This is a genomic window from Streptomyces sp. SCL15-4 (genome assembly GCF_033366695.1).
Taxonomy (GTDB): domain Bacteria; phylum Actinomycetota; class Actinomycetes; order Streptomycetales; family Streptomycetaceae; genus Streptomyces.
On record NZ_JAOBTQ010000001.1, the window covers coordinates 4,500,916 to 4,556,527 of the forward strand.

Annotated in this window: 59 protein-coding genes, 1 tRNA gene and 1 riboswitch (2 of these 61 running past the window's edge); of the genes, 10 read left to right on the forward strand and 50 right to left on the reverse strand. The window is 72.3% G+C overall.

Annotated elements, in window-relative coordinates; all coding sequences use genetic code 11:
• The 38 genes from SCK26_RS19755 to SCK26_RS19940 form a co-directional block, all read right to left on the reverse strand.
• Positions 1-633 carry the 5' portion of a hypothetical protein gene (locus SCK26_RS19755; RefSeq protein ID WP_318202621.1) on the reverse strand. 105 nt of this gene lie to the left of the window's left edge, so only the first 633 of its 738 coding nucleotides appear in the window; it begins with the start codon at positions 631-633; its stop codon lies off the left edge, out of view.
• Positions 633-854, reverse strand: coding sequence for a hypothetical protein (locus tag SCK26_RS19760; protein WP_318202622.1), 222 nt, complete (start codon positions 852-854; stop codon positions 633-635). The genes SCK26_RS19755 and SCK26_RS19760 overlap by 1 nt, the downstream gene beginning before the upstream one ends.
• Entirely contained in the window at positions 854-1,303 is a 450-nt protein-coding gene (locus SCK26_RS19765) for a hypothetical protein (protein ID WP_318202623.1), read from the reverse strand. The genes SCK26_RS19760 and SCK26_RS19765 overlap by 1 nt, the downstream gene beginning before the upstream one ends.
• Before the next feature lie 8 nt (positions 1,304-1,311).
• Complete coding sequence (locus SCK26_RS19770; protein ID WP_318202624.1) at positions 1,312-1,908, reverse strand: phage gp6-like head-tail connector protein; 597 nt, start codon at positions 1,906-1,908, stop codon at positions 1,312-1,314.
• Entirely contained in the window at positions 1,898-2,167 is a 270-nt protein-coding gene (locus SCK26_RS19775; RefSeq protein ID WP_318202625.1) for a hypothetical protein, read from the reverse strand. Before SCK26_RS19775 ends, SCK26_RS19770 begins: the two co-directional genes overlap by 11 nt.
• A 66-nt stretch (positions 2,168-2,233) precedes the next feature.
• The gene (locus SCK26_RS19780) at positions 2,234-3,700 is read right to left on the reverse strand and encodes a phage major capsid protein (protein ID WP_318202626.1); all 1,467 of its coding nucleotides are present in this window, start codon (positions 3,698-3,700) and stop codon (positions 2,234-2,236) included.
• Positions 3,701-3,707: 7 nt separating this feature from the next.
• A complete protein-coding gene (locus SCK26_RS19785) occupies positions 3,708-4,553 on the reverse strand; it encodes an HK97 family phage prohead protease (RefSeq protein WP_318202627.1) in 846 nt (281 codons plus the stop codon).
• A 2-nt stretch (positions 4,554-4,555) separates the two neighbouring features.
• Positions 4,556-5,683: a phage portal protein gene (locus tag SCK26_RS19790; protein ID WP_318202628.1), complete on the reverse strand. Its 1,128-nt coding sequence runs from the start codon at positions 5,681-5,683 to the stop codon at positions 4,556-4,558.
• Positions 5,684-5,960: 277 nt separating this feature from the next.
• Positions 5,961-7,379, reverse strand: a complete 1,419-nt coding sequence (locus SCK26_RS19795; protein WP_318202629.1) for a terminase large subunit domain-containing protein — start codon at positions 7,377-7,379, stop codon at positions 5,961-5,963.
• Between the two features lie 106 nt (positions 7,380-7,485).
• A complete protein-coding gene (locus SCK26_RS19800; RefSeq protein ID WP_318202630.1) occupies positions 7,486-7,761 on the reverse strand; it encodes a hypothetical protein in 276 nt (91 codons plus the stop codon).
• A gap of 254 nt (positions 7,762-8,015) precedes the next feature.
• Entirely contained in the window at positions 8,016-8,309 is a 294-nt protein-coding gene (locus SCK26_RS19805; protein ID WP_318202631.1) for an HNH endonuclease, read from the reverse strand.
• 64 nt (positions 8,310-8,373) lie between these two features.
• Positions 8,374-8,763 carry a hypothetical protein gene (locus SCK26_RS19810; RefSeq protein ID WP_318202632.1) on the reverse strand — a complete coding sequence of 130 codons (390 nt, stop codon included), beginning with the start codon at positions 8,761-8,763 and terminating at the stop codon, positions 8,374-8,376.
• Positions 8,764-8,851: 88 nt separating this feature from the next.
• Complete coding sequence (locus tag SCK26_RS19815; RefSeq protein WP_318202633.1) at positions 8,852-8,995, reverse strand: hypothetical protein; 144 nt, start codon at positions 8,993-8,995, stop codon at positions 8,852-8,854.
• 112 nt (positions 8,996-9,107) lie between these two features.
• Positions 9,108-9,308 carry a hypothetical protein gene (locus tag SCK26_RS19820; protein ID WP_318202634.1) on the reverse strand — a complete coding sequence of 67 codons (201 nt, stop codon included), beginning with the start codon at positions 9,306-9,308 and terminating at the stop codon, positions 9,108-9,110.
• 71 nt (positions 9,309-9,379) lie between these two features.
• On the reverse strand, positions 9,380-9,646 hold the full coding sequence (locus SCK26_RS19825) for a hypothetical protein (RefSeq protein WP_318202635.1): 267 nt from the start codon (positions 9,644-9,646) through the stop codon (positions 9,380-9,382).
• A gap of 8 nt (positions 9,647-9,654) precedes the next feature.
• Positions 9,655-9,792, reverse strand: a complete 138-nt coding sequence (locus tag SCK26_RS19830; protein WP_318202636.1) for a hypothetical protein — start codon at positions 9,790-9,792, stop codon at positions 9,655-9,657.
• 82 nt (positions 9,793-9,874) lie between these two features.
• On the reverse strand, positions 9,875-10,084 hold the full coding sequence (locus SCK26_RS19835; RefSeq protein ID WP_318202637.1) for a hypothetical protein: 210 nt from the start codon (positions 10,082-10,084) through the stop codon (positions 9,875-9,877).
• Entirely contained in the window at positions 10,081-10,905 is an 825-nt protein-coding gene (locus tag SCK26_RS19840) for a hypothetical protein (RefSeq protein ID WP_318202638.1), read from the reverse strand. The genes SCK26_RS19835 and SCK26_RS19840 overlap by 4 nt, the downstream gene beginning before the upstream one ends.
• Positions 10,902-11,483, reverse strand: coding sequence for a hypothetical protein (locus tag SCK26_RS19845; protein WP_318202639.1), 582 nt, complete (start codon positions 11,481-11,483; stop codon positions 10,902-10,904). The genes SCK26_RS19840 and SCK26_RS19845 overlap by 4 nt, the downstream gene beginning before the upstream one ends.
• On the reverse strand, positions 11,480-11,848 hold the full coding sequence (locus SCK26_RS19850; RefSeq protein ID WP_318202640.1) for a hypothetical protein: 369 nt from the start codon (positions 11,846-11,848) through the stop codon (positions 11,480-11,482). The genes SCK26_RS19845 and SCK26_RS19850 overlap by 4 nt, the downstream gene beginning before the upstream one ends.
• Positions 11,849-12,051: 203 nt before the next feature.
• Complete coding sequence (locus SCK26_RS19855; protein ID WP_318202641.1) at positions 12,052-12,345, reverse strand: hypothetical protein; 294 nt, start codon at positions 12,343-12,345, stop codon at positions 12,052-12,054.
• Between the two features lie 10 nt (positions 12,346-12,355).
• Complete coding sequence (locus tag SCK26_RS19860; protein ID WP_318202642.1) at positions 12,356-12,502, reverse strand: hypothetical protein; 147 nt, start codon at positions 12,500-12,502, stop codon at positions 12,356-12,358.
• Positions 12,502-13,005 carry a hypothetical protein gene (locus SCK26_RS19865; RefSeq protein ID WP_318202643.1) on the reverse strand — a complete coding sequence of 168 codons (504 nt, stop codon included), beginning with the start codon at positions 13,003-13,005 and terminating at the stop codon, positions 12,502-12,504. Before SCK26_RS19865 ends, SCK26_RS19860 begins: the two co-directional genes overlap by 1 nt.
• A 126-nt stretch (positions 13,006-13,131) precedes the next feature.
• Complete coding sequence (locus SCK26_RS19870; protein WP_318202644.1) at positions 13,132-14,322, reverse strand: hypothetical protein; 1,191 nt, start codon at positions 14,320-14,322, stop codon at positions 13,132-13,134.
• Complete coding sequence (locus tag SCK26_RS19875) at positions 14,319-14,636, reverse strand: hypothetical protein (protein ID WP_318202645.1); 318 nt, start codon at positions 14,634-14,636, stop codon at positions 14,319-14,321. The genes SCK26_RS19870 and SCK26_RS19875 overlap by 4 nt, the downstream gene beginning before the upstream one ends.
• A gap of 11 nt (positions 14,637-14,647) precedes the next feature.
• On the reverse strand, positions 14,648-14,833 hold the full coding sequence (locus tag SCK26_RS19880) for a hypothetical protein (RefSeq protein WP_318202646.1): 186 nt from the start codon (positions 14,831-14,833) through the stop codon (positions 14,648-14,650).
• Between the two features lie 125 nt (positions 14,834-14,958).
• Positions 14,959-15,168, reverse strand: coding sequence for a hypothetical protein (locus tag SCK26_RS19885; protein ID WP_318202647.1), 210 nt, complete (start codon positions 15,166-15,168; stop codon positions 14,959-14,961).
• Positions 15,169-15,218: 50 nt separating this feature from the next.
• Positions 15,219-15,875, reverse strand: a complete 657-nt coding sequence (locus tag SCK26_RS19890) for a hypothetical protein (RefSeq protein ID WP_318202648.1) — start codon at positions 15,873-15,875, stop codon at positions 15,219-15,221.
• Positions 15,872-16,150, reverse strand: a complete 279-nt coding sequence (locus SCK26_RS19895) for a hypothetical protein (RefSeq protein WP_318202649.1) — start codon at positions 16,148-16,150, stop codon at positions 15,872-15,874. Before SCK26_RS19895 ends, SCK26_RS19890 begins: the two co-directional genes overlap by 4 nt.
• Positions 16,147-16,317, reverse strand: coding sequence for a hypothetical protein (locus SCK26_RS19900; protein ID WP_318202650.1), 171 nt, complete (start codon positions 16,315-16,317; stop codon positions 16,147-16,149). The genes SCK26_RS19895 and SCK26_RS19900 overlap by 4 nt, the downstream gene beginning before the upstream one ends.
• Complete coding sequence (locus SCK26_RS19905; RefSeq protein ID WP_318202651.1) at positions 16,314-16,862, reverse strand: hypothetical protein; 549 nt, start codon at positions 16,860-16,862, stop codon at positions 16,314-16,316. Before SCK26_RS19905 ends, SCK26_RS19900 begins: the two co-directional genes overlap by 4 nt.
• A 61-nt stretch (positions 16,863-16,923) precedes the next feature.
• Positions 16,924-18,426 carry a DNA cytosine methyltransferase gene (locus SCK26_RS19910; RefSeq protein WP_318202652.1) on the reverse strand — a complete coding sequence of 501 codons (1,503 nt, stop codon included), beginning with the start codon at positions 18,424-18,426 and terminating at the stop codon, positions 16,924-16,926.
• A gap of 59 nt (positions 18,427-18,485) precedes the next feature.
• A complete protein-coding gene (locus tag SCK26_RS19915) occupies positions 18,486-20,093 on the reverse strand; it encodes a DEAD/DEAH box helicase (RefSeq protein WP_318202653.1) in 1,608 nt (535 codons plus the stop codon).
• Positions 20,094-20,416: 323 nt separating this feature from the next.
• A complete protein-coding gene (locus SCK26_RS19920; protein ID WP_318202654.1) occupies positions 20,417-23,272 on the reverse strand; it encodes a DUF927 domain-containing protein in 2,856 nt (951 codons plus the stop codon).
• Positions 23,269-23,517, reverse strand: a complete 249-nt coding sequence (locus SCK26_RS19925) for a hypothetical protein (RefSeq protein WP_318202655.1) — start codon at positions 23,515-23,517, stop codon at positions 23,269-23,271. Before SCK26_RS19925 ends, SCK26_RS19920 begins: the two co-directional genes overlap by 4 nt.
• A complete protein-coding gene (locus tag SCK26_RS19930; protein WP_318202656.1) occupies positions 23,514-23,987 on the reverse strand; it encodes a hypothetical protein in 474 nt (157 codons plus the stop codon). The genes SCK26_RS19925 and SCK26_RS19930 overlap by 4 nt, the downstream gene beginning before the upstream one ends.
• An 11-nt stretch (positions 23,988-23,998) precedes the next feature.
• Positions 23,999-24,313, reverse strand: a complete 315-nt coding sequence (locus SCK26_RS19935) for a hypothetical protein (protein WP_318202657.1) — start codon at positions 24,311-24,313, stop codon at positions 23,999-24,001.
• On the reverse strand, positions 24,310-24,597 hold the full coding sequence (locus tag SCK26_RS19940; RefSeq protein ID WP_318202658.1) for a helix-turn-helix domain-containing protein: 288 nt from the start codon (positions 24,595-24,597) through the stop codon (positions 24,310-24,312). The genes SCK26_RS19935 and SCK26_RS19940 overlap by 4 nt, the downstream gene beginning before the upstream one ends.
• Before the next feature lie 289 nt (positions 24,598-24,886).
• On the opposite strand from SCK26_RS19940, the gene SCK26_RS19945 reads away from it, so the two are divergent.
• The 3 genes from SCK26_RS19945 (at position 24,887) to xerC (ending at position 27,367) form a co-directional block, all read left to right on the forward strand.
• Positions 24,887-25,318, forward strand: coding sequence for a helix-turn-helix transcriptional regulator (locus SCK26_RS19945; protein WP_318206051.1), 432 nt, complete (start codon positions 24,887-24,889; stop codon positions 25,316-25,318).
• 169 nt (positions 25,319-25,487) lie between these two features.
• The gene (locus SCK26_RS19950; protein WP_318202659.1) at positions 25,488-25,718 is read left to right on the forward strand and encodes a hypothetical protein; all 231 of its coding nucleotides are present in this window, start codon (positions 25,488-25,490) and stop codon (positions 25,716-25,718) included.
• Positions 25,719-25,723: 5 nt separating this feature from the next.
• The gene (gene xerC, locus SCK26_RS19955) at positions 25,724-27,367 is read left to right on the forward strand and encodes a site-specific integrase (RefSeq protein WP_318202660.1); all 1,644 of its coding nucleotides are present in this window, start codon (positions 25,724-25,726) and stop codon (positions 27,365-27,367) included.
• Positions 27,368-27,725: 358 nt separating this feature from the next.
• Here the strand turns inward: xerC and SCK26_RS19960 are convergent, their stop codons facing one another.
• The 5 genes from SCK26_RS19960 to SCK26_RS19980 form a co-directional block, all read right to left on the reverse strand.
• Positions 27,726-28,973 carry a restriction endonuclease subunit S gene (locus SCK26_RS19960; protein ID WP_318202661.1) on the reverse strand — a complete coding sequence of 416 codons (1,248 nt, stop codon included), beginning with the start codon at positions 28,971-28,973 and terminating at the stop codon, positions 27,726-27,728.
• Entirely contained in the window at positions 28,970-30,394 is a 1,425-nt protein-coding gene (locus SCK26_RS19965; protein ID WP_318202662.1) for a class I SAM-dependent DNA methyltransferase, read from the reverse strand. The genes SCK26_RS19960 and SCK26_RS19965 overlap by 4 nt, the downstream gene beginning before the upstream one ends.
• Positions 30,391-33,066: a DEAD/DEAH box helicase family protein gene (locus SCK26_RS19970; RefSeq protein ID WP_318202663.1), complete on the reverse strand. Its 2,676-nt coding sequence runs from the start codon at positions 33,064-33,066 to the stop codon at positions 30,391-30,393. The genes SCK26_RS19965 and SCK26_RS19970 overlap by 4 nt, the downstream gene beginning before the upstream one ends.
• Before the next feature lie 497 nt (positions 33,067-33,563).
• The gene (locus SCK26_RS19975; RefSeq protein ID WP_318202664.1) at positions 33,564-34,199 is read right to left on the reverse strand and encodes a GTP cyclohydrolase II; all 636 of its coding nucleotides are present in this window, start codon (positions 34,197-34,199) and stop codon (positions 33,564-33,566) included.
• Positions 34,200-34,305: 106 nt separating this feature from the next.
• On the reverse strand, positions 34,306-34,815 hold the full coding sequence (locus SCK26_RS19980; protein ID WP_318202665.1) for a MarR family transcriptional regulator: 510 nt from the start codon (positions 34,813-34,815) through the stop codon (positions 34,306-34,308).
• Between the two features lie 83 nt (positions 34,816-34,898).
• On the opposite strand from SCK26_RS19980, the gene SCK26_RS19985 reads away from it, so the two are divergent.
• Complete coding sequence (locus SCK26_RS19985) at positions 34,899-36,029, forward strand: dihydrofolate reductase family protein (protein WP_318202666.1); 1,131 nt, start codon at positions 34,899-34,901, stop codon at positions 36,027-36,029.
• A gap of 77 nt (positions 36,030-36,106) precedes the next feature.
• Here SCK26_RS19985 and SCK26_RS19990 read toward each other — a convergent pair.
• Positions 36,107-36,180, reverse strand: a tRNA-Met gene (locus tag SCK26_RS19990).
• 320 nt (positions 36,181-36,500) lie between these two features.
• Positions 36,501-36,671: riboswitch (cyclic di-AMP (ydaO/yuaA leader) on the forward strand.
• A 7-nt stretch (positions 36,672-36,678) separates the two neighbouring features.
• Between SCK26_RS19990 and SCK26_RS19995 the strand changes: the two genes are divergently transcribed.
• Together SCK26_RS19995 and SCK26_RS20000 are read left to right on the forward strand one after the other, a co-directional pair.
• Complete coding sequence (locus SCK26_RS19995; RefSeq protein WP_318202667.1) at positions 36,679-37,740, forward strand: M23 family metallopeptidase; 1,062 nt, start codon at positions 36,679-36,681, stop codon at positions 37,738-37,740.
• A 75-nt stretch (positions 37,741-37,815) separates the two neighbouring features.
• A complete protein-coding gene (locus tag SCK26_RS20000) occupies positions 37,816-38,760 on the forward strand; it encodes an aldo/keto reductase (protein ID WP_318202668.1) in 945 nt (314 codons plus the stop codon).
• 43 nt (positions 38,761-38,803) lie between these two features.
• On the opposite strand, the gene SCK26_RS20005 is transcribed toward SCK26_RS20000, so the two are convergent.
• From SCK26_RS20005 to SCK26_RS20020, 4 genes are all read right to left on the reverse strand, one after another.
• Positions 38,804-40,099, reverse strand: a complete 1,296-nt coding sequence (locus SCK26_RS20005; RefSeq protein ID WP_412080761.1) for a PrsW family intramembrane metalloprotease — start codon at positions 40,097-40,099, stop codon at positions 38,804-38,806.
• 174 nt (positions 40,100-40,273) lie between these two features.
• The gene (gene trmB, locus SCK26_RS20010; RefSeq protein ID WP_412080762.1) at positions 40,274-41,089 is read right to left on the reverse strand and encodes a tRNA (guanosine(46)-N7)-methyltransferase TrmB; all 816 of its coding nucleotides are present in this window, start codon (positions 41,087-41,089) and stop codon (positions 40,274-40,276) included.
• Positions 41,090-41,119: 30 nt separating this feature from the next.
• Entirely contained in the window at positions 41,120-42,331 is a 1,212-nt protein-coding gene (gene lhgO, locus SCK26_RS20015; RefSeq protein ID WP_318202669.1) for an L-2-hydroxyglutarate oxidase, read from the reverse strand.
• 112 nt (positions 42,332-42,443) lie between these two features.
• A complete protein-coding gene (locus tag SCK26_RS20020) occupies positions 42,444-43,868 on the reverse strand; it encodes an MFS transporter (protein ID WP_318202670.1) in 1,425 nt (474 codons plus the stop codon).
• Between the two features lie 710 nt (positions 43,869-44,578).
• Between SCK26_RS20020 and SCK26_RS20025 the strand changes: the two genes are divergently transcribed.
• Positions 44,579-46,654, forward strand: coding sequence for an asparagine synthase-related protein (locus tag SCK26_RS20025; protein WP_318202671.1), 2,076 nt, complete (start codon positions 44,579-44,581; stop codon positions 46,652-46,654).
• Between the two features lie 182 nt (positions 46,655-46,836).
• A complete protein-coding gene (locus SCK26_RS20030) occupies positions 46,837-50,124 on the forward strand; it encodes a BTAD domain-containing putative transcriptional regulator (protein WP_318202672.1) in 3,288 nt (1,095 codons plus the stop codon).
• Positions 50,125-50,130: 6 nt separating this feature from the next.
• Here SCK26_RS20030 and SCK26_RS20035 read toward each other — a convergent pair whose 3' ends face one another.
• Both SCK26_RS20035 and SCK26_RS20040 read right to left on the reverse strand, forming a co-directional pair.
• Positions 50,131-51,999, reverse strand: a complete 1,869-nt coding sequence (locus SCK26_RS20035) for a sigma-70 family RNA polymerase sigma factor (RefSeq protein WP_318202673.1) — start codon at positions 51,997-51,999, stop codon at positions 50,131-50,133.
• A 262-nt stretch (positions 52,000-52,261) separates the two neighbouring features.
• Positions 52,262-53,029: a TetR/AcrR family transcriptional regulator gene (locus SCK26_RS20040; protein WP_318202674.1), complete on the reverse strand. Its 768-nt coding sequence runs from the start codon at positions 53,027-53,029 to the stop codon at positions 52,262-52,264.
• 377 nt (positions 53,030-53,406) lie between these two features.
• Between SCK26_RS20040 and SCK26_RS20045 the strand changes: the two genes are divergently transcribed.
• Both SCK26_RS20045 and SCK26_RS20050 read left to right on the forward strand, forming a co-directional pair.
• Positions 53,407-54,780 carry an NAD(P)/FAD-dependent oxidoreductase gene (locus SCK26_RS20045; RefSeq protein WP_318202675.1) on the forward strand — a complete coding sequence of 458 codons (1,374 nt, stop codon included), beginning with the start codon at positions 53,407-53,409 and terminating at the stop codon, positions 54,778-54,780.
• Between the two features lie 138 nt (positions 54,781-54,918).
• Positions 54,919-55,612, forward strand: partial view of a SpoIIE family protein phosphatase gene (locus SCK26_RS20050; RefSeq protein ID WP_318202676.1) — the beginning only. It continues 950 nt past the right edge of the window; only the first 694 of its 1,644 coding nucleotides appear in the window; the start codon lies at positions 54,919-54,921; its stop codon lies off the right edge, out of view.

Below are 55,612 nucleotides of genomic sequence, written 5' to 3' on the forward strand. Positions count from 1 at the left end.
CAGGATCTGCCCGCCGACGGCCGTGGCCGCGCCGAACGTCAGCCGGGTGACCGGTGCCGCGAAGGTGTTGTCCGCGGACGACTCGACCCGGGCGGTCAGGCTCGGCGTGGTGCCGGCCACGGACAGCACGTGCAGCGCGGCGTACAGCCGCCGCCCCGCGGGCACCGCGCCGATGTTCACGCCGGCGCCGGTACCGGTGGCGGTACGGGCTGTGCCGGGCGGGTGCGCGAACTGGCCGCGGACCAGCGGCCAGCTGCTCTTCGCGGACGTGGCCCAGGGAGCGATCTCGCCCACGGACTCGCCGAGCGTGTAGCTGGCCTGCATGGCGGAGGTGAAGTAGGCCAGGTCCCCGACGTTCGCGGAGTTGTTGGCGCTGATGGACCAGGGGCCGACACCACCGAGGTTGGCCCACGACGCGTCATCGACCTTGGACGGGTCGCCTGCCTCCCACTGTCCCTCACCGGAGATCTCCGCCGAGGCCAGCCCGCCCATCACCTCCTTCCAGCCGCCCGAGCCGAAGTTGGTGGAGTCCTTGTCCTCGACCTCGGCGGACAGCTCGATCTTGTTCGAGACGCTGGTCAGGTCGAGGCCCACGGTGAACGCGCGGACGTTGACCAGGACGGTCTTGGACATCACCCCTCCTCTTCCGCTGGCGCCCGGCGTCGCCCGCGTCGCTGCTCGGCCGGCGCCTGCTCGCCGCCTCCGGCATCCTCGGCGGCTTCCTCCGCGATGCCGGAGGCGATCAGGTGCGCGGCCTCGGCCGTCGGCAGGTCGGCGACCGCCCCCTTGGCGGGCCAGGGCTCGCCGTTGCGGGCGGCGCCGTCGGGCATCTCGACCAGCATGCGGATCAGCATCAGGTGCTCCCTTCTCCGATGACCTTGACGGCCAGCTCGGCGCCGACGTAGGTGGAGCCGGCGTGCTCGTACCAGCGGTAGCCCTGGACCCGCATGACGTGCAGGTCATGGGCCAGGCCGCCCAGTGCGTACTCGCCGGGCGCCCCGCGGGCTGTCTCGATCGCCTGCTTGAGCGAGGCGGGGCCGGAGCCGGACAGCATGCCGTCGAGGACGCGCTGGGCCGAGCGGTCGTCAGCACGGGAGACGAGCACACGGCAGGTGAACGTCAGCTCGTCCAGGCCGCGCGCCATGGCCCGGTCGAAGTCCTGCTCGTACTCGGCGACGAAGAAGTGCGGTGCGACCACGGCGTCCGGGACGTAGCCGGTGCACGTCAACGCCTTGATGCCTTCGGGCAGGACGACCGCCCGGGCCGCCTCGGCGATCGCCTCGCGAATGGCGGAGATCTGCATGCCGCCTCCTATCCGAAGCCCGGCAGGATGAACGGCTCGATCAGCGCCCACACATCCGGGTCACGGCGCGAGAGGTTGCGCACGCCCCACTCGGCCGAGCCGATGATGCCCTCCGGGCTGTCCTTACGCTTGTACAGCCGGGAGGCCTGGATCAGGGCCGCCTCGGTGATGTCGTCCGGCACGGCCGGCCACCCGAACCGGGCGGTGACCCGCAGCCGCCCCGTGGCCGATCCCCAGCTGCCGCTCGCCCGGAGCAGGCCGGTGATGGGCCGGCCGTCGAGGAGTGCGTTGTCGGGGCTGGTGTCGTAGCCGGTCGCCAGCGACCAGGACGTGCCCGAGCCCGTTTCGACGCTCAGGCCCTCGGCGCTGCCGATGTCATCGACCAGGAACAGGACGCCGTCGGGCTCGTAGACGATCCGGCCCCGCGGCCTGTAGATGCGCGCGACCGGCTCGGCGTCGAGCCAGAACCGGCGGCCGGTCGCCCGGTCGATACCGCGCGAGGCCGCAGCGAGGGCACTGGTCAGCAGCGTGTCCGCCGTGGTGTCGTCGGCCTGGATGCCGACCCGTTCCTTCAGTGCGGCGAGGGTGCCGTACTCATTGGCCATCGGCGTCCGGCTTCTTCGCGGCTCGCCTGCCAAGGGGGGCCTTGCGGACCTCGCCGGGCTCGCGGGTAGCGCGTTCGACCCGCGGGGCACCCAGGCGCCCCGCTGCGGGCATCTTGATGTCCGGGTCCGGTGCTGTATCGGTGAACAGGTCCGGACGTTCCGCCACCAGGGGGTGGTCGTCGGCGATGGACTGTCCCTCTCGCAGCGCGGCCGTGCCACCGGACCAGCGCACGGCCAGGGACTGCTTGACGTACTTCACCAGGTCTCCTCTCCTGCGGCCGGGGCTGCCGCCCGCATCAGCGAGCGGCAGCCGCACAGCAGACGGTCAGACGCCGTTGTTGTTGATGAGCAGGCGGAAGGCCTGGGGGTTGACCACGCCGGCACCGACCCGGGCCCACGCGAACCACCCGCGCTGACCGGTGGGCCGGTTGTTGGCAGTGTCGAACAGCTGCGGGATGAACTCCACCGTCATGCCCGCGCGCTGGGCCACCAAGTAGCCCTTGAAGTCGCCCACGACGAGCAGGGGTTCGCTGCCCGCGCCGGCGGGGAGATCCGCCATGAAGTCGTTCATGGGGTATTCCTTGCCGAACAGCCGGGGGATCGCCTCCTGGGTGATGTCCACGGTGAAGTTCGGGTCCGTGGTGCCCAGCTGCCGGATCGTGTTCTGCACGTCCGTCGAAGACAGCCACGCGGCGCTCGCGCGGCGCCGGTACTTCTGCGGAAGCGCGTTCCACAGGCCGTAGATGTCGGCTGCTGCGATGGCTCCCGAGGCGGCCGTCTCGATGGGAGCCGGCGTGCCGAGGGCTGCGAGCGAGGCGACCAGGCCGTCCGGCTCGTCGGTGGCCGAGCCGGTCGTGAGCTTCTCGGCCAGCAGTTCGTCGTAGCCCTCGGCGAGCAGCCCCGACATCTGCTCGGCGAAGCCGGGCCAGTCCATGCCGATCTCGATCGAGAACGGGATGAAGCCGTCCGCGCGGTGCGTCGGGACCTCGGGCTGGGCGATGGTCGGCGAGTTGTCGGCGGCCGGTGCCGCCTCCGCCTTGAACGACCACGAGACCCCGGCGGACGACAGGCCGCGCCAGGTGTCGTTCGTGATGGTCTCCACGCGGGCCAGGCGCAGGATGTCGTTCTCGCTGCCCTGCGAGGTCAGGATGATCGTCGGGTCGATCAGGACCGGCACGGCGAAGCCGCCCGAGGCGTCCACCCCGATGGACATGGCGCGCTTGATGAGCTGGACCTGCTCGATCGCCCGGGACTCTTCCGGCGTGAAGATAGGCGTCTGGCTGGCGGCAATCTTCTGGAACGCGCTGCGGTAGTGCGGATTCTCGGTGGCCAGCAGCAGCCGGCCGACCAGTTCGCCGTTGGTGTCGCCGGTCTGCGTCCGCAGTACCTTCTGCACCTGGGTCTTCTGGTCGTCGCGGAGGTGGCGGCCGCCGAGAGAGGAGTCGACCACGGCCATGGACCGGTCGTAGACCGCGCGGCCGGAGAGCGTCCGCGGGTCGTCCGCGAAGGGGTCGTTCTGCGGGGAGAACTGGGTAGAGGACCAGCGCTCACGGGACGCCCGCAGACGCTCGGACCGCTCGAACGCACGGACCTCGCCCTCGCGGAACCTCAGCTCCGCCTCCAGCTCGTCCCAGCTGCGCTGTCCGGTCTCGTCCAGGTCGTCGCCGCCCGCCTCGCGGTCGATGACCTCCATCTCTTCGTGGATCTGTCCGACACGCTCGGTCGCGGCCTTCAGATCCTTGGCCCGCTCGAACACCGGCTCGTCCCGGTCGCCGTCCTGCTTCTTCGTCATCGTGGGGTCACCTCTTCACGCCGAGTAGGGTCATGCGGCGGCGACGTGCCGCCGCGGAGAGCCCGTCGACGTGGCGGGCCGGCTCAGGGCCGGGTGCCGGGGTCAGCGGGGTGGGACGGTGCCGGGCAGCGGCCCCCTCCTGCGAGGGGGTGCTGAGTCCGTGCATCGCCCGGAAAGCTGCGAAGCTGCGCTGCAGTTCCTCGACCTGGTCCTGGTCGCGCTCGTGCAGCGACTCCATCAGCCAGTCCACACCCGAGCGCGTGGAGCGAAGCCCAGCGGTGGCGTCGGGGTTGGCCGGCCATGTGACAGGTCCGGCCTCGAACAAGCGGACCTCCTTGATGGTCCGCTCGGGCAGCCCGTCGGGGTTGTGATCACTTACGCCCGGATCGTGGTTCCAGTCCTCGCGCACGACCTCGAACATGAACGAGCTGCCGTAGGCGCCGGCGCGCAGCCCGGGGATCAGGTCCCGGTTGTAGGAGGTGTCCAGCAGCGGCACCTCCATGTACGGGGAGGACTCCCGCTCCTCCAGGACGGTGGCGACGCCGAGGCTCTTCTTGTCGATCTGCATGTCCCGGCCGTGGTTGAACAGCACCTTCACCCCCGCCGGCCCCAGCGCCTTGATCGTGCGCTTGAACGCGCCGCGGGCGGTCTTCTCCAGGAACCGTCCCTCCCACCAGGAGTCGATCTCGTACCAGGTATCGAACCGGGAGAACTCCACCGTCATCACGGTGCCGGTGTCGCCGGCCGTCTCGGTTCCGCTGGCGTCGACCGCGCCGACGTCGGCCCGGGCCTTGGTCAGGGTCGGCGCCATCGCGGCGCCACGGATCAGCTTGAGCCCGCGGATCGCGGCCATGGTCACTCCTCTGCCAGAGAGTCATCGGCGGTCGGCTCGTCGGCGGCCTGGGCCGCGGCCCCGGGAACGAACGGGGCATCGCCCCACGGCACAGGCGGACGCTCCTCAAGCCGCCGCACCTCGTTGATCGTTTCCCAGTTGCTCGACAGCGCGGACGCGTGCGCCTGGAAGCGCTGCAACGTGTTCGTCTCCAACAGCGCGTCGCGGTTGAGCTTCACGTACTGGGGCCTCGGCAGGAACTCGGACAACACCCGCTCCATGCGGCGGATCCACTTGCCCAGCGCGTACTTCAGCAGGGTCAGCTCGCGGTCCTGGATGTTCGCGTAGGTCATGCTGCCGCCGGTCTCGTAGCCGAGGATCTCGGCGATGCCGGGTCCGAAGATGCGGGCGCACTCCGCAGCCGAGTAGCCCTGTGTCTGCAGGAACTGCGACTCCTCCGGAGCCACCTGGATCGTCTCGTACTCCCAACCCTTACCGAAGACGACCGGCTCGCGGCTGCCCCGCAGGGCGGCAAGGAACCGGTCCTTCGCCGTGCGGACCTGCCCATCGTCCAGGGAGACTTCCGTGTTCTTCAGGATCGCCGACGGGTGCGCCCCGTCCTGGAACCACTGCAGCCCGAACCTGGCCCCGGTGAGCTGCAGCCCGATCGTTGTCGCGTGCAGCCGGACGGGCGACATGCCCAGCACAACACCCGGCAGCGGATTGACACGCCGGTGCAAGAACCTGCGGGAGTCAGTGACCTCCTGGCCGTTGACCGCCCACTTCACTTCGCCCTCGTCCATCCAGCCCGAGACCTCGTCGGGATGGAACAGGCGCACCTGCTGCAGGTAGCCGGCCGTCGCGCGCTGCAGCTCATCCCCGAACAGGTTGCCGCGCAGCAGCCACGACATCGTCGCCTGGTACCGCCAGTCCGCCAGACCGTGGCCGGACCCGTCTGGGTCCTCCAACCACCAGGGCAGCGACAACTTCCGTGCCTCGTCCCCTTCCCCGCGGAAGACACCGACAGGCAGCTCCGACACGATCGACGCGATGAGGTCGCAGGCGGACCACACCGCGACCGCCTGCAGCGAGGACTCCGCCCGGGACAGATCGACGTCCGCATACGACCGGGAGGTCTTGAGCAGCGACATGACCTGGTCCAGTGACATCTCTCCGGACCGTCGCAGACGTCCGTCTGCCGCACGGTCGCGGCTGCGCCACCACAGGCTCACGGCAGCCTCCGATCCGCCAGCAGCAGGAACACGCCCAGCACCACGAACCCCAGCGGAGCCCAGGCCAGCCACAACCCATACGCCACGAGAACAGCCCCGCACAGCCCGGGCCCCACGCGCAGGCAGACTCCCGCGATCTCTGCGGCACGGCCGGCCGCAGCCCGTCCCCGTCCGCGCTTCGCCATGCCCACGCTCCTTAGAAGATGTTCGCCATCGGGTCGTAGCCCTCTGCGACCTGCGGCCCCCTGATGAGCAGGGCCCAGCGGGCGAACGTGACCGCGCAGAGGGGCGAGATGTCCACGAGGCTGTTCGTCCTGTCCAGCGTCCAGGCGTCGCCGTTACGCCGGGTCCGGGCCCCGTTCACCGCGGCGGTCAACGGCACCTGATCGATGTGCTTGACGATGCCCTGGTTCATCGCGTCCGCCATCTGCCCACACGCCTCGGTGATATCCCCGGACCGCATCACCGCCAGGTCACCGCGCTGCGGCGCGTCCTTGTCCTTCGGCGACTCGATCCCGGCCGACACCAGGTCATCGATCAGCGATCCGGCCGGCGCCCCAGCGGAGGCGACGGCCACGGCCACCGGGCGCCACAGCTTGTGCAGCTTCACCACGGCGGGCACCACCCAGTCCGTGCCGGGACGGTGCGCAACGACCTCCAGGTGCACCGTGCCATCCGGCCGCAGGGAAGCGGCGGCGATCGCCGCCCGCTTCCGGTCCTGCGACACGTCCAGCGCCAGGGCGACCTTGCCCGGAACTGGCTTGCTCTTCGCATCGGTCAGGCCGGGCCAGGCAGCCTTGGGGACGTTCGGGTCAGACGGCGGGGTCGGCTTCCTGGTGCGGTTCAGATAGGCCCGGTCGAACTCCGCCGCGTCCAGCTTCTCCAACTCCGCAGCGATGACCTCCTCGGTCACCGTGTAGCCAAGCGCCGGCAGCGTCGCCCGCCACGTCGCCGGGTCCGCCCGGTCCATCTCCTCCGGGGCGTACCACTCGAAGTAAGCCGCGCGCGGCCGCGGCGCCTCCGGGTCCTCGGCGAGCGCGGCGAACAAGGCCTCGATCAGCTTCCGGCCCTTCTCCCGCTTCCTGTTCAGCCACACGCTCTTGGTCGTGCCGCCGGCGGATGCCCACCACAGCTGAGCCATTGCCCGGGTCAGCATGGCTGGGGAGAACGCCTGTTCGAGTCGATCATCTTCGTGACTGAATGCCTCGTCGATGAACCCCAAATCCAGCGGCGGCCCGTGCCCGGCTTTCTCGGTGTTCGCGGTGATACCCATGCGGCTGCGCGTCCGCGGCCAGAGGATCGCCTCGTTGCCGTTGCTCTTCCGGATCCGCGCGTACTTGGCCAGAGGCGAACCCGAGATCTTCTCCCAGAACTCGTCTTCCCACCGCTGCCGCGCCATGCCGCGGGTCTGGGCGGCGTAGACGACGTTCTGCCGCGGCCAGGCCATCGCCCGGTGGACCTGGGCGCCCAACGTCAGCTCGGTCTTGCCCTGCTGCCGGGACACGGAGAGGCCCACCTCGCGGTGCGCAAACAGGCCGGTGGCCGGGTCGATCTCCAGGGCGACGTCGGACACGTACTTCTGCCAGGGCATCGGCGGGGCGCCGAGCTTGGTCATGACCTTCCACAGCTTCGGTCCGAGTGACGGCCGGTCCGGATGCCGCGGCGTCCCCCAGCGCGGTGGGCAGGTCAGCCCGTACCGCTCGTACAGATCCTCGGCGAACTCAGTCGGGGGAGCCCAGGTCTCCGAGGTCGTCGTCATCGTCAGCGGCCCGCCCCTCCAGCAGCTGGGCGAGCGTCTGCCGTAGCTCGCGGGTCAACTGGGGCAGCAGCTTGTCGTCCTGGGCGATCGGCTCCCCGCACGTCTGGCACTCGGCGCTGGCAGCCGCGTCGATGCGGCCGGCCAGTGTGAACGCCAGCTCGGACAACGAGGGCTCCACGCCGACCAGGTCGCCGAGCTGCTCGACGTCGCTGCGCACGGCTTGCTCGACGGGGCCCATGACGCCCCCCTTCCATGATCATCCGACCGCGATCGGCCCGGGGGGAGAAAAATAAAAGCTGGGCGCGGGGTTGCGATATGTCCGATTTCTAAAAAATCTTGGGCGCTGCCCGAGCGTGCGATCGTGGTGTCATGACGCTGCTCTTGCTCAGGTCCGCCTCTGGTTCCGCACAGTCCTGGGCATCAGGGATGTCAGGACCGCACGGCTCCAGTCCGAGGTCAGCCAAGCGCGGGGGCGGGCCGCTGCCTGATCGCCTACGGCCCGGCGAACCAATCGACGCTGGTGTGCAGTTGCACCACCTCGGACAGCGGCCGGTCGCCCTTCTCGCTGTTGCACTTGCGGAGGCAGACGGGGCAGCCGGTGACGCCGTGGATGGGAGCAACGTTGGCGGGGTCGAGGCGGGCGCCGCCCTTGCTGACCGAGACCACGTGGTCGGCGGTGTCGCTGCCGCCGTGGCCGCAGACGACGCAGACGTCCGATGCGGCGAGGATCCGGGCGCGGAGCTGGCGCCACTGGTAGCTGGTGAGTTCGCTCCGGTCGGTGGCCATGCTCACCCCCCGGATACGGTTGGCGCCCATCCTCGCGGAGGGGCGCCGGCGGACTCTCACAGGGTCACGGGCAGGTGCGGCCCTTGACGGTCTCGAACTCCGTCTCGCCGTCCTTGAGGCCGGTGGCGGCCTCGCCCATGTCGCCGCGCGCGAGGCGCCCGTTGGCCAGGCGGTTGTCGCTGGTTCCGGTGCCGCCGGTCGAGCAGTTGATGTAGATGTGGTAGCCAGCGTCGTCGCTGAGGTTCTTGGTGACAGCGTCGAACACGGCCTTCAGATTCTTGCCGCTGCGGACGGTGACCTCGACTTCTCGGCTGTTCCCACTGTCGTCCTGCTTCGTGATCTCGTAGGCAGGCGTCGGGAGCTGGGAAACACTGCTGCTGTCGTCGCTGCTGCATGCGGTGAGGGCTGCGGCGAGGGTCGCGGTGATGGTGACGATGGTGATGCGGGCGCGCATGATCTCCCCAGGGCTGGCTGGCGCTGAGGAAGCATCATGCAGCGCGTCGTGACCAGACGCGCCCCATGTGGCCATGTTGTGACCGGGCTCAGTGCAGCACGGACAGCAGGTCGCACTCGCCCTTCAGGCAGACGCCCTGCCCGTCGCTGACGATGTGCACGTGGTGGCCCTGCTGGGTGAGTTGGTGGGCGGCCTCGGTGGCGCTCCGGGGCGCCTCGGTCGTGGCGGGCATGGCGCCTCCGGGTACGACGAAGGCCCCGCTGGGGGCGGGGCCTCGGGTGTCTGTGGTGCCGCGTGAGGGCACAGTTGTACACCGAGATCGTCACACAGGGCCTGACCTGCGGTCAAGCGGCCGCGCGCTCGCGGCGCTTGAGCGCGAGGGTGGTGACGTCGGTGACGGCGTAGTAGGGATACCTGGCGGTGCCGCCGGAGCGGGCGAGCTGGCCGCGATAGACCAGCTGGCGGAGGGCGCCGGCGCTGATGCCGCCGAGGACTTGGCGGGTCTGCTCGGCGGTGAGGTGACCAGGGCGGATGGGCTGCTCCATGGTCACCATGATGCGACAGGCCCCGCCATCGGTGGGTGCGATGGCGGGGCCTGTGATCAGCGGGCGCACGGTCAGGGGGTGAGGTCGCGAGGGACTCGGCCCGCGGCGTAGGCGGGCAGGTCCGGGCGCAGCTCGGTGAGCTGCTCGACGGTGTACTCCAGGCGCCTGGTCGAGATCGCGACGAAGCGGGCGCCACAGGGCCTGTCGCGCGGGTCGGGTGTGCCCCAGCCGGACATGAGGCGGGTGTGATGGGTGTCCTTGATGCGCGCTCCCTTCCCGCATCTGCCGCACTTGGTGGTGTACGAGTCGACTAGAAGCACGGCCGTCTGCTCAGGCATGACGCCCATCATCCCTTCTTCGGTGTGCCGGGGACGGGCCTTTCAGCACGCTTCACCCAGCCGCCGCGCGACGACTGGTAGGTGGTCTCGTGCCCCTTCAGCCGAGGGTCGGTGGGCTCCGGGTTTTTCTTCCAGCCGAGTGCCATGATGGCGGTCTCCTGTCTCGTGATCGGGATGGGACCCGGGGCGGCCGGCTAGCTGCCAGGCGGACGGCCGCCCCGGGGTGAGCTACAGGTCGCCGCGCCTCTCCAGCTCGTCCAGGGCCTCGTTGATGCCCCAGTGCGCGGCGTCGCGCGTGGCGTCGGACAGTTCGGGCCGGTCGATCTCGGCCTTGAGCCGCTGGACTTCGGCCTTGATCTCGTTGCTGCTCACGTAGTCGAAGTTCTTCATCACGGGCCCTCTCCGGTCGAACCGAGGCGGCTGCCCCAGGGGCTTCATGCGCGGACGGTGCCGCGTCGGCGGTGGGTGTCGGCGAGGTCGTAGACGATCAGCCCGCCATCGGTGCGCACTACACGCACCCCCTCTTCGGGTCCCTCCCGATCGGTGTCGTCGTCGTTGTCGTCGGCGGTCTGACCTGCGCCGACGACACCCGAGGAGGGGGCTTCCAGGGGAGGGGAGGGGACCTCGTCCCCGCGTAGCCCGGCCGCCGACGACCGGCCCTTCATCCGGACGTCCTTCACCGGCCACCTCATCCCGGCCGCCGCGGAGCGCACCGCGTCGGTGGTCGTGCTGAGGTGCTCGGCGAGGGGGACGAGCTGGGCATGCGGGGTGCCGATGTCCCGGACCGCGGCGATGAGCGCACGGGGCGAGACGGGCGGAGGCCCTGCGGGGGCCTGCTCGACGGTCGGCGTCGACTGCTCGGTGTCGGCCTGCTCATCCTCGGCTGAGGTCGCGTCGGCGGGCGCCGGTGCCGGGGTCGGCTGCCAGTCGTCGCGGCCGGCGCGGTAGGCCGCGCTGATCCAGGCGAGGACGGCTGCGGCGAGCAGGTGCCACCAGGCGCCGGACTGGATCCGGTCGTACGCCCACCTGCCGACGGCTACCCCAATCGCCCGGGCGATCAGTGCCGCACCGGCCAGCAGCGCCACGCGGATCCACTTGTCGAGGCCGGTCGACTCCCCTACCCACGCCCGGGTCCGCGCGTACCGGCTGTGCGCTCCCCGGATGAGGCGCCCGCCCCGGTCGGCGGCCAGCCGCGTGCTGCCGACGGCCACCCGGTCGACGGCCGCGCGGAGCCACTGCGCGGTGGTGGGGGCGCTCATACCAGGGTCCCGGTCGCGATCTGGCCGAGGACGAAGTGGCCCAGGCTGTTGGTGCTGCCGACGACCTGCTGGGCGATGACCGCGGCGGTGCCGGTGGAGATGCACAGCACGCACCCGGTGAGCACGCCCTTCTTCCACTTCCCCTTCACGGCCTTGGCGATCGACTTCCGCAGCCACCACAGCGCCATCGTGAGCGCGGTGATGACGACGGCGCCGTACCCGTCCAGGCCCGGGGCGGAGGCGCTGGCGAGGGTGGTGCCGTCCTTGCCGGTGAGCCAGCCCATGGCCATGCCGCCGGCGCCGTTGGTGCCCCAGCGCAGGAAACCGGCGGCGGTGCCGAGGAAGCCGGCGGGGCAGGCGACCATGAGGATGCCGCAGATGATCCCGAACCAGAACGGGATGAGCTGCTTCGGATCGCGGCTGCCGCCACCTCCGGCCGCGCCGGCGGCTGCTCCCCCACCGGCCTTGTACCAGCGGTAGTGCTCGACGCCGAGCAGGGCCAGGCCGACTGCGAACCCCGCGGTGGTGACGGTGCCGGAGGTGAACCGGCTGACCTCGGCTGCGAGGACGGTGCTCATGGACGGACTCCAGTCAGGATGATCACGAGGGAGTACAGGGGCAAGGCGAGGGCGGTGGCCTCGGCGGTGGCGTACAGCGCGAGCCGGGCGACGGTGGCGCGGACCCGCGGTCCCCACAGGTCCGGGTCGGAGTGCCTGGCTTGGATCCTGGATGCGTTGTCCCACCAGGCGACGACGGCGAGCGCGATCACGGCCACGACCCAGGCGCCGGTCAGCGACCCGTCGGCGCGGACGTAGGTGAGGACCCAGGCCCAGGGCCCGGACAGCGGGATCGCGGCGAGGGCCATCACCGCGTGGTAGCCCCAGCGGATCCGGCGCCACCACGGCTCCGGAGGCGGCTCCGCCGGACCCGTGTCGATGGTCACGGTGACGTGGACGTCGACCGGGATCGGCTGGGGCGGTACGGCCGGGCGGGGAAGGTGACGCCACCAGTCCGGACCGGGGACCGGGGCGGGCGGGGCCGGCGGGAACGGAGGCCGGGGCGGAGGAGGGGGCGGGGGTGTGCCCGGGGCGGGCAGCGGCTCCCCCGCTGGGATGACCCGGGTCGGGGTGATCGGACGGCGGCCGCTCACAGCGCCACCCCCGCGCAGGCGAGCGCGACAAGCGCAGTGGCGACCCAGGTGGTGGCGATCCAGATCCGGCCGGCGTCGTAAGCGCGGAGAGCGGCGACGATCGAGCCGAGGGCGACCAAGATGCCCAGCGGCGGGGCGACCACCATGGCGGCGACGAGCAGGCACGGCAGGCTCGCGGTGACGCCGAGGCCAGCCAGGACGGCGGTGAGCCATCCATGGCGCTGGTGCAGGAGCCAGGCGGTGGCCGCGCCGGGGGCGAGGCCAGCCAGGCAGAGAGCAAGGAACAGCATGGTTCCGGTCCTAGTGGAGGACGGCCGCGGCGAGCGCGGCGACGGTGAGGATCAGGGCGCAGGTCCCGGTGGCGGGCGGGACGGCGCGGAGGTCGACCAGGGCGAGACCGATGAGCCCGGCCCCGGCCGACACGGCGTAGAAGGCGGAGAGCAGCATCAGCCGCTGCCCGTGAGCGGCACCGGCTGGATGCGCCACAGCACCTCGGCGTCGGGGTGCTGGGTGCCGGGTCCGCCCAGGGTGAGCCAGCCGTCACGGGGCGCACCGTCCCGCTCGGCGGCGTCCTCGGCGGCCTCCCGGGACTCGTGGACGCTGTGGAACCGGTCGCGCTGGAGCAGGACGTACACACGCCGGGGGCCGGCGGACTTCCGGGCCTGGCGGAGCAGCATCCGCAGGGCGGCGCGGTCCTCGGTGTCGAGCAGGGCCTGGGCGCGCAGGGCCTTCAGCTCGCCCTCGGCGCGGGCGCCGTCGGCGATGCTGCGGGCGTGCGCGTCGCGCAAGTCCTCCAGCGTGGTCTCCGCGCGGATCGCGAAGTCGGTGGCGAACTCGGCTTCCAGTCGGTGCTGCTCGGCCAGGGCGCGGGCGGCCTCGGCCGCGGACTCGGCGGCGGCCAGGTCGGCGCGCAGTGCGCGCATGGTGCGGGTACGAACGATGGCGATCATGAGAGTCCTCAGAGTCCTCGGGTCTGGGAGTCCAGATGGCGGGGCGGGTCGGTGCGGCGGAGAGCGGCACCGCGGCCAGGTGGAGCACCAGCAGCAGGCCCAGGACGGGCCTGCCGGCCGGTCTCTTCAAACGGGCACGCCGACCGGGACGGGCGGCAGGTCGTCCGGGTGGAACAGGTTGCGACCTCGGAGGTCCTTGGAGTGGACGGTGAGGCGTCCCACCGCCACCCAGGAGCGCACGGTGGACTGCTCGATGCCGTAGTGCCGGGCGACGTCTGCGGACGTCATCAGGGGCGGCTCGGGCGGGGTCTCGTCCTCGGCGTCCTCGGCGTCCTGGGGTGCGTCCTGAGCGTCCTGCGCGGTCGGCGCGGCCGGGGCCGGGCGGGCGATGATCGGGAGCAGCCGGGCGCCCGGCGGGACGGGGATCGGAAAGGGACGACCGGCCGGGGACGCGGGCGCGTCCTGGGCGTCCTGGGCGTCCTCGGGTGCGTCCTGCCACGGCGACGGCAGGTCGATCGTGGCGAGCGCCGAGGCGTGGCGGCGGGCGGCGAGCAGCTCTAGCAGCTTCGTGCGCTGCTCTTCGCTCGCGCCGGTCTGTGCCTTGCCCACGGCCACGGACAGGCGCCGGGCGACCCGGGCCCGACCGCGAGCGCTGGGCTCCATGTCGGCCAGCTTGGCGGCCAGGTCGACGGCCTTCACGGTCCACCGGTCGCGGGTGATCTGCTCGGCGGTACGGTCGCGAGTCGCCAGGCCGAGGTAGGACAGCAGCCGTTCACGCGCCTCGCGGGCGAGCAGCGCCGGCAGACTGCTGGAGTCCGTACCGGGCTTGGCGTGCCGCAGCTCGATCCCCATCGCGAGGTGCCACAGCAGGGCGGCGAGGACCGGGCCGACGACGGCGCGGACGGTGCCGCCAATGACGCCCGACTCGGAGTAGGCGGGGATGATCTGCACGCCGGTGATGACCCAGACCAGCATGCCGGGGGCGCCGGGGGCGCCCTTCTTCGGGTCGCGGAGGTTCTGCCGGGCCATGAGGCCGCAGGCGAACAAGGCCAGCTCGGCGGCGGCGAACATGGCGCTCCGCTCGGCGCCCGAGGCCATACCGAGACGGTGCTCGGCGAACCGCCAGCTCGTGTCCGCGCTGTAGGCGGTGCAGGCCATGGCAGCGAGGGAGGCGAACAGGACGGCGGCGGGCGTCCGGCTGGTGGCCTTGCGGCCGGCCACGGCGAGCGCGACGACGCCGGCCAGGGACAGGGCGGCGGCGACAGTGGCCGGTACCGGGTTGGTCTGCGCCCACGTGGTGAGAGTGCTGGTGGTCACCGCTGCTCCCCTTCCGGGAGCGCGACCGCCTCGGTCCAGGTGGCGCCGGCGTCGAGCGCGGCGTCGGCCTGGGTGGCGGTGACGTACCCGGTGATCGGGTGCGTGGCGAGGCGCTCGCGCAGGTACTCGGCGTCCCACGTCAGGCTCATGACGGGTCCGTTGAAGCCGAGGGCGCTGCGCAGGGCGATCCGGGCCCACGTGACGCGGGCGGCCAGCAGCCGGTCGTGCACCTCGACGCCGGCGACGGTCGCCGGGTGCGGGAGGTCGATCGCCTCCAGCACGGCGGTGAGCAGGTCGCGTACGGGCTCGGGCATGTCGGGCGCGCTCATCGGGCGCCCGCGCTCTCGGCGGCGTGCGCGCGGGCCAGGGCGAGCTGGTCGCGGGCGCTTCCGGCGGCGGCCGTGCGGGTGTCGGCGGCGCCGTCGTAGTCGGCGCGGCACAGGCGGTGCAGCTCGGCGACGCTGTCGGTGTCGTTCGCCCTGGTGGGGGCGCTAAGGTGCTGCTGGGCCATGACGAGGTCCTATCTCGTTCGTGGTCAAGTGCCGACGCGCAGCAACGCGTCGGTGCGTAGAGGGCCGGGCGGCGCGCGCGCCTCGGGTGTTCCAGCACCCGGAGAGCTGCTGTCCGGCCCTCGCTCTATTCGGTTGTGTACTTCTTGATCGCGTGGGCGACAGCCGTCCAGCTCAGGCCCAGCGACTTCGCCAGCGCGTACACGCTGCCGAGGTCACCGACCCCATCCCGCAAGGCCATCGCTCGTCGTCTGCGGGCCGCTTCCGCCTGGCGGTCGAGCTGTTCCAGCAGCTCTTCCTCCGCGCGAAGGCGCTCCCGCCAGGGGGATGCTTCCACCTCTCCGAGAGTATCACATCCCCCCTTATGCACAAGGGGGGATGTGATACTCACTGGGCTATCTCCGGCTGAAGCCGCTTCAGCCGGAGATAGTCCGCCGGCCCGTACGCCGTACCGCACCACTGGCAGGTGACGACCGCCTGGCCGGGGTACGACCGCAGGGCGGCCCCGCACACCACCGGGTCCTCGCCGTCGCCAGCCTCGACCTGGGCGACGCAGTAGCCGATGTGAGTGCCGCGCCGGGCCCGCCGCTCGTCCGGGTCCTCAGGGTCCACGATCGACAGGACGTCGCGCTCCAGGTCGCGGACCTCTGTCGCCATGACGCCGGCCATCGGCCAAGAGCCCCCGATCCACTCCATGTTGAGCGACAGCGCGCGGGCCGCGACGAGGACACGACGCTCGACGGCGGTCGGTACGACGGGGCGGCCCCAGCCGCGGTCCGCCTGCATCGCGGACCGCCAGTCCTCCAGGACCCCGGCGATGCCGCCAGCGGCGCGGAGGCTGAGCACGGTCTCGCGCACGGGCAGCGGCGCCTCGGCCGGGGTGGTGCGCCCGTACTGGGGGGTGCCGCTGGCGGGGGCGAGGAACGCGGAGAGCGCGGCCCACAGCCGGGGCATGCGGTCGAGCCGCTCGGTGGTGGCGAGCGTGCAGCCGGGGCACAGGTAGCCGTGCTCCAGCTGTCGCTCGCACAGGCCGCAGGTGTTCACGGCGTGCTGGTCTCCTTGGGTTCGGCGATCCTGGCGGCGATCCTGGCGCGGATGTTGGCCGCCACCGGGTCCTCAGCGCTGTCGTCCTTGAGCACCACGCGGGCGTAGGTGTCCAGTTCGTCGCACCACTTGGTCAGCCGCTCCAGAGCGGCTTCGGCCTTCAAGGCGCGGTCCTTCCACTCGTCGCCTCGGCGCCAGCCGCGGTTCGCGTTCTCGTACAGCTCGTCCAAGGCGTCGTCGTTGATCGTGTCGGCGGTGTAGCGCTTGGGGGTCACAGGTAGCTCCCGGTGAGGGGGACGGTGGTGATCCGGTGCTTGCCGCGGCGTTCGAGGCCCTGGCCGTCCAGGTCGCCGCCCCAGTAGGTCCGGCGGCGGCGCGCACAGCGGCAGACCCGGGCGTCGGCGGGGAGGAAGTGGCCGCGGGGGCAGCGGCGGCGGCTCACGACTGCGGCTCCTCGTCCGCGCGGGCCAGGAGCTGCCAGGCCTGGCCGAGGTAGCGCTCGCGGTCGGCGTCCGGCAGCTGGTCGTACGGCGGCGCATCTCCGGTGAGGGCGGCGGTGCCGGCGCGGAGGCGGGCGAGGGCGGGGACGGTGAGTCCTGGCGTGGTCTGCTGCGCCTCGCCAGTGGTCGCCTCGGCGGCGGGCTGCGCCTCGGAGATGGCCTTGCGCAGCAGATGCGCGACGGCGAGTGCCCCGCGGTAGGGGCCGGCGCCGATCTCGGCCTCCAGGGCGTTCAGCCGCATGCCCTCGGTGTAGGCGATCTCGTATGCCTCCCGGAGCACGGCGGCCCGGTCGACGGGCGGGCCGGGCGGGAGCACCTCCCGGCCGACGTACGCGGCGACGCGCACCGTAATGGTGGCAGCGAGGTCGGCGATGCCGGCCGGGGTGCCGAGGGTGAGCGGGGTCTCGCGCAGGGCGCCGGTCACGACGCGAACGAGCGGGGCCAGTTCGGTGAGGTCGGGTTCGGCGGTGGTGGTGCGGTCGGTCATGGTCGCTCCAGGTGGGTAGGGTCGGTGGAGACATGCCTGGGCCGGGGCGCGCGGGTGGCGTTCACGACAGCACCGCCGCAACCCGCTGCCCCAGCCACTGGGCGACGTTGCAGGAGACGGCGTTCCCCGCTTGCATGGTCTGCTCGCCCTTGTTGCCGAGCACGATGTAGTCGTTCGGGAACCGCTGCGCCAGCAGCTGCTCGCGAGGTTGGATCATCCGGTAGTGGCAGTCCTCCAGGGCCGGGGCCGCAGCCAGTAGGCCGGCGGAGTCCTTCGTGCCGAGCGTGTGCAGCGGCTGTGTCACGGGCTTCGTGGCGGCGTTGCGGTACGGGATGACGAGCCAGTGGTGCCGCCCTTGTCCGGTCACAGTGTCGACCGGCTCGGTCACGGGGCGGGCGCTGCTGTGGCGGCGCAAGGTGACGATGAACGATTCGTCGGCTTGCGGCGGTACAGCGAGCGCGTGGCCGTCCCGGGCGGTGATGGTCCCGAACGGCTCGGCGAGACTGCGCACCATGTCGACTGGGCGCGCGTTGCCGCCGTAGTTCTTCACGTAGAACGCCCCAGTCGGGACGAGGACGGCGTCGCCGATCTTCGCGGTGCGCGCCGGGAGGGGAGAGCCGTCCGCCGGAAAGGCACGGCCGTCGTGCCCGCCGTGGTTGACGGTCAGCACCATCCGCCGGTCGCCGAGCAGCTCAAGGCCCTTGCGGATCCGAGCGACGGTGTTCTTCGCCAGGGGGCGCAGCCCCTTCGCCTCCCGGTCCCCGATGCGGACGCCGAGGTTCGACCAGTCGATGATCGAGGCAGCCGGCCGAACGTAGGGCTCGACGACCGCGTGCCGGCAGCGCGTTCCGTTGGGGCAGCGGTAGACGTACTGAGCGCCGTACTTGCCCAGCTTGCGGCCGGGCTTCTTCCATGACTGGAAGGCGTGGACGGTCTCCTCGCAGACCGGGCACCAGGCCCGCGGGCGGGGCTGAACGTCCGGCAGGGGGACGCCCTTGCGGGTGCAGATGATGTAGATCCGGTCCCGCCACTGCGGCGCCGGGGCGTTGCCCTTCTCGTCTCCGGCGTGCGCCGAGGACAGGGACACGAACTGGATGTTGTAGCCGAGGGTGCGCATGCCCGACAGCCACACGTCGAACAGCTCCCAGTCCGCAGCCTCCATCACGTTCTCGACCAGGACGGCCTTGTAACGGTGAACCTCGGTGGCGCGGATGACGTCCCAAAACGTTGCCCGGGTCCGCTCGAACGCGGCGCTAGGGACGGGTCCTAGCTCCTCGATGCCCAGCTGCCCGGCTCCGGCGGGGGTACGGCGGCGGCGCCCGCCGGCAGGGCTCAGCTCGGTGCAGATCGGCGAGGCCCACAGGATGTCGGTGCGCGGGAGGCGCCGCATGTCGTAGTTGTTGACGTCGGCGCAGAGGTGGTCGGCGTTCCGGTGGTTCGCGGCGTGCGTCTCGATGGCCCGCTGCCAGTGGTTCGCGGCGAGCTTGAGTTCCAGCCCGGCGGCGACGAGGCCGGTGGAGGATCCTCCAGCGCCGCAGAAGATGTCGGTGAAGGTGAGGGACATGGTGACCTCCGTGGTGTGATGGGTGGAGGTCCGGGCCTGATAGCGACAGGCCCGGACCGCTACGCTGCGGGGATCAGCTGGCCCAGGACGCGGCCGACGCGCTCCTGGTCGATCAGGTCGGCGACGTCGCCGGCGGTGCTGCCGGGCGGGATTCGGATGCCGAGGCGGTGAGCCAGCGCGCACTGCCTGCCCGTGGGCCTGTCCTGACGCCAACGGGCCTGGCGGGTGACGAAGGCCTGTGGCGCGAGGGTCTTGGCTTGGTGCTCCAGCCAGGCCAGCGCCTCGGGCAGCGGCCGTGCGACGTCGGTCTTCGGCGGGTGCACGCCGTCCGCCTGCGTCCAGCGGCGCATCCGGTAGAGCCGGGTGCCGGGGTCGCGCTGCAAGAACAGGAACATGGCGCTGGTCAGCCGGATGAACCAGACGCCGTCCTGCGTGCGCAGCCAGCGGATCGCCGACCCGCCGAAGAGGTTGATCTCCTCGGCCTCGACCCGCGCGGCGAGCGCACGCCGCTGCTCGGCGGCCGCGTGCTCCTCGGCGATCTGCCGCAGGCTCCGGCCGGCCTCCGCCTGGCCGATCTCCCGCTCCGTCAGGTCGACCATGCTGGCGAGCTTGTGGCGGGTCGCGGCGCCCATGACGTCCAGCAGCAGCGCGTCCGCCTTCCCGGGAGCCGGGCGCAGGCCGCGGCCGACCATCTGCACGTACAGGCCGGCGCTCTTGGTCGGCCGGGCGACGACAACGCAGGACGTGCGTGGCGCGTCGAAGCCCTCCGTCAAGACCATGCAGTTGGTGAGCACCTGGACGTCGCCTGCTTCGTACCGGGCGAGGGTCGCGCGGCGCTCGTCGCGGCCCATGTCGCCCCACACTGGGGCCGCCGTGATGCCGGCCGCGCGCAGCGACGCGGCGGCGGCCTGGGCGGTGGCGACGGTGGGGGTGAAGACGACACCAGGGCGGTCGGCGGCATGGTCGCGGTACGCCTTGGCGATGGCGTCCAGCGCTCCAGAGTCCTCCAGCGCCTTGCCCAGCTGGCCGTCGACCAGGTCGCCGCCGCGGGTACGGACCCGGTCGAGGTTCAGGGTGTCGACCTTGATGGCCATGCCCCGGACGTCGCACAGGTAGCCGTCGCTGATCATGTCGAGGATGTCCAGGCGGTACACGACGTCCTGCCAGACCTCGGCCAAGCCGCCGTCTGCGCGGGCCATGGTGGCTGTGAAGCCAGCCACCGGCACACCGCCGTCCCAGGCGCCGAAGTGCCTCAGGACCTCCATGTAGGTCGGGGCGGCGGCGTGGTGGCACTCGTCCACGATGATCAGGCCGATGTCCCGGATGGCCTCCCGCCGGCGGGGCACGGCCAGGGTCTGGACGCTGGCCACGATCACGTCGGCGTCCGCGTGGTCGTCGCGCTGGGCCTTGACGATGCCGACCCGCAGCATCGGGTCGACCGAGAGCAGCTTGGAAGCGGCCTGCTCGATCAGCTCCTCCCGGTGGGCGATCACCAGGACGCGGCGGCCGTCGAGGCTGTCGAGCATCTGGTGCGCCAGGTGGGAGAAGACGACGGTCTTGCCGGCGCCGGTCGGCAGGACGACGGCCAGGCGCTGCTGGCCGGCGGCCCAGCCCTGGCGTAGCGCCTCGATGGCGTCGAGCTGGTACGGGCGGGGTGTGAAGGACACGGGTCACCTCGATTCGGTGGAGAGGGGAGATCGGTACGCGCTGCGTACCGGCTGCGTACCGGCTGCGTACCGGGCAAAAAGGTGCTGTGACCTGCTCTTATGTCTCTCTCTAGAGACAGTGGTACGCAGGTACGCAGAAACACACAGGGGTCGATGTGCGCAGGCGCACGCGCACACACGCGCACGCGCGCCCACGCCTGAGGGGTGCCATTTCCAGGCGACTGCGTACCGCCCCGAAACCAGCTGTCGATACGCGTCTGACCTGCGCAGACGAGAGGCGCAGGGTGGTACGCACCTCGTGCGTACCACCGCCCCCAGGGCTCTCATACCGTCTCGTCCTGGTCGCCGAAGGCGATGCCCTCCGGAGTGAACGCGAGGCACTTCGCCCGGGCGCCGCCGAACCGCCGGGGCACCAGATGCGGCGGGCGCTGGCTCTTGAGCACCTTGAGGTATCCGGCGTCGACCCAGCTGCCGACCACGGCGTCCAGCGAGTAGTCGGCGTCCGCCAAGATCTTGCGGACCCGCTCCGGCAGCAGGGCCACCTCGGTGACGCCGTCCTTGGTCGACAGGACGCCGAGCCAGCCGGAGTACGGCGGTTTCTCGTGCAGGGCCGCGCGGGTGACGCTGAAAAGTTCGTGCGCGTGCCCTGCCACGTACTCCCGTACGACGTCCAGCGCCATCTCGGGGCGGTTGTCGGTGGGGTTGTGGGCGGTGAAGAGCCCACGCCAGATGTCGGCGCTGAGCGGCTCGTACGGCAGCAGCCCGATGCGGCACGCGAGGATCTCGGCGAGCGCGAGGACGGCGACCATCGGTGCGCGTCTGTTGGTCATGTCGCCGGCGCCGCGGAACTCGGCCACCAGCGTGCGGTGGTGCTCCTTGAGCTTGTCCCGCCCGTTCGGCTGCGCCAGGCCGCTGAGGATGTACTGGATGAACTCGGGCCCGGCATGCCCGTGGTGGGCCAGGACGCCCTCGCGGACGGCGGCCGCCGTCGCGCCGCCTCCGTCGCCGAAGGGGGCAGTTGTGGTGCCGAGGATGCGGGCGGCGGCGCCCTGGCTGGTCGTGAAGCTGAGGGCCGGCCGTTCGCCGGAGGACAGGAGGATGGTCTCCCAGGGCAGCATGTTGCCGAACGCGCCGCCGCTGCGGGCCTTCCCGTGGTTCATCGGGAGCTGGTAGAGCACCTCATCGATGAGGGTGTCGTCGGTGACGGCCATCGTCTCGTCGAAGACGGTGACGATGCCGCGGACGAGGTTCAGCCGCTTCTCGATCGCGTACAGGGTGGTGCGCCAGTTGCTCATCGCGGAGGCGTGCTCGGACGGGTCCGCCCACACGCTGAGCGCGCACTGCAGCGCGGTCGTCTTGCCCTTGGTGGACCGGCTGGAGATGTCCAGCGTGAAGGAGTTCAGGCCGAGCGGCTTGAGCAGCGGGGCGGCGAGCGCGGCCGCGACGGCCACACGCGGCACCGGGAAGTCGGCCAGCTGGCCGATGGTCTCTCGCCAGCCGTCCAGCCCGCCCTTCCTGGCGTGCGCACGTGCCGGGCCGCGCTGCTCCTCGAAGGGGACGTCGACCTTGATGCCGTCCTCGGGGGAGCTGACGAACGTGCCGTCGTCCTGCCAGCCCAGCCAGCGGGCCAGCTGCTCGGACGGGATGCGTCCGACGTTGGCGGCCTCGAACTCGGCCAGCCACTTCTCGACTGCCCGGGCGTCGCCCTCGACCGCCGGGAGCCCGGCCGAGCCGAGCGTCTCGATCAGCTTGCGGCCGCGCTTCGCGGTCTCCCGGCTGACGATGCGGGAGATGCGGCGAGGCCGGCCGAGGCTGCGGTCGATCCACGACAGCTCCACGTACTGGTCGCCCTCGGGGTCCTCGAACGTGGCGCTGACGACCAGCGGGGCAAAGGTGACCCGCGTCCAGTTCTCGCCGCTGGTGCTGAGGACCTCCACCCCTCGGCCGGTGAGCCGGTAGTCCCAGGGCGTGCGCACCGTGGCGGGGAGACCGAAGGCGCTGGCGTAGTCGTAACCCTCAGGGGTGTCCGCTGGATCGTCCAGCGGCGCCTGGCCGGCGTGCTCGTCGTCGGCGGTCTCTTCGTCCGGCGCAGGGGGCGGGGCCGCGGGAGCGGCGGCGGGGGTGCCGCCGACGGGGGTCAGGTGGCGGCTGCCGTAGCCGAGGCGCGCGAGTTCGCGGGCGGCCGCCTTGTGGTCGCCGCCGTGGCTGAGCAGGGCGTAAGCGCCGAACTTGCTGTACGGCACCTCAGGCTGGAACTCGGAGCCGGTGGCGAAGACGAACAGCCGGTTGTGCTCGTCCCGTCCAGTCGTGGCCTTCACTCCGCCGACGCCGTCGGCCCATCCCCAGTACGTCTCGCTGCCACGCGTGGACAACGGCCGGAAGACGCCACGGAGGACGTCCGCCCAGTCGGCCCGGGCCTCGAAGTCGTCGCCGGGCCGCAGAGCGCCGTCCGGCCGGGGCGGTGCGGTCCGTGGCGCCGTCTTGGGGGACTCGGCCACGGGCATCGCGTCGAACGCCTGGCACAGTGCGTACAGGGCGTCCATGTCCTCGGGCCCGAGGACGGGCATGCTGGTCGGGCCGCCGGAGAGCCGGACGTACGGCCGGCCGCTGGGGTGAGTGGTCCCGTGGGACGGCGCGATGACGACGAAGCCGCCCTCGCCGCGCGTCTCGATCAGGGTGCGCACGATCTTCGCGCCGGGCTTCTCTGCGACGCGCTGCTGCTCTTGCGGGGTGTACTCGTCCGGCCTGGCGAGCCGCTGGGCCAGCTTCTTGTTGGCGGCGGCTGGCCTGCCCTCGATGACGACCTTGTAGTGGACACCGCCGGACGGCGACTGGTCGGCCCAGCCGGTGGTGACAGCCTGCCAGAGGTCGCCCAGGCCGCTGTCGGCGGCGAGTTCGGCGACAGCAGTGAGGACTCCCTCGCGGACGGCGAGGCCCTCGAACTCGATCAGCTCGATGTTGCCAGACACGGCACCGGTGACGATGCCGATGCCGGTGCGCCGGCCGTCCCCGAACCACGCATCATGCTCGGCGGGGGTGGAGCGGTCGACCTTGTACTGGGTCCAGCTGCGGACGTCCGGTGCCTTGGTGCCATCGGCTCGGACCGGCAGGACGCACAGGCCAGCGGCGTGCAGCTCTCGGGCGGCGGCCCGGAGGTCGGTGGACTGTGAGTCAGTCAACGGTCGTTCTCCTCATGGAACCCCCGGTGCACATCCCGGACCCCGGCGATGAAGGCGCGCAGCTCGGCGAAGCCGTGTTGCGCGGCGGTGACAGGGCGGCCCTCTACCGGGCGGGGACAGCCAGGGCGGTGGCAGATGTAGCGGGCGCGGCGGCCGTCCAGATCGACGTGGAGGACGCCAGCGAGGCGCTGGATGGCGGGCGCGCGCCCCGGAGCGTCCCGGGCGCGCGCGACGTCAACCGTCACGGTGCAGTCCGGGACGTGCGCGCGTGCCAGCCGTCGATGTCCTCCACGTGGCCGGCCGCGACGGACGCCTGGAAGGCGGCCGCGCGCGCAGCGGCTTCGTCGCGTTGTGCGACTTCCTCGCGCAGCAGGACGAGAGTGCGGGCTGGCCGCTGTCCGGCCGGGACGATGGCCATGCCTCCGCCGCCGGCCGTCCAGATGATCATCGTCCGGAAGACTTCGTCGTCGCGTGACGTGTGCACGGTGATGTCGTGTTGCGCGGCGTACGCGCGCAGCTGCTCGCGGGCGAGGATGTCCGAGACCCAGGCGATGCTGGAGCTGGGGGCACCGTTGATCCGGATCAGGTCACCGAGGGCGTCAAGGACGGGAGCCAGATCCTGGCCGACGACCAGCTTCGCGGCCTCGATCTGGATCAGGGTGCGGGCGACATCGGGCGTGGTGGTCGGCGTGGTGGCCGTGGGAAGCTCATGCACGAGCGGACCCCTTACTTGCTGGCGTGAGTGGGTGCGGACTGCTCGGACGGCGCTTCCGGCTGGACCCCGGGGGCGCCGTCGTCATCGGTGGCTGTTGCCGACTGGACCTCGACAACAGCGGGTAGGCCGAGAAAGGCCAGGAGGTCCGTCTTGCGGACTCGGAACGCGCGCCCGAACCGCACGACCTCGATGGGGAACTCGCCCGCCTTGATCAGGTCGTAGCCGAGCGTTTCGCCGATGTTCAAGGCGGCGAAGGCCTGCAGCGCGGTCGGCATGGCGGGGAGCTGGCGAACCTGCTCCAGAGAGAGTGGAGCGGCGGTCGTCATACGGCGCCCTGCGCGACGATGAAGGTCCGGCCCGCCCTCTCCATCGGTATGAACAGCACCAAGAGGTCGATGCCGAGGGCAGCGGCGATGGCCTTGGCTTTGGCCTCGGGCACAGTGCGCTGAGCACCGGACATGAGGGCGCCGATCGTGCCGTTCGCGATGCCGGCGGCCTCTGCGAGGCCGCGGCTGGTGATGGCATGGCCAGTGCCAGTGCGCTCCATCAGCATCTTCAGCCGGTCGCTGCTGGCGACGGCGTACATGGTGGGCGGAGTGTGCGCGGACATGTGCGTTCACCTCATGGGACGGTTCGTTCATCGCGCTGAACGGCGATGACCAAGAGCATCACACGAGCTGAACGTCCTGTCCAGCGTGCTGAACGGAGCGGTCAGGGTTGGCCTAGTTTTTGGTCAATGGAAGGGGGCGGGCTGGCGAACGTGACTCGCCTACTGAACAATCCGTCCAGTGAGTGGAACGACAATGGACAATGACCAGCGCATATCCATCGACGGCTCCAAGGGCGTAGCTGAACGATCACAGCGCATACCTCGACCCAGGAGTGGCAGGATGATCCCCATGGCGGCGCATAACGATCAAGCGACACGAGGGCCCGGCAGTCCCGAACGCCGCACGCAGTTCGCGGACTTGATCAGGGCCCGGAGGGCGGAGCTGAGGCTGAGCTTGAAGGAATTCGCGACAAGGTCCGTAGATCCGGTGACTGGCACGAGCGTCACGCGTGGCTGGATCTATCGCTTGGAGACCGGGGAGTCGGTGATCCCTCCGCAGCTACCCGAGCTGCGAGCCTTGCGTGCCGCGTGCGATCTGCCACTTGAGCAGCTGCAAGACGCTGCCGGCGCACAGTTCTTCGGGGTGGATCCGCTGGTGAGCGGCTCCACCGAGGCCAAGGCCTACGTGCACAAGCTAGATCGCCTCCCGGCTGAGCAGCGTGACCGCCTGCTTCGCCTCATCGACACTCTCGTCCCGCCGGACGACCCGAGCGCAAGTTGAATCGATCATTCCCCTAAACGTGACTCCCTGTAGTTAGAGTCAGCGCAGTGTAGAGATCTGTTGTCCGTGGTGCGATCATGTCCGGACGCCATTGACCGCAAATGTGCTGGTCGATGGGTTTAGATCGAACGCAAGTGCGGGCACATGCCGGAAGGATGGGGGAGGCTGCATGGAGTCACAGCGCCAGCAGGCGCGAGCCTGGTACTTCTTCAGTGATGAGGTACCGGACGGCGAAGTGATAGTGCCAATCAAGACACGATACGGCCTCGCGTTCGCGTGCCGACCCGGCGAGATGACCCAGCGCATGCTCGACGGGCTGAACGAAGCCGCGAGGCACGTACTCGGCGTGGGACTGGCGACCATCACCGACAATGAAAAGCCGCCCGAGCGGAAGGAGTAGTGCCGATGCCGTCAGCTCGCCGGGCCGGAAGCGTCTACCGTCGATGCGAGTGCCGCGATGATGACGGCAAGCTGCTGGGGCAGAAGTGTCCCAAGTTGAAGCGCAAGAACCATGGTGCGCCGGCGATCCGCCAGGAACTGCCGCCGGACGCCGAGGGGAAGCGCAGAACGTTCCGGCGCACCGGGTACGAAAGTGTGACGGAGGCCCAGGGCGACCTCTCCCGCCTGCAGGCCATCCTCGACCTCCCCGGCGATGACCCTACGGAGCAGCAGCGCGTAGGCGACCTACTCGCGGATATCGCGAAGCGCCGCGCGGCCATCCCCAAGGCCGCTGAAGTCCAGCGCCGCCTCGGCGTGGGCATCCCGCTCGACGGCACCACTACGGTCGGCGAATGGCTTGACCGGTGGATGGCCAGTAAGAAAACCCGGCCCACGACGAACCGCGGCTATTCCTCGCACATCCGGGTTCACCTGCGGCCTCGCCTCGGGCACTACCGTCTCGACCGCCTGACCGTCGGCCACGTCCAGGAGATGTTCGACGCGATCGCCGACGAGAGCGACGTCATCCGTGCTGAGAACGCCGCCCGTCGCGAGCAGGCAGCGCGAGCGAAGTGGACGAAGCCGGGACGGCCACCGGCCAAGGAGCGCGAGCGCCTGGCCGCTGAGCGCGCGAAGCTCGCCGAGATGAAGCCGTACCGGAAGGCAAACGGGCCCGCGACACGGCACGCGATCCGCCGCACCCTGCGCACCGCGCTGAATGCCGCGATCGCCCAGCAGCTCATCACCTTCAACGCCGCCAGCCACGTCGAGCTGGGCTCCAGCGCGCGCCCCAAGGGCCTGCTTTGGACCGCCGAACGAGTCGAACGCTGGCGCGAGACCGGCAAAAAGCCCAGCCCCGTGATGGTGTGGAGCCCTGAGCAGCTTGGGGCTTTCCTGGACGTCGCCGAGGACAACAGCCGGTTGTACGCCTTCTATCACCTCGTCGCGCACCACGGCCTGCGCCGTGGTGAAGGGGTCGGCGCTGACTGGTCGAACGTGCACCTGGACGCCAGACCCGCCCGGATCGATGTGCTCACCGAGATCGTGGTGGAGGGCTGGGAGCCCGTGGAGACGGTGCCCAAGACGGACTCCTCCATGGCCTCCGTGACGCTCGACCAGGGGACCGTGGCTGTACTGCGCGAGCACCGGGCCCGCCAGGAAGCAGAGCGTCAGGCGGCCGGGGCGGCTTGGACAGAGACCGGAAAAATCTTCACGACGGAGACAGGCGCCTGGCTGCACCCAGATGTGGTCAGCAAGGAGTTCCGGCGCCTGGTGGAGCTGGCAGACCTGCCGCCCATCAACCTGCGCGACCTCCGACATGGCGCGGCCGCGCTGGTGAAGGCCGGCGGCGGTGACATTGACGACGCCAGCAAGAAACTCAGGCACTCCACGATCGTGCTCACCGCCGACACGTACATGAGCCTCTTCCAGGAGTACGAGGAAGGGCTGACGGAGCGGGCGGCGGCCGCCGTGCCGCGGGCGCGCCGTGGGACTGGACCGGCCCCTGCCGCGGGCTCTGGACCGAGGCAGGGGCCGGGAGTAACAGCGTCGCAGCCAGCAGACGCTGAATATGACGCCTCCACGCTACGGGCCAGCACTGATGACGGGTAGGCCTCGGCGTAGACTTGATACCAGAGAAAGGGCCTCTGACCTGCGGGTCGGGGGCCTTCCTGCTGGCCCCGTGCTGGCCCGGAAGCCACATAAGAACACGGTACGAGGCGGCACGAGACACGGCGAAGCGGGTGTGGTGAACGAACGCTAAACGCCCCTGACCTGGGGAAGACGGCATGGCGGATGGTGTGCCGGTACTACGCGGCACGAGACGCCTTGAGGGCTCACCAGACTTTTAATCCATTGGTTGTGGGTTCGAGTCCCACAGGGCCTACGGTTCGCGGGTGGCCTTATGGCCTTTGACCTGCGGTGGAACGCCCGGGTCGGCTTCGGTCGGCTCGGGCGTCCGGCTGTGCGGTCAGGCCTGGCCCCGCTGCCCGTCCTCCGGAGAGGGGATCGGGGCGCCCTGGAAGGCGCGGGTCGCTGCCGCCTGGGCGGTGCGGTTCAGGGTCCGGTTCACGTGGTCCAGGTGCTCGGTGACGCGCGTCATGCTCGTCAGGGCCTCGTCGACCCGGCGCGCGATCTCCTCCTGCTCCGCGGGCGGGGGCAGCGCCAGCCGCGCGTCCATGAGCGACTTCTGGGTCAGCTTCCGGCGCCCGGTCGACCCCGACGTCAGCGGGATGAAGTCGTAGAAGGACAGCAGGATGTTGAGCGCGGCCGGTGTGATCCCGTTCTTCGGGCGCAGCACGTGGGCGTGGTTGTTCACCCAGGAGGGGCCCGTGATCAGGTAGGAGAAGGGCTTGGTGCGGCCGGTGAACGTCTCGTCCTCCACGACGAGGACGAGCGGCTCGTCGAAGAGCGCCTCGTCGATCCAGCCGACCTGCCCGTTCGCGCCGTAGTACGGGACGGAGCCCGGGCGCTTGGCGCGCTCGGTGTTGTTGACCGGCTTGCGCATGCGGTCCAGGCACTCGGTGATGTCCTTGACGCGCACCTGCTCCCAGCCGGCGGGCAGGTCCGCGTCGGGGCCTTCGGTGTGTGCGCGCCGCCAGTCCTCGGTGAGGCGGCCGGTGGAGGCCGAGGAGTACAGCGAGCGGGTGGCGCCCTCGATGATGCGCCGGGCCGCGGCCAGCCGCCCGGCGGCTGCCTTGGCGTGGTGGTTGACCAGCCGCAGGTGCTCGACGATCCGGAGCTGCTCGTCGAGGGACGGCAGCGGGATCTCCGTGTCCCGCAGGAAGCCCGCCGGGACGCGCGCCTGGCCGACGGACCCGGTCATATGGGCCTCGGCCTCGGTCCGGTACGACTTCTGGCGCACGAAGTTCCACAGGTACCGGGCGTCGACCGCCGGGCCGGGGCGCAGCACGTGGAATTCGGTCGAGCCGAAACCATGGCCGTTCGGCAGCTCCGGCACGACGGCCGACTTGCCGTTCTCCATGCACGGAGTGATCTTGGCGAAGAGGACGTCACCGGGGGCGAAGGTCCGGTAGCTCTTGGCGCGCAGGGCGCCGAGGGGCCGTTCCTCCACCCCGGAGATCTCGCCGGAGGTCTCGTCCACGGCGGCCATCGGCACGAAGCCGACGGGGTCCTCGTCCCGCAGCTCCTGGTACTTGGGCTTGGGCGGGTTGATGCGCGCCACTTCGCCGATCGCGGTCAGCGGCCAGCCGGTCACGCGCGGGCTCCTTCGTCGCCGAAGAGCTTCTGCAGCGCGGCGATGTGCCCGACCGCCAGCTTGAGTTCCGTCAACGCGTCGGCGATGAGGTCAGCCGGCTCGGGAGCGTCTTCGAGCTCGTCGGTCTCCTCGTCGCGCATCCACTTGAATGCGTAGCTGTCGAGCTTGTAGTCGGCCTTCTTGACCTGCTCGATGCCGAACGCGCGCCAGCGCCCCTCGGGCGAATCCGTCTCGCTCCGCGGGGACTGGCCGTGGGGGTCCGAGCCGTAGCAGCGCTCGAACTCGGCGAAGTGGGCGTCGGTGAGCGGGCGGGAACGCTTGGTGATGGAGGGGACGTTGGCGCGGGCGTCGTACAGCCACACCCTGCTGGTCGGGCGCCCCTTCGTGAAGAAGATGACGTTCGTCTTCGTCCCCGGAGTGTAGGGGTTGAACGTTCCCCTCGGGCAGCGCAGGACGGTGTGGACGTCCGCGTCCTCCATGAGGATCTTGAACACCTCGCCCGCCTTGTCGGCGAACAGGACGTTGTCCGGGACGACCACGGCGGCGCGGCCTCCCGGCTTCAGGATCGTGAGGACGTGCTGGAGGAAGTTGAGCTGCTTGTTCGAGGTCTCCACGGTGAAGTCCTCGCGGACCGGGATGTTGTTGGCGCCGCGGTTGCCGAAGGGCGGGTTGGTCAGCACCACGTCGAAGCGCCGGTCCGTGGGCGCCTCCTCGATGGAGTTCCCGAGCGTGATGTGCGGCTCCACCTGGTGGAGGTACAAGTTCATGAGCGCCAGCCGGCGCGGCCGGGCGACCAGTTCGTGGCCGTAGTACGTGGCGGTCTTCACCCGCTTCGCGGTGGCCCGGTCCAGCGCGCCACCGGTCTGGTCCTTCAGCCATTCGTACGCCGCGACGAGGAAGCCGCCCGTGCCGCACGCGGGATCGCTGATCGTCAGCTGCCGGTTGGTGCGCGGGTCCGGCCGCATGAGCCGCACCATCGAGCGGATCAGCGGGCGCGGGGTGAAGTACTGTCCTGCGCCCTTCTTTCCCTCGGCGGCGGATTTCTCCAGCAGCCCTTCGAACGCGGCCGCCTTGACGTCGACGTCGAGGCTGGTCCAGTCGGTCTCGTCGATCACCTTGATCAGCCGGGACAGCGCCGCGGGATTCGCCAGCCGGTTCTGGGAGCCGGAGAAAATGTCGCCGAGAATACCGGGCTGCTTTCCGAGCGTCCGCAGGGCGTTCTCGTAGGTCTCGATCAGCTCCATGCCGGACTGCCGGCGCAGATGCGGCCAGTCCGTTTTCCTGGGAAGCTTGAGTTCCTGTTCGTCGGCCATTTTGAGGAACAGCAGATAGGTCAGCTGCTCGATGTAGTCGCCGTAGTCGACACCGTCGTGGCGAAGCGTCGAGGCATAGCCCCAGAGTTTTCCAACGACGTCGGTCATACGGCGGCAAGCTCCTCGTTCAGATGCTCAAGCAGTTCGGACAGGTCGTCGAAGACGCGACGGGCGCGCCTCCAGCCCCCGGGAGCCGACAGGATCGGGATGAGATCGAAGTCCTCGCGATCGATCGACAGGTTCTCGACCAGGTGCTGTTCAATGTAGTCCATCCACTGGCGCTGTTCCGGGGTGAGCGTGCGGCCGCCGGTCACCTTGGCCACCGCCGAGGCGACTCGTTCCTGCGCGGTCAGCAGCGGGGCGTCGTCGCGCGCGGCGCGCTTCACCATGGAGATGATGTCCACGAGGGCCTTGCCGTACGTGGCACGGAAGGCGCGCTCCAGATTGGCTTCGGTGAAGTGCTCGGGCGTCCGGCTGAGCACGTCGCGCAGATCGGTCAGGACACGGGGGCTCCAGTCGCGCGGGCTCTTGAGCAGCACCGAGAACGCCTCGAGGGTTTCGCTCTCCTTGCGGACGTACTCGCTGAACGCCACCAGATAGTCCGCCGGCCGGTACTCCCGTCCGGCGGCGCCCCGGATGAGCCATTCCGAACGGACGTCGTCCACGGCACCGCCGGCCACCAGGAACGTCTTCACACCCCGCGGATAGTTCTCCAGCAGATCCTGGAAGGCCGCATCCCGGAGGATCTTCATGGTGCCGACGAAAGAGGTGCGCAGAAGAACGGGAAGCTTCGCCGCCCAGTCCGCGATATCGCCGTCGGGAAGGAAAGCGGCGAACGCCTCGTATCCCTCGCCGCTCATCGACTTGGCGATCCGCTGGAGTCGCTTGACCAGACGGCGGACGTTGTGGTCGCGGTCCTTGTTCTGCCAGATATCGGCAATTATCTGACGGGTGGACTTGTTGTCGCTCTCGGCCGGTTCGGCGGTGATTCCGGTCGTGTTCTTGAAGTACTCCATGAGACTGCCGTCGAAGCAGTCGAACACGACGAAATGATCCTTGTCCGGAGCCTGCGCGCCTCCCTTCCGCGTGCCCCGTCCCAGCATCTGCTCGAAGAGGATGCGGGACTTCACGGGGCGCAGGAAGACCAGGAACTCCAGGTCCGGGATGTCCACGCCCGTGGTCAGCAGGTCCACCGTCACGGCGATCCCGGGCCTCGGCCGGTTCCGGAACTCCCGGATCCGCTGGAGCGGGCGGTCGACCCGGCCGGTGATCTTGACGGCGAAGTCCTCGCCGCGGTCGAAGATCTCCCGGGCCATCTCCACGAGCTGGTCGGCGTGCGAGATGTGGGCGATGTCGTTGTGGGCGAAGATCAACGTCTTCGGGAAGCGGCCGTGCGCGGCCTCGAACTCGTCCGTGTAGTGCTTGAGCTCCTGGAGGATCTTGCGGTTGGAGTCGGGCGCGGTGACCTTGCGCTCCACCTCTTCGGCGTCGAACCGCCGTTCGTCCTCCAGCAGGTCGAGCTGCTTGGTGCCGGTCCGCGGGTCGATCTGGTCGACCTGCTCGCCCGCGTGCAGGAACACTCCGTTGATGCGGACGTCAGAGCGTATTTTCACCACGTCGTAGTCGACCAGGTGCCCTTCGCGCACGGCCCGTTCGTACTCGTAGCGGTAGACCATGTGCTCGAAGTACGCCATGGTGTGCGCGGCCGGAGTGGCGGTCAGGCCGATCTTGACGGCGTCGAAGTGGTCGAGGGTGTCCCGCCAGACGGCGCGCTCCTTCGCCGAGTAGCCCCGGTGGCACTCGTCCGCGACGATCAGGTCGAACGTGTGGATGGGGATGTCCAGCTGCTCGACATCGGCGTCGCTCTCCTCGTCGCCGAACCGCAGGGCCCGCTCCCCGCCGAAGAGGTTCATGGACATCCGCTGGATGGTGGTGACGTAGACGAAGGCGTCACCCAGCTTCGGGTCCGTCAGCAGGGAAGCGGGCATGACGTTGAAGTCGAACGCGAGGTCGTCCGCGACGTCCTCCCGTCGGAGGGCCTGGGAGTAGACCGGGTAGATCTTGTCGAACTTCATGCCCGGCTCGGCTTCGAAGGACGCGAACTCCCGCACGGTCTGGGCCGCGAGCGCGCGCCGGTCCACCAGGAAGAGCACGCGCCGGGCGACACCGGACTTCATCAGGCGGTAGACCTGGTTGACGGTCGTCAGCGTCTTGCCGGTGCCGGTGGCCATCGCGAGGAGCATCTTGCGCTTGCCCTCGGCGATCGCCTGCTCGACGGCCTCGTTGGCCTCCACCTGGTAGGGACGGAGCCGCTGGGGGAACGGCAGGGCGCGCAGCGCCGCGAGCTCCGCGTCGGCGTCCCGGTTGAGGAACTCGGCGAGCGCGGACGGCGTGTGGAAGGCGGAGACCCGCCGCGAACGGTTCCGCTGCCGGCGCACGTCGTGGAAGTGGATCTGCTCGCCGTTGGTGGAGTACAGGAACGGCACGCCGAACTCACCGCGGATGAGCGGGCCGTCCGCCATGCCCCGCGAGTAGCGCTCGGCCTGGGTCAGCACGCCCTGCGGTCCCACCGTGACCCTCTTGGCCTCGACGACGCCGCGGACCGCCCCGTCGTCGGTGAGGGCGTAGTCGGCGGGACCGGCGGCGGTCGGCCATTCCTCGACCGCGGAGGCCGGAGGCGGAGAGGCGGTGTACGACGGCTGATACGGCGTCACCTTCCAGCCCGCCGCTTCCAGCTTCGGGTCGATCCGGCGCTTGCGCGTCGCGGCTTCACTCTCCATGGCAGCCTCCATGATCCGCCCACCCCGGGCCGCTCGAAACGCCACCCGTAGCCCTTGCCGACCGGCCGGGTGATTCTCGTGTCCCACTGTAAAGAGGGGGACTGACAGCCGGTCCGAGGAAAGAAGGAGGCCGGGACGCGAGGACGCGGAGGGCGCCGGGGAGTTGGCCGGTGCGGTGGACGGCAACCGGGCGACGGGACCACCGGGACGGGCGGAAGCGGCCGGCCGGTGTCCGTGAGGCGCGGAGCGGAAGCGGTCGGCCGGTGTCCCCAGGGCGCGTGAGGCGGAAGCGGCTCACTCATGGGGCGACCGGCGACGCATGCCGTCCGGCCCTGGGTCCCACCGTCCGATCGCCGGTTACGCTGCCGACCCCCCACCTCCCCGCCCGGGGCCCGGGTTCGCCGCCCGGTACGCCCGGAGGGCACCGACGCTCGCCCTCGCCGTACCGGCCGCGCTGCGACTCCCGGCCCGACGCCACGCCTGATCCCACCGGCCCGTCAGCCCGCTGTCGCCTCCGTCGGTTCGGTCAGTGTGAGGGTGTGCCGGGTCTGGAGGGCCTTGGCGCGCAGGTAGCGGATGTTGTGGGCGGTGGTGAAGACGCCGGTGGGCACCCGGTCCCGGACGGTGAGGCCCAGCGCGCGCAACTGGCCCGCCTTGTCGGGGTTGTTGGACAGCAGGTCCAGCTCCGTGACGCCGAGGGCGGTGAGCATCTGGGCGGCGGCCGTGTAGTCGCGGGCGTCCTCCGGGAGGCCGAGGGCGGCGTTCGCCTCGTAGGTGTCGAGCCCGTCGTCCTGGAGGGCGTACGCGTCGAGCTTGTTGTAGAGGCCGATGCCCCGGCCCTCCTGGCGGAGGTAGAGCAGGACCCCGCCGCGGCCGGCGATCAGCTCGACCGCCTCGCGCAGCTGCGGGCCGCAGTCGCAGCGGGCGGAGCCGAAGACGTCGCCGGTCAGGCACTCGGAGTGCAGCCGCACCAGCGGCACCGGGCCGGGCTCGCCCAGGACGAGGGCGAGGTGCTCCCGGCCGTCGGTGAGGCCGTGGAAGGTGACGAGGTCCGCGTCGGCGCCGTAGCCGTCGGCGAAGCGCAGCGGTACCCGGACGCGGGCGCGCGGGGTGGCGGCGGGGAGGTCGGGCATGCGGATCCCTCCGGGACAGATGCTTCAGATTTGAAGCAGTGGCTCGCGGGGACCCTACCCCATGCTTAAAAGTTAAAGCAATCGTCCTCGCCGGGACCGGACCAGGTCAGGAGCAGGACGAGCGGCGCCGCCAGGGAACGTCGCCCCCGCCCGCCGCGGTCCCCTCGCCCTGCAGCCCGTGCGCGATCCCCGTACAGATCGCCTCCAGCTGCCCCACCTGCTCCGCGGTGAGCCGGTCGAACAGCAGCGCGCGGACCGTCTCGACGTGCCCGGGCGCCGTCCGCTCCAGCACGGCCGTCCCCTCCTCCGTCAGCACCGCGAGCGAGGCGCGTTTGTCCTCGGCGCAGTTCTCCCGGCGCACCAGGCCGTCCCGCTCCAGCCGGTTCACGACGTACGTCAGCCGGCTGCGGGTGATCTTCAGCGCCTCGGCGAGATCGGTCATGCGCAGCCGCCGCCCGGGCGCGTCGGAGAGGTTGGCCAGCACCGAGTAGAACAGGTGCGGCATGCCGCCGTCCTGCTGGAGCTGCCGGTCGATCGCGTCCTCCAGGAGGCGGGAGGCGGCGATGTAGGCGCGCCAGGCGCGCTGCTCCTCCGGAGTGAGCCAGCGGGTCGTCATGCCGCCAGTGTAGGTTTGTTCAAAAATTGAACCAAGCTGTCGCGGGCCCGCCTCGCCGCCCGCCTCCGGAAGAGAGAGCGCCGATGCCCCTGCCGTACGTGCTGCTGTCCGCCGCCGTCTCCCTCGACGGCTATCTGGACGACACGGGCCCCGAACGGCTCCTGCTGTCCGGCCCGGCCGACTTCGACCGGGTCGACGAGGTGCGGGCCTCGGCCGACGCCATCCTCGTCGGTGCCGGCACGATCCGCGCCGACAACCCCCGTCTGCTGGTCAACTCCGCCGAGCGGCGCGCGGCCCGGCGCGCGGCGGGCCGGCCGGCGTATCCGCTGAAGGTCACGGTCACCGGCTCCGGCGACCTCGACCCGGCGGCGCGCTTCTGGCACACCGGCGGCGACAAGCTCGTCTACACCACCGACTCCGGCGCCGTACGGGCCTCGCGCCTCCTCGGGAACATCGCCGACGTGGTCCCGCTCGGTCCCGCGCTGGACTGGCGGGCCCTGCTGGAGCACCTGCACGACGTGCGCGGGGTGGAGCGGCTGATGGTCGAGGGCGGTGGCACGGTCCACACCCAGCTCCTGGCGGAGGGCCTCGCCGACGAACTCCAGCTGGTTCTCGCCCCGCTGCTCGTCGGCGACCCGGCGGCCCCGCGGCTGTTCGGGCCCGGTGCCTACCAAGAGGGACGCCTGCGCCTGCTGGACACCCGCCGGATCGAGGACGTCGTCCTCATGCGCTACGCCCCCACGGCCCCCGGCACGGCCGCCGCCACCGCCGCCGACCGCCACTGGCTGCGCACCGCCTGCGAGCTGGCGGCCCTGTGCCCGCCGTCGCGGACGGCGTTCAGCGTCGGCGCGGTCGTGGTCGCCGCCGACGGCACGGAACTGGCCCGGGGCCACTCGCGCGAGGGCGGCGACGCGGTGGTGCACGCCGAGGAGGCGGCGCTCGCGAAGACCGATCCCGCCGACCCGCGCCTCGCCGGCGCCACCGTGTACTCCAGCCTGGAGCCGTGCACCCGCCGCGCCTCCCGGCCGGCGCCCTGTGCCGAGCTGATCCTGCGGGCGGGAGTGCGCCGGGTGGTCACCGCCTGGCGGGAGCCCGACACCTTCGTCACGGCGGCCGACGGAGCGGGCGTGCTGAGCGCGGCGGGCGTACGGGTCGTCGTCCTGCCGGAGCTGGAGGAACTGGCCAAGGCGCCGAACGCCCATCTGCCGGGCTGAGCGAGCGCCCGGGCGCGCCCGGGCGCACATACACCCAGGGCCCGGAATCCTTGGGATTCCGGGCCCTGGGCCTTCAGTAGCGGGGACAGGATTTGAACCTGCGACCTCTGGGTTATGAGCCCAGCGAGCTACCGAGCTGCTCCACCCCGCGTCGTTGTGACTCCAGTGTACGCCATCCGCGGGATGGTTCGCACACCGGTTTCGGCGGGCCCGCAACCGGTGACCGGGGACGTCACGGTGAGTGATCAGGTGAGCGCCGTACGCATAACATCTGAGTAACCATCAAAACCTCGAGTGACTGCTGAACCGTTCCGAGGCCCGATCAACTTGCCCGTTTTGACGGGATAGTTGCCGATAACCTCACCAGTAAATTCCTTGTTGATCGGGGCGAACGGCTTGGAAAGTGACTGGCAAGTCTATTAACGTTCGATAACGCAGCGCGGTCGTCCCAGCCGTCACAAGAGGCGGCTCCGCGCGCACGCGCCGAATCCCGCGAGGGAACCGGGGAACCACCTTTCTGGGGTGAATCACGCGGATACCGTCGTGTACTCACGCGAGTCCACGACCGGATATACGCGCGTAGGAGACCTTCCTGCTCCGAACCCGTCAGCTAACCCGGTAGGCGGAGGAAGGAAAGGAGCACGCCCGCGTGGCGTCCAACCGGCCTGTCCCCGAAGCCCCGTCCATACCGGCACAGCGCGAGTCCGAGCCCGAGACCTTCGGCTACGGTGCCTACCGCGCCGACGAGGGCCCGTGGGAGGAATGGAACCCCACCGAGGACTCCGTCGCACCGGTCCGCGGCCGGCACCGGGTTGCCAAGCAGCGCGGCGGCTTCGCGCGCAGCTCCACCGTCCTCGGCGTCGGCGTCATGGCCGCCGTCGGCGCGGGCGGCATGGCCAGCGCCAACACCGGCAAGCCGCCGGTCTCCATCTCCCTGCCGGACCTGCCCTCGGTCGGCTCCCTCTTCCACGACGGCTCCGGCGCCGACCGGCCCGCCGCCGAGGCCACCACGCTCAGCACCGTCGCCGTGGCCTCCGACCCGGGCCAGGACAGCGCCGACGCGGGCGAGGTGCTCCGCAACCGGATCATGGCGCAGGCCGAGCAGCAGCAGGGCCAGGCCGACAGCAGGGCGGCCGCCGCCGCGCTCGTCGCCGCCGAGAAGCAGACCGCGCGGGCCGCCGCCGAGGCCGAGCGGGAGGCCGCCGCCAAGGCCGCCGCCGCGAAGGAGAAGGCGGAGGCCGACGCGGAGAAGGCCGAGGCCGAGGCCAAGAAGGCGGCGGAGGAGAAGCGGCTGGCCGAGCTGGCCAGGCAGTACGCGCTCCCGACCTCCTCGTACACGATCACCTCGACCTTCGGGCAGGCCGGCTCGATGTGGTCCTCCGGCCACCACACCGGACTCGACTTCGCCGCGCCCACCGGCACCCTGATCAAGGCCGTGCACAGCGGCACGATCACCGAGGCGGCCATGGCCGGCGCGTACGGCTACCGCACCATCCTCACCCTGGACGACGGCACCGAGCTGTGGTTCTGCCACCAGTCCTCGATCAACGTCACGGCCGGCCAGAAGGTCGCCACCGGCGAGGTCATCGGCCGCGTCGGCGCCACCGGCAACGTCACCGGCCCGCACCTGCACCTGGAAGTCCACCCCGGCGGCTCGCCCACCGGCATCGACCCGATGGCGTGGCTGCGCGACAAGGGCCTCACCCCCTGACGGCCTTCCGGGAGTAGCGGGAATCCGGCGCCGGCGGCGGGATGCGATCGGCCTCCGCCGGCGTTGGCATGACGTATGACGTCACTTCGTACACTCGGCTCCTCCGATCTTGAAGTCTTCCCGCTCTGCCTCGGCGGCAACGTCTTCGGCTGGACCGCCGACGAGCAGGCCTCCTTCGCCGTCCTCGACGCCTACACCGCGGCCGGCGGCAACTTCGTCGACACCGCCGACGTCTACTCGGCCTGGGCCGACGGCAACAAGGGCGGCGAGTCGGAGACCATCCTCGGCGCGTGGCTGAAGGCCCGCGGCAACCGCTCCGACGTGATCATCGCGACCAAGGTCAGCCAGCACCCGGAGTACCAGGGCCTGTCGGCCGCCAACATCAAGGCCGCCGCCGACGCCTCGCTGCGCCGCCTGGGCACCGACCACATCGACCTCTACTACACCCACTTCGACCAGCCCGAGGTGCCGGTCGAGGAGATCATCGGCGCGCTGGACGAGCTGGTGAAGGCCGGCAAGGTCCGGCACATCGCCGCCTCCAACATCACCGCCGAGCGCCTGCGCGAGTCCCTGGAGTTCTCCGACCGCGAGGGCCTCGCCCGCTATGTCGCCCTCCAGCCGCACTACAACCTGGTCTCCCGCGACACCTACGAGGGCCCGCTGCAGGAACTCGTCGCCCGCGAGGGCCTGTCCGTCGTCCCGTACTTCGCGCTCGCCTCGGGCTTCCTGACCGGCAAGTACCGGCCCGGCGAGAGCGTCGACAGCGCCCGCGCCGACCGGGTCGGCGACTACGTGGCCTCCGAGCGCGGCCAGAAGGTCCTGACGGCCCTGGACGAGGTCGCCGCCGCCCGCCGGGCCCCGGTCGCCACGGTCGCCCTGGCCTGGCTCGCCGCCCAGCCGACGGTCACCGCCCCGATCGCCTCGGCCCGCACGGTGGAGCAGCTGCCCGCGCTGCTCGGCGTGGCGGAGCTGGAACTCACGGATGAGGAAGTGGCGAGGCTGACGGAGGCCTCGGCCTGAGTCCGCTCCACGGCGGTGCCGTCCCTCCGTCCGGCGCCCGCGGTCAGGTCCGGTACGGGTTGTACAGGGGGTAGGGCACCGCCGGGTGTCCGTACGGCGCCGCCGCCCGGTACACCGGGACCGCGGCGGCGGCCCGGCCCGCGTACTCCAGCGCCGGCCGGGCCAGATGCCGCCGCTTCCACAGCTCCTCCAGCAGCTCCCGCTCCCGCGGGACGAAGTCCGCTCCGGCCTTGCCGGCGTGCCCGCGCCGCCGCAGGAACGCGAGCGAGGTGGCGTACCTCTCGTAGCGGGCCACCTCCCGTGCCGCCGGACGGCCGTGGTGGTGCCGGGCGTAGTCCCGGGCCATCCGGCGCGCCCGCATCGATCCGAGCGCGAACGGCTCGGCCGGCCCGAGCCACCCGGCCAGCACATACGCCGGCAGCTCCGTCCGTACCAGGCGCAGCTCCCGCTGCCGGGTCCAGACCGCGAGCCAGGTCACCAGCCCGAACACGGGCACCATGAAGCCGCCGTACACGGCGAGGAACCCGTACTGCCCGAAGGTGGCCGAGCCGTTCCAGAGGGCGTGCATGCCCATCGCGAGCAGCAGTCCGCACACCGGCAGGAGGATCCGCCGGGCGGACCGGCGCTCGGCGGACAGCGCGGCGACGCCGAAGCCGATGCCGGTCAGGACGGTGAACAGGGGATGCGCGAACGGGGACATCACGATGCGCACGAAGAAGGTGGCGGCGGTGACGGAGGCGATGCCCCGGTCGCCGGTGAGCTGGTCGGTCCCGAAGGCCGTGCCGAGGTAGAGGATGTTCTCGGTGAACGCGAACCCGGTGGCGGTGATCCCCGCTATCACCACGCCGTCCACGATCCCGGTGAAGTCGCGTCTGCGGAACAGGAAGACCAGCAGTACGGCGGCGGCCTTCGCGGACTCCTCCACGATCGGCGCTATCACCGTGGCGCCGAGGGTGTCGGCGCTCGCCGGGTCGGCGGTGGAGGTGGCGATCCACTCCGTGGCGAAGCTGTTGGCCACGATGGCTATCAGCGCCGCCGCGCAGGCTCCCCAGGCGAACGAGAACACCAGGTTCCGCCAGGGGCCCGGCTCCACCCGGTCCAGCCACCGGAAGGCGGCCAGCAGCCAGGGCACCGGCAGCACGGCCAGCCCGAGCCCGACGAGGAACCCGTCCGTGCCGGTCTGCCGCCGCACGAGCGCCAGGATGACCAGCCCGGACAGCGCCAGCAGCGTGCTCGGCGCCCCGTACCGCACCCACCTGCGCTGCCACCAGTGCGGGTGGCGGAGCACACCGTCGCCGGGGCTCGGAGGACAGATCGCGGACGGAGGACTGGTGGCCACGGCATCGACCCTAACGGTGGCGGGACGAGGGGCCGATCGGATGACCGGCCCGGACGGTGCGCCGGACCGGGCGGTGCGCGAGCGGCGGGCGGTCGCCCGCCGCGGACGGTGAGCCCGGCACGGCGCACCGTCCGCGCGCGGACGGCCCGCCGGTCCCGGCGGCCCGCCGGTCGGCTATCCGTCCCGGCGGTGCGGTACACGCCGGAACAGCAGATCGTTCACGACGTGTCCCTTGTCCAGTCCCTGTCCCTCGAAACGGGTCAGCGGCCGGAACTCCGGGCGCGGCGCGAAACCGCCGTCCGGCCGGGTGTTCTCGAAGTCCGGGTGCGCGGTGAGCACCATGAGCATCTGCTCGGCGTACGGCTCCCAGTCCGTCGCGCAGTGCAGCAGCGCGCCGGGCTTCAGCCGGGCCGCGGCGAGCGTCAGGAACTCCGGCTGGATGAGCCGCCGCTTGTGGTGCCGCTTCTTGGGCCAGGGGTCGGGGAAGTAGACGCGCAGCCCGTCCAGCGCGTCCGGGCGGAGCATCTCGCGCAGCAGGATGATCGCGTCGCCGTTGCCCACCCGGACGTTGGACAGGCCGCCGCGTTCGGCGAGGGCCAGCAGGTTGCCCTGGCCTGGCGTGTGCACGTCGACGGCGAGGATGTTGGTGTCCGGGTCGCCCGCAGCCATCCGCGCGGTGGCCTCGCCCATCCCGAACCCGATCTCCAGGACCACGGGACGGTCGTTGCCGAACAGCTCGGCCGGGTCGATCACCCGCTGCCCGTCGATGTCCAGCCCCCACACGGGCCACAGCCGCCGCAACGCCTCGGCCTGCCCGGCCGTCACCCGGCTGCGCCGCGGCTGGAAGCTCCGGATCCGCCGCTCGAAGTGCGAACCGGCGGGGTCCGCCTTCGGCCCGTCCGGGAAGCGCGGTTCGCCCTTGGCCCGGGCGGGCCGGGCGGGGTCACCGGGGGCGGGCGGGGGTGCGGGGGTGTTCAGGGAGTCAGACACAGTAAGGCCGATTTTACGGGTCCGGGCAGCTCACTCCGGCGCCCGGAGCATGGCCAGCGCCCGGCGCCCGATCTCGCGTCCGATCGGCAGCGAGGCGGTGGCCGCGGGCGAGGGCGCGTTCAGCACGTGCACGGCCCGCGCGCCCTCCCGGATCAGGAAGTCGTCCACCAGCGTCCCGTCGCGCAGCACCGCCTGCGCCCGCACCCCGGCCGGCGCCGGCACCAGGTCCCCGGCCTCCACGCCGGGCAGCAGTCTGCGCACCGCCTCCAGGAACGCCCCCTTGGACACCGAGCGGCGCAGCTCGCCCGCCCCGTACCGCCAGTGCCGCCGGGCGATCGCCCACGCGCCCGGCCACGCCAGGGTGCCGGCCAGCTCGCGGGGCCGCAGGACCGTCCAGCCGTACCCCTCGCGGGCCAGCGCCGGCACCGCGTTGGGCCCGATGTGCACGCTCCCGTCGATCCCGCGGGTCAGGTGCACGCCGAGGAACGGGAACGCCGGGTCGGGCACCGGATACACCAGGCCCCGCACCAGCTCGGGCCGGGCCAGTTCGTAGTACTCCCCGCGGAACGGCACGATCCGCATCCCGGGCTCGTCCCCGGTCAGCCGCGCCACCTCGTCGCAGTGCAGCCCGGCGCAGTTCACCAGCACGCGCCCGCGCACGACGTCCCCGGCGGCGGTGCGCACGGCCACACCCCGCTCCGGCCGCCGGTCCACCCGGACGACCCGGGCGCCGTAGCGGATCTCCGACCCGGAGGCGCGGGCCAGCTCCCGGGCCACGCCCGCGTAGTCGCACACGCCGGTCGTGCCGACGTGTATCGCGGCCAGGCCGCGCACCTCCGGTTCGAACCCGGCGATCTGCGCGGGTCCCAGCTCCCGCACCGGGATGCCGTTCTCCCGGCCCCGCTGCACGAGCGCGTGCAGCCGCGGCAGCTCCGCCCGCTCGGTGGCGACGATCAGCTTGCCGGTGACGGCGTGCGGGACGCCGTACTCGGCGCAGAACTTCACCATCTCGGCGGCGCCGCGCACCGCGTACCGCGCCTTGAGCGAGCCCGGGCGGTAGTAGATCCCGCTGTGGATGACCCCGCTGTTGCGTCCCGTCTGGTGCCGGGCCGGCCCGTCCTCCTTCTCCAGCACGGTCACGCGCGTGCCCGGCGCCGCCCGCGTGATCGCGTACGCCGCCGACAGCCCGACGATCCCCCCGCCGATCACGAGCACATCACAGTCGTACGCCCCGCCCGGCACCGAGCACCACCTCCACTCCCGATAGTGCACTGCGCCACTGACAGCACCTTCAAACGCCGGGAGGACACGGCGCGGGGCCGCGGCATGCGGCTCCGCCGCGTGGAGGCGGCTCCTACGCCGGTGCCATCAGAAGCGGCCGGGCCCGCTCCCGCAGCTCCACCACCCGCGGCTCGTCCCCGTACGGCTCCAGCCGGTGCAGGAGGTCCTTCACGTACTCGGTGGTCCGGGCGGACGAGATCCGCCCCGCCACCTCCACGGCCCGCACGCCCTGCTCGCACGCCGCGTCGAGGTTCCCGGACTCCAGCTCGGCGACGGCCGACACCACCAGCCGCAGCCCGTGCGACCGCACGAACTCCTCCGTCGGCTTCGACAAGGCGTGCTCGGTGAACCGCCGCACCTGCCGGGGCGCCTTCAGGTCCCGGTAGCACTCCGCGGCGTCCGCGGCGAACCGGTCGTATCCGTAGAAACCCAGCCAGGAGGGGTCGTTGTCGCCGGGCCGGGAGCGCTCCAGCCAGCTCTCCGCCGCCTTCAGCGCGGTGCCGGCCGCCTGCGCGTCACCGGCGCGCGCGTGCGCCCGCGCCTCGACCAGCCGGAAGAAGCTCATGGTGCGGGCGGTGGCCAGGCCCCGGTTCCGCTCCAGCGCGGCCTGCGCGAGGTCCACGCCCTCGTCGCCGAAGCCACGGTAGGTGGCCTGCAACGACATGGAGGCGAGGACATAGCCTCCGAGGGGGACGTCCGCCGCCGCGCGCGCGAGGCGCAGCGCCTGGATGTAGTAGCGCTGCGCGGCCTCCTGCTGTCCGGTGTCGAAGGCCATCCAGCCCGCGAGCCGGGTGAGTTCGGCCGAGGCGCCGAACAGGGCGCGGCCCACCTCGTCGGAGTAGGAGCCGAGCAGCAGCGGTGCCGCCTCCACCCGCAGGCACTCCGGCACCATCGACGAACGCCAGTCGCCGCCGCCGTATTTGGAGTCCCAGCGCCGGGCGTCCTCGGCGGCCTCCCGCAGCTTCTGCACATCGCTGTGGCCGACTTTGAGCGGTGCGCCGGAGCCCTCGGCGGCGCCCGCCTCCCGCGCGACCGAGCTGTCGGCGGGGGTTATCAGCCAGCGCGAGGCGGGCGTTGCGTACGCGCTCACTGCGAACGATCCGGCGAGGGACTGCCAGATGCCGCCGGAACCGGCCCGGCGGCCGGCCAGGTCGAGGCGGTACAGCTCGGTGGCCGACTTCACCGCCTGGGCCACGTCCCTGGGGAAGGCGAGGCCCACCTCGGGCGCGGGGTCCGCGTCCGCCAGGCCGATCTCGTGCAGCGGCACGGGACGGCCGAGCTTCTGGCCGATGGCGGCGGCGATCAGGTGCGGCGCGGCACCCTGGGGCACCATGCCCTTCGACACCCAGCGCGCCACCGACGTCTTGTCGTAGCGAAGCGTCAGCCCGCGCTGGGCGCCAAGGTCGTTGACGCGCCGGGCGAGTCCGGCGTTGCTGATTCCCGCGAGGGCGAGAACGGCGCCGAGCTTTTCGTTCGGCCCGCGTTGCTCCCTGGACATGCGCCACCCCTCGACACAGACGGCTGCCGCGCTGGCATAACCATGCGGCATTCGTAAACCCAGCGTAGTTCGCCGCATCCCAAGCGTTAAGGGGCAATGTTCCGGATGGCGGGATTGTGGTCGGTGCGTCCGCGCGGCCCTTTACGCAGCGTGCGCGGGCTGTCGCCACGTGCCCCCGCACGTGTGGCCGTGCGCCCGCCCGTGCGCTCTTCTCCGGCCATCGGGGGAGCGATTCCATGGTCGTGCGTGGGTCGGCCCGCTGTACTGGATCCAGTGGGCTGGGGGACACCGCCGCCTTCATCCCCGCGGGTGGCGGACCGGTCCGGGAGGCGTCATCCGCCTCCCGGACCGTGCGTGTGTGTAAGCCCTCAGGCGCTCCGCAGGCCTGTACGGAGCGTGCTCAATTTCGTCGCGCTGTCACGGATTTGGCTGAAAAACATCCCCCATTCGTGTGGTGAAATTCCCTCGCGACCATGCAACTTGGGGGCGCGAAACGGGTTTTGGGGGAGCGCATTAGGGGCGCATTCGTGTCGCGCCCGTGGGGGCCCGGTCGCCGCCGCGCCGGCCGTCCACTCGTCAACTCCCTTGGCCCGCACCGTCGGCGTCCCGCGGTCCGAGGCGGCCGCGCCGCACCTCCCGGACGTGTTCTTCATGGCAGCATGGGGCCGTTCGTGCGGTGCACTGGTGGTCCACAGCCTGTGGAGGCGTCGATGCGGTGGTTGGTGGGGTGGAGCAGCACCGCCGCGGGCGCCGCCGGGATCGGTTCGGCGGGGGCCGTCGGATACGACGGCGAAACCCTGCAACCGGTCGGCTCCCAGCTCCTGTGGGGCGACCCGGACCCGCTGTGGGCGGTCGGCGACTGGCGCCCGGACGAGATCCGCGTGGTGCACGCCGACCCGGAGCACCGGATCGCCGTCCTCGGCATCTGCGGCGCCACCGACGAGGAACTGCGGCGTGGCCTGTTCACGGCGCGCGGGGGCGCGGTGCGCCACCTGACCACCTGGTCCGGCAGCTACACGGCCGTGGTCCGGGCCGGCCGCCGCATCACCGTCTGCGGCGACCTCGCGGGCGCCCGGCCGGTCTTCTACACCCCCTGGTCCGGCGGCACCGCCTACGCCACCGCCGCGCTGCCCCTGGCCGACCTCGTCGAGGCCAACCTCGACTTCACCCACCTCGCCGCCCTGCTCGCCGCCCCGGACGTGCCGGCCGCGCTGCGCGACACCACTCCCTACGACGGCGTACGGCGCGTTCCGCCGGGGCACGCCCTGGTGCTGCGCGCCGGGGCGCGCGAGATCGCCGGGTACGAGCCGGTCGCCTCCCTCGCCGTGTCCGCTCCTCCCGCCGATGCCGGCCACGCCGTGGACGCCGTACGGGACGCCCTGGTGGAGGCGGTCCGCACCCGGCTGGCGGCCCCCCGGCACGTGCCCGACCTGGACCCCGGACCGGTGCCCGGCATGGGACCGGCCGAGCGGCGCGCCGCCCGCGGGATGCCGGTGCCCGGCGTCGGCGCCGACCTGTCCGGCGGGCCCGCCTCCGGCACCCTCGCGCTGCTGGCCGCCGGGCTGCCCGGCCGTCCCGGCACGCTCCTCGGCCACCGCACCGGCGCGGGCGAGCGCCTGCTCGCCGTCACCTTCAACGACCTGGCCGTGCCCGGCCGCGAGGCCGAACTCGAGCGCGCGGGCGCCCTGGCCGCGGGCCCCCGACTGCACCACGTCGTGGTCACCGGCGGCGAGGAGACCCTGCCGTACGCCGACCTCGACGTCCCCCTCACCGACGAACCCGGCCCCTGCCTCGTCCAGGCGGCCCGGCACCGCGCGCGGCTCGCCGCCGGCAGCGCGGACCACTTCACCGGCCACGGCGCCCGCCAGGTGCTGGACGCCCACCCCGCCCGGCTCGCCGACCTCCTGGTGGACCGCCGGCGGCGCCACCTGGTCCGGCCGGTCGCCGCGCTCGCCCGCGCCGACGGCTCGGTGTTCGTCCCCGCGCGCGTGTACGGCGCGGCCCGGAAGCTGGCCCGCACCCCCTACCGGGCGGGACTGGAGGCGCTGGCCGAGCGGCTGATGCGGCGCCGCTTCGACGAGCCCCGGGGAGCGGCCGACGCGTCCCTCGCCGCACTCGCCTGGGCCGGGCCCGGGCCCGCCGCGCGATGGCTGACGGGAGAGGCGCTGGCCGAAGTATCGGTTCTCCTCCAGGCGGAGGCCGACCGCTCCGGAAGCGGCGCCCTGCGGCCCGGCGACTACCGCGCGCGGGCGGCGCTCGCCCGGCACGCCGCCGACCTCCGTGTCCTGGAGCAGGCCGCGGAGATCCGCTCCCAGCGGCTGCACGCGCCCTTCCTCGACAACCAGGTCGTCCGCGCCTGCCGCGCCCTTCCCGAGGCCCTGCGCGTCCGGCCCGGCGCCCGCGCGGCCGTCCTGCGGACGGTCCTGGAGGGCGCCGGTGTCACCGACCTGCCGCCCGGCTGGGGCACCCCGTCCCACGCCTCCTCGGCGGCGGCCGCGCGCGCGGGGCTGCGGGCCGCGGCCGACCCGCTCCTGGACCTCTTCGCCACGCCCCTGCTGGCCGACGCCGGCCTGGTGGAGGCCCGCGTCGTGCGCGCGGCCCTGCGGGGCGGCGCGGCGGGCGAGCCCCTGCCCCTGGACGGCCTCGCCGACCTCGTCTCCCTCGAACTGTGGCTGCGGCGCCTCCTCGCCCGCCGCGGCACGTGCTGGACGGGCACGCCGTCCCGTTCCCGAGCGGTCCCCGCGGGGATCCAGCCGAGGCGCGGCGCGCTGGCGCCGGGAGCGTGAGCCGGCGGGCAGGCGCGGTGCGGGGCGGGCCGGACCGGTGTCCGGCCGCGGGCCGTGGCGGGGCCGGCCGCGCGGTTCCCGCGCCTCCGGCTCCGCCCGGCCGGCCGCACCGGTGCGAAACCCCCGTGCCCGCTGTCACCGCAGCCCGCCACAATGACCGGGTGCGGTACAGAATCCTGGGCGTGACCCAAGCAGCGGACGACCGGGGGGCTCCCGTACCCATCGGCGGGCGACGGCTGCGCACGCTGGTCGCCGCTCTGGCCCTGCGGGCCGGCCGTACCGTCACCCCCGGCACCCTCATCGACGAGATCTGGGCGGACGACCCGCCCCAGGACGCCCCCGCCGCCCTCCAGGCCCTGGTCGGCCGGCTCCGCCGCACCCTCGGCAGGGACACCGTCACCTCCGTCCAGGGCGGCTACCGCCTCGAAGCCGGCAAGGACGACGTGGACCTCCACGTCTTCGAGCGGCTCACCCGCGCCGGCACCGCCGCCCTCGCCGCCGGTGACGCGGCCACCGCCCACCGCGTCCTCACCGAGGCCCTGTCCCTCTGGTACGGCCCCGCCCTCGCCGACCTCCCCGACCGCACCGCCGCCGCCCGTCCCGAGGCCCTGCGCCTGGAGGCGGCCCGCGCCCGCGCCGCCGCCGCCCTCGACCTCGGCCGCGCCCAGGAGGCCGTCCCGGAGCTGCGGGAACTGACCGCCGCCCACCCCTACGACGAGCCGCTGCGCGTCCTGCTCATCCGCGCCCTGCGCGACACCGGCCGCACCGCCGACGCCCTCGCCGCCTACGAGTCCGCCCGCCGCACCCTCGCCGACGCCCTCGGCACCGACCCGGGCCGCGAACTCCGCGAGCTGCACGCGTCGCTGCTCGGCGAGGAGCCCCCCGCCGCCGCCCCGGCGCCCCCGCGCCCGCCCCGGCGCACCGGCAACCTCCGCCCCCGGCTGACCTCCTTCGTCGGCCGGGAACCGGAGCTGGCGGCCATCCGCCGCGACCTGCGCGAGACCCGCCTGGTGACGCTCACCGGACCCGGCGGCTCCGGAAAGACCCGCCTCGCCGAGGAGGCCGCCGCCGCCCACCCCTCGGCCTGGCTGGTGGAGCTGGCGCCGCTGGAGAGGCCGGAGGCGGTCCCCGCCGCCGTGGTCAGCGCGCTCGGCCTGCGCGAGACGGTGCTGCTGGCCAACGAGCTGGGCACCCCGCAGACCGACCCCACGGCCCTGCTGATCGAGTACTGCGCCCCGCGCGCCCACCTCCTGGTCCTCGACAACTGCGAACACGTCATCGGCGCCGCCGCCGCCCTCGCCGAGACCCTCCTCACCCGCTGCCCGGGGCTCACGATCCTCGCCACCAGCCGGGAACCGCTGGGCGTGCCCGGAGAGTCGGTGCGCCCGGTCGAGCCGCTCGTCCCGGAGCAGGCGCACCGCCTCTTCGCCGAGCGCGCGCGGACCGTCCGCCCGGACGCGGACGCGGTGCTCGGCGACACCGAGGCCGTCGCGGAGATCTGCCGCCGCCTGGACGGGCTGCCGCTCGCCATCGAGCTGGCCGCCGCCCGGCTCCGGCTGCTGACCCCGCGGCAGATCGCCGACCGCCTGGACGACCGCTTCCGCCTGCTCACCTCCGGCAGCCGCACCGTCCTGCCCCGCCAGCAGACCCTGCGCGCGGTCGTCGACTGGTCCTGGGAGCTGCTGGAGGAGGACGAGCGGACGGTGCTGCGCGAGGTGTCGGTGTTCGCCGGCGGCTGGGACCTCGCGGCGGCCGAGGCCGTGTGCACCGGTCCCGCGGCGGACCTGCTCGGCGCGCTGGTCGACAAGTCCCTCGTGGTCGCCGCCCCGTACGACCCGGACGGCACCGGGACCGGGACCGGCATGCGCTACCGCATGCTGGAGACCATCCACGAGTACGCCACCGAGCGCGCCGCCGAGGTCCCCGGACTGCGCGCGGCGGCCGAGCGCCGCCACCGTGCCTGGGTGCGCGCGCTGGTGGAGGAGGCCGAGCCGCAGCTGCGGTCGGCGGCCCAACTGCCCTGGTTCACCCGCCTGGAGACCGAGCTGGACAACATCCGCGCCGCCCTGGACCGCGCGGTCCGCGCGGGCGACGAGGCCGGAGCGGGCGCCCTGGTGCTGGCCATCGGCTGGTTCTGGTGGCTGCGCAGCCACCGCCAGGAGGCGGTGGCCTGGGTGCGGCTGGTGCTCCGCCTGGGCGCCGCCCTGGACACCCTGCCGGCGGACGCGCCGCCCGGCGAGCTGGTGGCCCGCGTGGAGTCCGCCGACCCGGTGGGCGCCTTCCTCGCCGAGCCCGCCGGCCACGCCGGCCACCCGCTGGCCGAGCTGCGGACCGACCTGCGCATGCTCGACCTGTTCCTGACCTCCGAGTCGAGCGCCGACCACCTCGCGGGCGACGAGCGGACCCCGGAGTACGTGGCGCGCGTGCGGGCCGCCTACGAGCGCGGCGGCCCCGCGGCCGCCCGCTTCCCGGGCATCCTCTGGCCGCTGACCACCTACTACCTGGGCAGCCCCGCCGACGTCCGCCCGAGCCTGTCGGAGTCCGTCGCCAACGCCCGCGAGTACGGCGGCGACTGGGAGATCGCGGTCGCCCTGATGTACCGCGCGCATGTGGCCGTCGACTCCTCGGGCAACCTCCAGGGCGTGGACGAGGACCTGGCCGAGCTGCGGCGACTCGGCCGGCGCGTCGGCGACCGCTGGACGGGCGCCCAGGTGTGCAGCGCGGCCGGCGAGGCGGCCATGGCGCGCGGCCGGTTCGACGAGGCACGCGCCGAGTACGCCGAGGCGCTGCGCCTCGCCCACGAGGTCGGCGCGTACGCCGAGGCGCCGTTCCTGATCGCCCGGCTCGCCGAGATCTCCTACCGCTGCGGCGACCGGAACGGCGCGCTGGCGGCCCTGGACGAGGCGGAGTCGGCCGCCGACCGGTACGCGGTGCCGGAATCCCGGGCCTTCGTGCTGCTGCTGCGCGCCCACCTCGCCCTGAGCGACGGCGACACCGGCCGCGCCCGCGCGCTGTACGAGGCGTCCCGCGCGCTGGTCGGGAACGGCGGCACCGCGCCCCCGCAGTTCCTGGCGGCCCAGCGCATGGTCGAGGCGTACGTCGTCGCCGACGAGTCCGGCACGGCCGAGGGGCTGCGCATCCTGGCGACGGCCCTGCGCGAGGCCGTGGACAGCCGCTGCGCCGAGGCGGTCACGGCCGGCCTGGTGGACGCGGCGGCCTGTCTGCTGGCCCGGAGCGGCGATCTGCCGGGCGCCGTCCGGCTGTTCACCGCCGCCGACGGCTGGCGCGAGGGCATCCCCCGGCCCGCGCCGGAGCGCGGCGAGGCCGCCCGGGCGCACGCCGACGCCCGCGCGGCCCTCCCGCCCGACCGCTACGCCGCCGAGTGCGCCCGCGGCGCCTCCATGGGCGTGGCGGACGTCCTGCGGGACCTGGCGGCGGTGCCGGCGGCGAGCCGTACGGCCGGCGCGTGAACGGGCCTACCGGCAGGTGAACCGGGACTCCGCCCAGTCCGCCGGCGCCACCCGGCCGGGACCGTGGTCGCGCGGCTCCACCACCAGCCGTACGGTCCGGCGCCCGGTGAGGTCCACATGCACGGGGACGGCCGGGTCACCGCCCTCGACCATGCCGGAGCGCCACAGCGGCACCCCGTCGGCGTGGACGGAGAAGTAGACCCTGCCGAGCCCGAGGGCCATGTCGTCCACGCCGGCCCGCGCGTCGTAGGCGGTGCACGGCCGGTTGAGGTCGATGGTGACGGAGGACTCGCCGTGCACGGTGACTCCGTGCGCGTACGTCCTGCCGCCGATCGTCAGGCCGTACCGCTGCCACACCCAGCTGCTCCCGCCCAGCCTGATCTCGGGCTCGGTGCCGTCACCGGTGGCGTCGAAGCGCAGCGCGCTCAACTCGTAGACGGCGGGTGCGGGCGGCGGGGTCGGGGTCGGCGTCGGGGTCGGCCTGGGCTTCGGCTTCGGCTTCGGCTTCGGCGGCGGAGTGGACGTCGGCGTCGGGGTCGGCGTCGGTGTGGGCCTGGGGCGCGGCTTCGGCGGGGGAGAGGGCGTGGGCGTCGGCGTGGGCGTGGCCGGAAGCGGTGCGGGGGCGACGGCCGCCGGCTTCGGCGAGGGCTCGGGCCGGGGCCTTGGAGGAGCGGGCACGGGCGCCGGCGTCCCGGGGCGTACGACCGGAGCGGACGGGGACGGCCGGGCGACGGCCTCCTTCGCCGGGCGGTCGTCGTTCACCAGGGCCAGCGCGACCGCGGCGACGGCCACCGCGACCACTCCTGCCGCGATACCGGCCTTCACCGGCGCCCCGAGCCCCTCGGAAACCGCGGCCCCGCCGGCCCCGGACGAGCCGGTGGCCGCGGCGGCGGCCCCGGCCGCCCCGGCCCCGGCGCCGCCCGCCACGATCCCGAGCGCCTTGGCGTACCCGGCGGCCCCGAACCAGCCGATGACCGCGACCGGGACGACCGCGGGGATCCCGCTCGCGACCTCCTCGATCTGCGCCGCGGCCAGCCGGCACCGGGCGCACTCCGCGAGGTGCTCGCGCAGGCCCCGCTCGGCCCGTACGCGCAGTTTGCGGCGGGCGTAGGTGCCGAGCTGGTCGGCGTAGCGGGCGCACTCCTCGTCGGCGGTGAGCGCGGTGCTGACGTGGGCCTGGAGATAGGCCTGCTTCAGCCCCTCCCGGGCGCGGCTGGCGAGCACCCGGGTGCCGTTGGCGTCCAGCCCGAACAGGACGGCCACCTCGCTCGGGGACTCGTCCTCCACCTCGGTGTGCCACAGCACGGCCTGCCAGCGCTCGGGCAGGGAGCGGAACGCGCGCATGGCCAGGGACTGCTCGGCCTCGTGCAGGGCGCGTACGTCCGCGCCCGGATCGCCCGGGCCGGCGCCGGACGCCTCCGCGGCCCGCGCGGCCTGCTGGGCGAAGAGCGCGAAGTCGTCGACGAGCTGCTCGCGCCGGGCCGACTTGGCCCAGTGCGCGGCGACGCGTCGTACGGAGGTCAGCAGATAGGCCCGTACGGCGTGCTCGGGCCCGGAGCCGCCGCGCACCGCCTGGAGCATCCGGGCGAACACCTCGGCGGTGAGGTCGTCGGCGGTGTGGCCGTCCCGGCAGCAGGTCCGCGCGTACCGGCGTACCGCGTCGGCGTGCCGCCGGTACAGCTCCTCGTAGGCGAAGTCGTCGCCGGAGCGCATCCGTTCGATCAGCTCACCGTCGGCGGCGGGTATCTCCCGAGGCGGCGGAACACTCCCGTCCCCGGGTCCGCCGCGGAACGAGGCGCGTCCGCCTTGGCCGGGCACGTGCGGCCCGCGCCTCTCCGCGCCCCCGTGTGACTCGTCCCACCCGTCAGCGCTCATCGCGGACAGCTCCCGGCCCCGGCCCAGCCCAACCCGTCACCGGCTCAGAGTGCCACAGCCCTTTTCTCCCGAGCACCCCATCCACTCGTCCGAGCGCACTTGTCCCCGGGCCCCCGAACACCCTTCGAACGGGGACGGCCGGACCGACGGCACCGCTCACCGGGCCGCCGCCGCACGACCCGGCAGCCGCCGACGGCGGACGCGTCCCGCGAGCACCACCCGCGCGACGCGTCCGCCGAGGACGAACCGGGCCGAGCCGGACCTACGCCGGAGCCGGCGCGGGCCGGGACCGGAGCCCTTCCAGCAGGATGTCCAGCAGCCGGGCCGAAGCCGCCGCCTGCTGCGCCGCATCCGGCAGGGACGGCGCCGCCGTGGCGATCACCAGCAGCACATCCCCCACCGACACGTCCGCCCGCAGCTCACCCGCCGACCGGGCCCGCTCCACCAACTGCCCGACCACGTCGAGCAACGCCCCGGCCCCGGCGTCGTCGGCCCCCATCGAGGACTCGTCCGACACCAGCCGCAGCTCACCGCCGCCCGGCTGCACCCGCTGCGGAGGCACCCGGACCGCCTCACCCGGCCCGTCCGAACCGGCGGAACCGACCCGCAGCACCTGCGGCGGCAGCAGCCGTCCCGCGCCCGACGCCACCGACGTCCGCAGGAACCGCGACAGCGCCGACCACGGCTCGTCCTCCTGCCCGAGCGCCGTCCGCGCCTGCTCGGTCAGCCGCGCCGTCTCCTCCTCGGCGATCCGCCGCACCAGCACGTCCTTGCTGGGAAAGCGCCGGTACACCGTGCCGACCCCGACCCGGGCGCGCCGCGCCACGTCCTCCATCGGCGCGCCGTACCCCAGCTCGCCGAACACCTCCCGCGCCGCACGCAGCACGTGCTCCAGGTTGCGCTGCGCGTCCACCCGCAGCGGAGTCGTCCGCACCCCGTCCGCGCGTGGGGTGCCCGCCGCCGTACTCATCGTTCTGCCGCCGGGCGCGATGGCGGCGGCCGATGCCCAATGCGTGTCCTGAACATGCATGTCTTCCCCCGGTAATGACGTCTCCCCCCGGAGACTCTCCCCACCACTGGATACGAAGCGCGCGGATCTGGCATCGGTTCCGACCGGATCCGCCCGTCGCGGACCCGTTCGACCACATTCCCTACACTCCGTCGACACACGAACATAGTTGAGAGGCAGTCAATTCAGAAGGGGCAGGTTCCGTACAGTGCGCCCCCCGATCGGAGTACGGGGCGTGTACGTCCCGATTCCGTCCCATCCCGCCCTCTCCGCCGCCCCCGCTGACCTGCCCCCTTTCGTCCCGCACGGTCGCCGCGGCCGACTCGGCGCACACCCGGCCGCCGGTCACACAAATTGCCGGGCCTGTGGACAAACTCCGGCGCCGGGTGCGTCATGGGATGGTGAAGGAACGTGCGCGCATTCTGGTTGTCGGCGGCGGCTACGTCGGGATGTACACGGCCCTGCGTCTCCAGCGGAAGCTGAAGGCGGAGCTGAGGAGAGGCGAGGCCGACATCACCGTCGTCACTCCCGACCCCTACATGACGTACCAGCCGTTCCTTCCCGAGGCCGCCGCGGGCTCGATCTCGCCGCGCCACGTCGTCGTACCGCTGCGCCGCGTCCTGCACCGGTGTCACGTCGTCATCGGCGAGGTGACCTCCATCGACCACGCGGCGCGCACGGCGGCCGTCAGCACGCTCGCCACCGCCGACGAGGGCAGCTCCGCCGAACTGCTCGGCTACGACGAACTCGTGCTCGCCCCCGGCTCGGTCTCCCGCGCCCTGCCTGTCCCCGGCCTCGCCGAGTACGGCATCGGCTTCAAGACCGTCGAGGAGGCCATCGGCCTGCGCAACCACGTCATCGAACAGATGGACATCGCCTCCTCCACCCGCGACCCCGCGATCCGCGACGCCGCCCTCACCTTCGTCTTCGTCGGCGGCGGCTACGCGGGCGTCGAGGCCCTCGGCGAACTGGAGGACATGGCCCGCTACGCCGCCCGCTACTACCACAACCTCCGCCCCGAGGACATGAAGTGGATCCTCGTCGAGGCCACCGACCGGATCCTGCCGGAGGTCGGCCCGGAGATGGGCCGCTACACCGTCACCCAGCTGCGCCGCCGCAACATCCAGGTGCTGCTGGACACCCGCCTGGAATCCTGCGCCGACCGGGTCGCCGTCCTCAGCGACGGCCAGCGCTTCCCCACTCGTACGCTCGTGTGGACGGCCGGCGTCAAACCGCACCCGCTGATCGCCGCCACCGGCCTGCCGCGCACCGACCGCGGCCGGCTCCGCTGCACCGCCCAGCTCACCGTCGAGGGCACCGAGCACGTCTGGGCCGCGGGCGACGCCGCCGCCGTCCCCGACGTCACCGCCGCCGAGCCCGGCTCCGACACCGCGCCCAACGCCCAGCACGCGGTCCGCCAGGCCAGGGTCCTCGGCGACAACATCGCGCACGCGCTGCGCGGGGAGCCCCTGGAGACGTACGCGCACCGCTACGCCGGCTCCGTCGCCTCCCTCGGCCTGCACAAGGGCGTCGCCCAGGTCTACGGCCGCGAGCTGAAGGGCTACCCGGCCTGGTTCATGCACCGCCTGTACCACCTCAGCCGCGTGCCCACCGTCAACCGCAAGGCCCGGGTGCTCGCCGAATGGACCCTCGCCGGGCTGTTCAAGCGGGAGATCGTCTCGCTCGGCTCGCTCGAACACCCCCGTGCGGAGTTCGAACTGGCGGCCGGTGGAAAGCCTCCGCACAGCCCCTCCGACGACCCGAAGGGGTAGTCCCGTACGGACCCGGGAACTCCGCGGACCGCCGAGGCGTCTGACGGATGTCGCCGCGGTCCGCCCCCTGCCGGACCGCCCCCGTCCCCGGACCGGTCATCCCCGCCCGCCCACAGCACCCACGAGGGTTTCCCCACAGTGAACTTCACGCGCTGGAGCGCCCGGCTCCCCGGAACGCAGCGCCGCGCCGCCGCGCGGACCGAGTCGGCGGTCCCGCCGGACCGGCGGGGGGACGGCTCCGTGCCCGCGGCCCGCGCCGAACGGTCCGCCGACGGCGGACCCGCGGTGCCCGCCGTCGACGAACTGCCCACGCGTGACGTCCTGGACCGCGTCCCGGCCCTCGTCGCCCTCGTCCACGGCCCCGACCACCGCATCGGCTACGTCAACGGCGCCTACACCACCGCCTTCGGCGTCCGCCCCACCGGCGCCCCCGCCCGTGACGCCCTGCCCGAACTCGCCGAGCTGGGCCTGCTCCCGCTGCTCGACCAGGTGCTGCGCAGCGGCAGACCCCGCACCCTGAAGTCCCGCAAGGCCGTCGACGGCCGCTCGTACACCTTCACCTGCACGCCCGTCACCGAGGACGGCGACCGCGACGCGGGCGTGCTGGTCTTCGCCACCGACGTCACCGACCACGCCGAGGCCGCCGAACGCCTGCGCGCCAGCGAACGCCGCCAGCGTGAGACGGCCGTCACCCTCCAGCGCTCCCTGCTCCCGCAGGAACTGGAGCAGCCCGACGACCTGCGCATCGCCGCCACCTACCAGCCCGGCGGCACCGAGGCCGCGGTCGGCGGCGACTGGTACGACGTGATCACCCTCGGCGGCGGCCGGACCG

Coding starts and splice junctions, on each gene's coding strand:
- SCK26_RS19905 (WP_318202651.1), bottom strand. CDS start 16,862: ATGACCGACCGCACCACCACCGCCGAACCCGACCTCACCGAACTGGCC.
- SCK26_RS19910 (WP_318202652.1), bottom strand. CDS start 18,426: ATGTCCCTCACCTTCACCGACATCTTCTGCGGCGCTGGAGGATCCTCC.
- SCK26_RS20045 (WP_318202675.1), top strand. CDS start 53,407: ATGGTGAAGGAACGTGCGCGCATTCTGGTTGTCGGCGGCGGCTACGTC.
- SCK26_RS19835 (WP_318202637.1), bottom strand. CDS start 10,084: ATGAAGCCCCTGGGGCAGCCGCCTCGGTTCGACCGGAGAGGGCCCGTG.
- SCK26_RS19860 (WP_318202642.1), bottom strand. CDS start 12,502: ATGCTGCTCTCCGCCTTCTACGCCGTGTCGGCCGGGGCCGGGCTCATC.
- SCK26_RS19935 (WP_318202657.1), bottom strand. CDS start 24,313: ATGACGACCGCCGCTCCACTCTCTCTGGAGCAGGTTCGCCAGCTCCCC.
- SCK26_RS19975 (WP_318202664.1), bottom strand. CDS start 34,199: ATGCCCGACCTCCCCGCCGCCACCCCGCGCGCCCGCGTCCGGGTACCG.
- SCK26_RS19965 (WP_318202662.1), bottom strand. CDS start 30,394: ATGACCGACGTCGTTGGAAAACTCTGGGGCTATGCCTCGACGCTTCGC.
- SCK26_RS19970 (WP_318202663.1), bottom strand. CDS start 33,066: ATGGAGAGTGAAGCCGCGACGCGCAAGCGCCGGATCGACCCGAAGCTG.
- SCK26_RS19950 (WP_318202659.1), top strand. CDS start 25,488: ATGGAGTCACAGCGCCAGCAGGCGCGAGCCTGGTACTTCTTCAGTGAT.
- SCK26_RS19805 (WP_318202631.1), bottom strand. CDS start 8,309: ATGGCCACCGACCGGAGCGAACTCACCAGCTACCAGTGGCGCCAGCTC.
- SCK26_RS19985 (WP_318202666.1), top strand. CDS start 34,899: ATGCCCCTGCCGTACGTGCTGCTGTCCGCCGCCGTCTCCCTCGACGGC.
- SCK26_RS19940 (WP_318202658.1), bottom strand. CDS start 24,597: ATGTCCGCGCACACTCCGCCCACCATGTACGCCGTCGCCAGCAGCGAC.
- SCK26_RS19800 (WP_318202630.1), bottom strand. CDS start 7,761: ATGGGCCCCGTCGAGCAAGCCGTGCGCAGCGACGTCGAGCAGCTCGGC.
- SCK26_RS20020 (WP_318202670.1), bottom strand. CDS start 43,868: ATGTCCAGGGAGCAACGCGGGCCGAACGAAAAGCTCGGCGCCGTTCTC.
- SCK26_RS19825 (WP_318202635.1), bottom strand. CDS start 9,646: ATGCCTGAGCAGACGGCCGTGCTTCTAGTCGACTCGTACACCACCAAG.
- SCK26_RS20025 (WP_318202671.1), top strand. CDS start 44,579: ATGCGGTGGTTGGTGGGGTGGAGCAGCACCGCCGCGGGCGCCGCCGGG.
- SCK26_RS19770 (WP_318202624.1), bottom strand. CDS start 1,908: ATGGCCAATGAGTACGGCACCCTCGCCGCACTGAAGGAACGGGTCGGC.
- SCK26_RS19815 (WP_318202633.1), bottom strand. CDS start 8,995: ATGCCCGCCACGACCGAGGCGCCCCGGAGCGCCACCGAGGCCGCCCAC.
- SCK26_RS19875 (WP_318202645.1), bottom strand. CDS start 14,636: ATGCCCGAGCCCGTACGCGACCTGCTCACCGCCGTGCTGGAGGCGATC.
- SCK26_RS19780 (WP_318202626.1), bottom strand. CDS start 3,700: ATGACGAAGAAGCAGGACGGCGACCGGGACGAGCCGGTGTTCGAGCGG.
- SCK26_RS19790 (WP_318202628.1), bottom strand. CDS start 5,683: ATGTCGCTGCTCAAGACCTCCCGGTCGTATGCGGACGTCGATCTGTCC.
- xerC (WP_318202660.1), top strand. CDS start 25,724: ATGCCGTCAGCTCGCCGGGCCGGAAGCGTCTACCGTCGATGCGAGTGC.
- SCK26_RS20000 (WP_318202668.1), top strand. CDS start 37,816: ATGACGTCACTTCGTACACTCGGCTCCTCCGATCTTGAAGTCTTCCCG.
- SCK26_RS19820 (WP_318202634.1), bottom strand. CDS start 9,308: ATGGAGCAGCCCATCCGCCCTGGTCACCTCACCGCCGAGCAGACCCGC.
- SCK26_RS19855 (WP_318202641.1), bottom strand. CDS start 12,345: ATGCTGTTCCTTGCTCTCTGCCTGGCTGGCCTCGCCCCCGGCGCGGCC.
- SCK26_RS19880 (WP_318202646.1), bottom strand. CDS start 14,833: ATGGCCCAGCAGCACCTTAGCGCCCCCACCAGGGCGAACGACACCGAC.
- SCK26_RS19760 (WP_318202622.1), bottom strand. CDS start 854: ATGCTGATCCGCATGCTGGTCGAGATGCCCGACGGCGCCGCCCGCAAC.
- SCK26_RS19840 (WP_318202638.1), bottom strand. CDS start 10,905: ATGAGCGCCCCCACCACCGCGCAGTGGCTCCGCGCGGCCGTCGACCGG.
- SCK26_RS19980 (WP_318202665.1), bottom strand. CDS start 34,815: ATGACGACCCGCTGGCTCACTCCGGAGGAGCAGCGCGCCTGGCGCGCC.
- SCK26_RS19765 (WP_318202623.1), bottom strand. CDS start 1,303: ATGCAGATCTCCGCCATTCGCGAGGCGATCGCCGAGGCGGCCCGGGCG.
- SCK26_RS19945 (WP_318206051.1), top strand. CDS start 24,887: ATGGCGGCGCATAACGATCAAGCGACACGAGGGCCCGGCAGTCCCGAA.
- SCK26_RS19845 (WP_318202639.1), bottom strand. CDS start 11,483: ATGAGCACCGTCCTCGCAGCCGAGGTCAGCCGGTTCACCTCCGGCACC.
- SCK26_RS19865 (WP_318202643.1), bottom strand. CDS start 13,005: ATGATCGCCATCGTTCGTACCCGCACCATGCGCGCACTGCGCGCCGAC.
- SCK26_RS19785 (WP_318202627.1), bottom strand. CDS start 4,553: ATGGCCGCGATCCGCGGGCTCAAGCTGATCCGTGGCGCCGCGATGGCG.
- SCK26_RS19795 (WP_318202629.1), bottom strand. CDS start 7,379: ATGACCAAGCTCGGCGCCCCGCCGATGCCCTGGCAGAAGTACGTGTCC.
- SCK26_RS19810 (WP_318202632.1), bottom strand. CDS start 8,763: ATGCGCGCCCGCATCACCATCGTCACCATCACCGCGACCCTCGCCGCA.
- SCK26_RS20040 (WP_318202674.1), bottom strand. CDS start 53,029: ATGCATGTTCAGGACACGCATTGGGCATCGGCCGCCGCCATCGCGCCC.
- SCK26_RS20035 (WP_318202673.1), bottom strand. CDS start 51,999: ATGAGCGCTGACGGGTGGGACGAGTCACACGGGGGCGCGGAGAGGCGC.
- SCK26_RS19830 (WP_318202636.1), bottom strand. CDS start 9,792: ATGGCACTCGGCTGGAAGAAAAACCCGGAGCCCACCGACCCTCGGCTG.